This is a genomic window from Micromonospora sp. NPDC049240, from assembly GCF_040647835.1.
Lineage (GTDB): Bacteria > Actinomycetota > Actinomycetes > Mycobacteriales > Micromonosporaceae > Micromonospora.
Genome location: NZ_JBEZCX010000018.1, coordinates 56455 through 110911, shown reverse-complemented (window position 1 = coordinate 110911; position 54457 = coordinate 56455). Strand labels below are relative to the sequence as shown.

At 73.7% G+C, this 54457-nt stretch carries 58 protein-coding genes, 3 tRNA genes and 1 pseudogene (1 of these 62 cut by a window edge); 25 read left to right on the top strand and 37 right to left on the bottom strand.

Annotated elements, in window-relative coordinates; translation table 11 throughout:
• Positions 1-291, bottom strand: partial view of a hypothetical protein gene (locus tag AB0B02_RS25410; protein WP_281933575.1) — the 5' portion only. It extends 36 nt beyond the left edge of the window; the window shows 291 of its 327 coding nt (coding positions 1-291); the start codon lies at positions 289-291; its stop codon lies off the left edge, out of view.
• A gap of 162 nt (positions 292-453) precedes the next feature.
• Here AB0B02_RS25410 and purB point away from each other — a divergent pair, with 162 nt between their 5' ends.
• A complete protein-coding gene (gene purB, locus AB0B02_RS25405) occupies positions 454-1878 on the top strand; it encodes an adenylosuccinate lyase (RefSeq protein ID WP_281933574.1) in 1425 nt (474 codons plus the stop codon).
• Positions 1879-1908: 30 nt separating this feature from the next.
• On the opposite strand, the gene AB0B02_RS25400 is transcribed toward purB, so the two are convergent.
• Both AB0B02_RS25400 and AB0B02_RS25395 read right to left on the bottom strand, forming a co-directional pair.
• Positions 1909-2490 (bottom strand): YbjQ family protein, encoded by a 582-nt coding sequence (locus AB0B02_RS25400; protein WP_357304192.1) that lies wholly within the window; start codon positions 2488-2490, stop codon positions 1909-1911.
• Between the two features lie 6 nt (positions 2491-2496).
• Positions 2497-3180 (bottom strand): DUF1986 domain-containing protein, encoded by a 684-nt coding sequence (locus AB0B02_RS25395; protein WP_281933570.1) that lies wholly within the window; start codon positions 3178-3180, stop codon positions 2497-2499.
• Between the two features lie 448 nt (positions 3181-3628).
• Here AB0B02_RS25395 and purS point away from each other — a divergent pair, with 448 nt between their 5' ends.
• The 4 genes and pseudogenes from purS (at position 3629) to AB0B02_RS25375 (ending at position 8291) form a co-directional block, all read left to right on the top strand.
• Positions 3629-3892: a phosphoribosylformylglycinamidine synthase subunit PurS gene (gene purS / locus AB0B02_RS25390; protein ID WP_281933568.1), complete on the top strand. Its 264-nt coding sequence runs from the start codon at positions 3629-3631 to the stop codon at positions 3890-3892.
• Positions 3889-4572, top strand: coding sequence for a phosphoribosylformylglycinamidine synthase subunit PurQ (gene purQ / locus AB0B02_RS25385; protein ID WP_281933566.1), 684 nt, complete (start codon positions 3889-3891; stop codon positions 4570-4572). Before purS ends, purQ begins: the two co-directional genes overlap by 4 nt.
• Before the next feature lie 52 nt (positions 4573-4624).
• Positions 4625-7006, top strand: a pseudogene (gene purL / locus AB0B02_RS25380) (phosphoribosylformylglycinamidine synthase subunit PurL); the annotation flags it as partial.
• A gap of 487 nt (positions 7007-7493) precedes the next feature.
• Positions 7494-8291 carry a 2-phosphosulfolactate phosphatase gene (locus AB0B02_RS25375; RefSeq protein WP_281933563.1) on the top strand — a complete coding sequence of 266 codons (798 nt, stop codon included), beginning with the start codon at positions 7494-7496 and terminating at the stop codon, positions 8289-8291.
• A 137-nt stretch (positions 8292-8428) separates the two neighbouring features.
• Here AB0B02_RS25375 and AB0B02_RS25370 read toward each other — a convergent pair whose 3' ends face one another.
• Positions 8429-10705, bottom strand: a complete 2277-nt coding sequence (locus tag AB0B02_RS25370) for a carboxypeptidase regulatory-like domain-containing protein (protein ID WP_357304186.1) — start codon at positions 10703-10705, stop codon at positions 8429-8431.
• Between the two features lie 190 nt (positions 10706-10895).
• On the opposite strand from AB0B02_RS25370, the gene AB0B02_RS25365 reads away from it, so the two are divergent.
• The 5 genes from AB0B02_RS25365 to amcA all read left to right on the top strand — a co-directional run bounded on the left by AB0B02_RS25365 (position 10896) and on the right by amcA (position 15535).
• A complete protein-coding gene (locus AB0B02_RS25365) occupies positions 10896-11219 on the top strand; it encodes a sterol carrier family protein (protein ID WP_281933558.1) in 324 nt (107 codons plus the stop codon).
• Between the two features lie 168 nt (positions 11220-11387).
• Positions 11388-12908, top strand: coding sequence for an amidophosphoribosyltransferase (gene purF / locus AB0B02_RS25360; protein ID WP_281933556.1), 1521 nt, complete (start codon positions 11388-11390; stop codon positions 12906-12908).
• 55 nt (positions 12909-12963) lie between these two features.
• Positions 12964-14118 carry a phosphoribosylformylglycinamidine cyclo-ligase gene (gene purM / locus AB0B02_RS25355; RefSeq protein ID WP_281933554.1) on the top strand — a complete coding sequence of 385 codons (1155 nt, stop codon included), beginning with the start codon at positions 12964-12966 and terminating at the stop codon, positions 14116-14118.
• A gap of 135 nt (positions 14119-14253) precedes the next feature.
• Complete coding sequence (gene amcB / locus AB0B02_RS25350; RefSeq protein ID WP_308447805.1) at positions 14254-15345, top strand: cyclophane-forming radical SAM peptide maturase AmcB; 1092 nt, start codon at positions 14254-14256, stop codon at positions 15343-15345.
• Positions 15326-15535, top strand: coding sequence for a multiple cyclophane-containing RiPP AmcA (gene amcA, locus AB0B02_RS25345; protein ID WP_281933550.1), 210 nt, complete (start codon positions 15326-15328; stop codon positions 15533-15535). The genes amcB and amcA overlap by 20 nt, the downstream gene beginning before the upstream one ends.
• A gap of 147 nt (positions 15536-15682) precedes the next feature.
• On the opposite strand, the gene AB0B02_RS25340 is transcribed toward amcA, so the two are convergent.
• A complete protein-coding gene (locus tag AB0B02_RS25340) occupies positions 15683-15898 on the bottom strand; it encodes a DUF3073 domain-containing protein (RefSeq protein WP_107157984.1) in 216 nt (71 codons plus the stop codon).
• A gap of 300 nt (positions 15899-16198) precedes the next feature.
• A complete protein-coding gene (locus AB0B02_RS25335; RefSeq protein WP_281933548.1) occupies positions 16199-17281 on the bottom strand; it encodes a Glu/Leu/Phe/Val dehydrogenase dimerization domain-containing protein in 1083 nt (360 codons plus the stop codon).
• Between the two features lie 176 nt (positions 17282-17457).
• On the opposite strand from AB0B02_RS25335, the gene AB0B02_RS25330 reads away from it, so the two are divergent.
• Positions 17458-18297, top strand: coding sequence for a hypothetical protein (locus AB0B02_RS25330; RefSeq protein ID WP_281933546.1), 840 nt, complete (start codon positions 17458-17460; stop codon positions 18295-18297).
• 256 nt (positions 18298-18553) lie between these two features.
• Complete coding sequence (locus tag AB0B02_RS25325; protein WP_007073996.1) at positions 18554-18763, top strand: BldC family transcriptional regulator; 210 nt, start codon at positions 18554-18556, stop codon at positions 18761-18763.
• A gap of 71 nt (positions 18764-18834) precedes the next feature.
• Here the strand turns inward: AB0B02_RS25325 and AB0B02_RS25320 are convergent, their stop codons facing one another.
• Positions 18835-19233 carry a PPOX class F420-dependent oxidoreductase gene (locus tag AB0B02_RS25320; protein WP_281933544.1) on the bottom strand — a complete coding sequence of 133 codons (399 nt, stop codon included), beginning with the start codon at positions 19231-19233 and terminating at the stop codon, positions 18835-18837.
• A 53-nt stretch (positions 19234-19286) separates the two neighbouring features.
• Here AB0B02_RS25320 and AB0B02_RS25315 point away from each other — a divergent pair, with 53 nt between their 5' ends.
• Complete coding sequence (locus tag AB0B02_RS25315) at positions 19287-20066, top strand: class I SAM-dependent methyltransferase (protein ID WP_281933542.1); 780 nt, start codon at positions 19287-19289, stop codon at positions 20064-20066.
• Positions 20067-20118: 52 nt separating this feature from the next.
• Here AB0B02_RS25315 and AB0B02_RS25310 read toward each other — a convergent pair whose 3' ends face one another.
• Positions 20119-20406, bottom strand: a complete 288-nt coding sequence (locus AB0B02_RS25310; protein ID WP_107157979.1) for a hypothetical protein — start codon at positions 20404-20406, stop codon at positions 20119-20121.
• 163 nt (positions 20407-20569) lie between these two features.
• On the opposite strand from AB0B02_RS25310, the gene AB0B02_RS25305 reads away from it, so the two are divergent.
• On the top strand, positions 20570-21427 hold the full coding sequence (locus tag AB0B02_RS25305) for a 3-hydroxyacyl-CoA dehydrogenase family protein (protein ID WP_357304177.1): 858 nt from the start codon (positions 20570-20572) through the stop codon (positions 21425-21427).
• Positions 21424-22167, top strand: a complete 744-nt coding sequence (locus AB0B02_RS25300) for an enoyl-CoA hydratase/isomerase family protein (protein ID WP_357304174.1) — start codon at positions 21424-21426, stop codon at positions 22165-22167. Before AB0B02_RS25305 ends, AB0B02_RS25300 begins: the two co-directional genes overlap by 4 nt.
• Positions 22168-22226: 59 nt before the next feature.
• On the opposite strand, the gene AB0B02_RS25295 is transcribed toward AB0B02_RS25300, so the two are convergent.
• Positions 22227-23564 carry an ABC transporter substrate-binding protein gene (locus AB0B02_RS25295; RefSeq protein ID WP_281933536.1) on the bottom strand — a complete coding sequence of 446 codons (1338 nt, stop codon included), beginning with the start codon at positions 23562-23564 and terminating at the stop codon, positions 22227-22229.
• 166 nt (positions 23565-23730) lie between these two features.
• Between AB0B02_RS25295 and AB0B02_RS25290 the strand changes: the two genes are divergently transcribed.
• Together AB0B02_RS25290 and AB0B02_RS25285 are read left to right on the top strand one after the other, a co-directional pair.
• Positions 23731-24120 carry a hypothetical protein gene (locus AB0B02_RS25290; RefSeq protein ID WP_107157975.1) on the top strand — a complete coding sequence of 130 codons (390 nt, stop codon included), beginning with the start codon at positions 23731-23733 and terminating at the stop codon, positions 24118-24120.
• A gap of 33 nt (positions 24121-24153) precedes the next feature.
• On the top strand, positions 24154-24858 hold the full coding sequence (locus AB0B02_RS25285) for a DUF2786 domain-containing protein (protein ID WP_357304170.1): 705 nt from the start codon (positions 24154-24156) through the stop codon (positions 24856-24858).
• Between the two features lie 24 nt (positions 24859-24882).
• On the opposite strand, the gene AB0B02_RS25280 is transcribed toward AB0B02_RS25285, so the two are convergent.
• Positions 24883-25398 (bottom strand): SRPBCC family protein, encoded by a 516-nt coding sequence (locus AB0B02_RS25280; RefSeq protein ID WP_281933532.1) that lies wholly within the window; start codon positions 25396-25398, stop codon positions 24883-24885.
• A 161-nt stretch (positions 25399-25559) separates the two neighbouring features.
• Between AB0B02_RS25280 and AB0B02_RS25275 the strand changes: the two genes are divergently transcribed.
• Positions 25560-26576, top strand: a complete 1017-nt coding sequence (locus tag AB0B02_RS25275; RefSeq protein WP_357304166.1) for a hypothetical protein — start codon at positions 25560-25562, stop codon at positions 26574-26576.
• A 208-nt stretch (positions 26577-26784) separates the two neighbouring features.
• Here the strand turns inward: AB0B02_RS25275 and AB0B02_RS25270 are convergent.
• The 8 genes from AB0B02_RS25270 to AB0B02_RS25235 all read right to left on the bottom strand — a co-directional run bounded on the left by AB0B02_RS25270 (position 26785) and on the right by AB0B02_RS25235 (position 32493).
• Positions 26785-26858: transfer RNA gene (locus AB0B02_RS25270), tRNA-Phe, on the bottom strand.
• Positions 26859-26932: 74 nt separating this feature from the next.
• Positions 26933-27006 (bottom strand) — tRNA-Asp (locus AB0B02_RS25265).
• A 33-nt stretch (positions 27007-27039) separates the two neighbouring features.
• A tRNA-Glu gene (locus AB0B02_RS25260) sits at positions 27040-27112 on the bottom strand.
• A 155-nt stretch (positions 27113-27267) separates the two neighbouring features.
• Entirely contained in the window at positions 27268-28071 is an 804-nt protein-coding gene (locus AB0B02_RS25255) for a polysaccharide deacetylase family protein (RefSeq protein WP_281933528.1), read from the bottom strand.
• A gap of 78 nt (positions 28072-28149) precedes the next feature.
• Complete coding sequence (locus AB0B02_RS25250) at positions 28150-29097, bottom strand: MerR family transcriptional regulator (RefSeq protein ID WP_281933526.1); 948 nt, start codon at positions 29095-29097, stop codon at positions 28150-28152.
• Positions 29087-29707: an isopentenyl-diphosphate Delta-isomerase gene (idi, locus tag AB0B02_RS25245; RefSeq protein ID WP_281933523.1), complete on the bottom strand. Its 621-nt coding sequence runs from the start codon at positions 29705-29707 to the stop codon at positions 29087-29089. Before idi ends, AB0B02_RS25250 begins: the two co-directional genes overlap by 11 nt.
• Positions 29708-29821: 114 nt before the next feature.
• A complete protein-coding gene (gene crtI, locus AB0B02_RS25240) occupies positions 29822-31303 on the bottom strand; it encodes a phytoene desaturase family protein (RefSeq protein ID WP_281933521.1) in 1482 nt (493 codons plus the stop codon).
• Positions 31304-31338: 35 nt separating this feature from the next.
• On the bottom strand, positions 31339-32493 hold the full coding sequence (locus tag AB0B02_RS25235) for a polyprenyl synthetase family protein (RefSeq protein ID WP_357304160.1): 1155 nt from the start codon (positions 32491-32493) through the stop codon (positions 31339-31341).
• A 64-nt stretch (positions 32494-32557) separates the two neighbouring features.
• Between AB0B02_RS25235 and AB0B02_RS25230 the strand changes: the two genes are divergently transcribed.
• Positions 32558-33484, top strand: coding sequence for a phytoene/squalene synthase family protein (locus tag AB0B02_RS25230; RefSeq protein WP_281933517.1), 927 nt, complete (start codon positions 32558-32560; stop codon positions 33482-33484).
• Positions 33481-34803 (top strand): deoxyribodipyrimidine photo-lyase, encoded by a 1323-nt coding sequence (locus AB0B02_RS25225; protein ID WP_357304156.1) that lies wholly within the window; start codon positions 33481-33483, stop codon positions 34801-34803. Before AB0B02_RS25230 ends, AB0B02_RS25225 begins: the two co-directional genes overlap by 4 nt.
• A 10-nt stretch (positions 34804-34813) precedes the next feature.
• Here AB0B02_RS25225 and AB0B02_RS25220 read toward each other — a convergent pair whose 3' ends face one another.
• Complete coding sequence (locus AB0B02_RS25220) at positions 34814-35914, bottom strand: serine hydrolase domain-containing protein (protein ID WP_357304153.1); 1101 nt, start codon at positions 35912-35914, stop codon at positions 34814-34816.
• Between the two features lie 93 nt (positions 35915-36007).
• Here AB0B02_RS25220 and AB0B02_RS25215 point away from each other — a divergent pair, with 93 nt between their 5' ends.
• The gene (locus AB0B02_RS25215) at positions 36008-37492 is read left to right on the top strand and encodes an FAD-dependent oxidoreductase (protein ID WP_357304150.1); all 1485 of its coding nucleotides are present in this window, start codon (positions 36008-36010) and stop codon (positions 37490-37492) included.
• 4 nt (positions 37493-37496) lie between these two features.
• On the opposite strand, the gene AB0B02_RS25210 is transcribed toward AB0B02_RS25215, so the two are convergent.
• Genes AB0B02_RS25210 through AB0B02_RS25200 form a run of 3 tightly spaced genes read right to left on the bottom strand, consistent with a single transcriptional unit; the run spans position 37497 to position 38929 of the window.
• Entirely contained in the window at positions 37497-38261 is a 765-nt protein-coding gene (locus tag AB0B02_RS25210; protein ID WP_357304147.1) for a crotonase/enoyl-CoA hydratase family protein, read from the bottom strand.
• Between the two features lie 36 nt (positions 38262-38297).
• Positions 38298-38723, bottom strand: coding sequence for a PIN domain nuclease (locus tag AB0B02_RS25205; protein WP_357304143.1), 426 nt, complete (start codon positions 38721-38723; stop codon positions 38298-38300).
• Complete coding sequence (locus AB0B02_RS25200; protein ID WP_357304141.1) at positions 38720-38929, bottom strand: type II toxin-antitoxin system VapB family antitoxin; 210 nt, start codon at positions 38927-38929, stop codon at positions 38720-38722. The genes AB0B02_RS25205 and AB0B02_RS25200 overlap by 4 nt, the downstream gene beginning before the upstream one ends.
• Positions 38930-39051: 122 nt before the next feature.
• On the opposite strand from AB0B02_RS25200, the gene AB0B02_RS25195 reads away from it, so the two are divergent.
• Complete coding sequence (locus AB0B02_RS25195) at positions 39052-39903, top strand: Rieske 2Fe-2S domain-containing protein (protein ID WP_357304138.1); 852 nt, start codon at positions 39052-39054, stop codon at positions 39901-39903.
• A gap of 108 nt (positions 39904-40011) precedes the next feature.
• Here AB0B02_RS25195 and AB0B02_RS25190 read toward each other — a convergent pair whose 3' ends face one another.
• From AB0B02_RS25190 to AB0B02_RS25135, 12 genes are all read right to left on the bottom strand, one after another.
• The gene (locus tag AB0B02_RS25190) at positions 40012-41055 is read right to left on the bottom strand and encodes a LysM domain-containing protein (RefSeq protein ID WP_281933505.1); all 1044 of its coding nucleotides are present in this window, start codon (positions 41053-41055) and stop codon (positions 40012-40014) included.
• Between the two features lie 15 nt (positions 41056-41070).
• The gene (locus tag AB0B02_RS25185) at positions 41071-41499 is read right to left on the bottom strand and encodes a hypothetical protein (protein ID WP_357304134.1); all 429 of its coding nucleotides are present in this window, start codon (positions 41497-41499) and stop codon (positions 41071-41073) included.
• Complete coding sequence (locus AB0B02_RS25180; RefSeq protein ID WP_357304131.1) at positions 41496-41966, bottom strand: TadE/TadG family type IV pilus assembly protein; 471 nt, start codon at positions 41964-41966, stop codon at positions 41496-41498. Before AB0B02_RS25180 ends, AB0B02_RS25185 begins: the two co-directional genes overlap by 4 nt.
• Positions 41963-42451: a TadE/TadG family type IV pilus assembly protein gene (locus AB0B02_RS25175; RefSeq protein ID WP_357304128.1), complete on the bottom strand. Its 489-nt coding sequence runs from the start codon at positions 42449-42451 to the stop codon at positions 41963-41965. Before AB0B02_RS25175 ends, AB0B02_RS25180 begins: the two co-directional genes overlap by 4 nt.
• The gene (locus tag AB0B02_RS25170; protein ID WP_357304125.1) at positions 42451-42660 is read right to left on the bottom strand and encodes a hypothetical protein; all 210 of its coding nucleotides are present in this window, start codon (positions 42658-42660) and stop codon (positions 42451-42453) included. The genes AB0B02_RS25175 and AB0B02_RS25170 overlap by 1 nt, the downstream gene beginning before the upstream one ends.
• Before the next feature lie 26 nt (positions 42661-42686).
• A complete protein-coding gene (locus tag AB0B02_RS25165; RefSeq protein ID WP_357304122.1) occupies positions 42687-43550 on the bottom strand; it encodes a type II secretion system F family protein in 864 nt (287 codons plus the stop codon).
• Positions 43550-44452, bottom strand: coding sequence for a type II secretion system F family protein (locus tag AB0B02_RS25160; RefSeq protein WP_281933495.1), 903 nt, complete (start codon positions 44450-44452; stop codon positions 43550-43552). The genes AB0B02_RS25165 and AB0B02_RS25160 overlap by 1 nt, the downstream gene beginning before the upstream one ends.
• A complete protein-coding gene (locus AB0B02_RS25155; protein WP_357304117.1) occupies positions 44449-45993 on the bottom strand; it encodes a CpaF/VirB11 family protein in 1545 nt (514 codons plus the stop codon). The genes AB0B02_RS25160 and AB0B02_RS25155 overlap by 4 nt, the downstream gene beginning before the upstream one ends.
• Complete coding sequence (locus AB0B02_RS25150) at positions 45983-46816, bottom strand: ParA family protein (RefSeq protein ID WP_357304113.1); 834 nt, start codon at positions 46814-46816, stop codon at positions 45983-45985. The genes AB0B02_RS25155 and AB0B02_RS25150 overlap by 11 nt, the downstream gene beginning before the upstream one ends.
• Positions 46816-47481: an SAF domain-containing protein gene (locus AB0B02_RS25145; protein WP_357304110.1), complete on the bottom strand. Its 666-nt coding sequence runs from the start codon at positions 47479-47481 to the stop codon at positions 46816-46818. The genes AB0B02_RS25150 and AB0B02_RS25145 overlap by 1 nt, the downstream gene beginning before the upstream one ends.
• Entirely contained in the window at positions 47478-48350 is an 873-nt protein-coding gene (locus AB0B02_RS25140) for a hypothetical protein (RefSeq protein WP_357304237.1), read from the bottom strand. The genes AB0B02_RS25145 and AB0B02_RS25140 overlap by 4 nt, the downstream gene beginning before the upstream one ends.
• A gap of 65 nt (positions 48351-48415) precedes the next feature.
• Complete coding sequence (locus AB0B02_RS25135; protein ID WP_281934606.1) at positions 48416-48877, bottom strand: hypothetical protein; 462 nt, start codon at positions 48875-48877, stop codon at positions 48416-48418.
• A 684-nt stretch (positions 48878-49561) separates the two neighbouring features.
• On the opposite strand from AB0B02_RS25135, the gene AB0B02_RS25130 reads away from it, so the two are divergent.
• Positions 49562-50344, top strand: coding sequence for a prepilin peptidase (locus tag AB0B02_RS25130; protein ID WP_357304107.1), 783 nt, complete (start codon positions 49562-49564; stop codon positions 50342-50344).
• 44 nt (positions 50345-50388) lie between these two features.
• Here AB0B02_RS25130 and AB0B02_RS25125 read toward each other — a convergent pair whose 3' ends face one another.
• The gene (locus tag AB0B02_RS25125; protein ID WP_281933487.1) at positions 50389-50877 is read right to left on the bottom strand and encodes a hypothetical protein; all 489 of its coding nucleotides are present in this window, start codon (positions 50875-50877) and stop codon (positions 50389-50391) included.
• A 60-nt stretch (positions 50878-50937) separates the two neighbouring features.
• On the opposite strand from AB0B02_RS25125, the gene AB0B02_RS25120 reads away from it, so the two are divergent.
• Together AB0B02_RS25120 and AB0B02_RS25115 are read left to right on the top strand one after the other, a co-directional pair.
• Positions 50938-51714, top strand: coding sequence for an SAM-dependent methyltransferase (locus tag AB0B02_RS25120; RefSeq protein ID WP_357304103.1), 777 nt, complete (start codon positions 50938-50940; stop codon positions 51712-51714).
• Positions 51715-51891: 177 nt separating this feature from the next.
• Positions 51892-53076, top strand: a complete 1185-nt coding sequence (locus tag AB0B02_RS25115) for an MFS transporter (RefSeq protein WP_357304098.1) — start codon at positions 51892-51894, stop codon at positions 53074-53076.
• 3 nt (positions 53077-53079) lie between these two features.
• On the opposite strand, the gene AB0B02_RS25110 is transcribed toward AB0B02_RS25115, so the two are convergent.
• Positions 53080-53403: a hypothetical protein gene (locus tag AB0B02_RS25110; RefSeq protein WP_281933482.1), complete on the bottom strand. Its 324-nt coding sequence runs from the start codon at positions 53401-53403 to the stop codon at positions 53080-53082.
• Complete coding sequence (locus AB0B02_RS25105; RefSeq protein WP_357304095.1) at positions 53400-54299, bottom strand: RNA polymerase sigma-70 factor; 900 nt, start codon at positions 54297-54299, stop codon at positions 53400-53402. Before AB0B02_RS25105 ends, AB0B02_RS25110 begins: the two co-directional genes overlap by 4 nt.
• Between the last annotated feature and the right edge of the window lie 158 nt (positions 54300-54457).

Here is a 54457-nt window from a genome sequence, read left to right as displayed (position 1 = left end):
GCCGATCTCGGTGGTGCCGACGAGGTTGAGACCGCCCTTGGCCGACACCTCGAAGCTGAACTGCGCCTCGGCGAGCCGGAGCCGCCCGGTCTCCTCGGTCACCTCGTCGAAGACCGTGCGCAGCGCGGCCACCGTGTGCCGGACGCTCTCCCGGAGCACGGCGATCGGGATGTTCCGGACCGCCACCTCCCGTTCGCCCCTGCGGAACAACCCCATGGTGTCCGGGTCGTCCGACACGTCCACGGACACCAGAAAGGGCAGAGTGTCGACATCGGTTACGGGTTGGGACATCGGGGACGCCTTCCCGGATCGAGGATCATTGACGGAGGGCGGACAGCATATCCGTGGAATTCGCGCCGGAGCGTGACTGTCGCATCGTCGACATCCCGCCGGAACGGCCGCCGGGACCGGCCTGGTGGCCGGCCTTCCGGGACGTACGAAAGAATGCGGTACGTGACGACGATCCCGAACGTGCTCGCCAACCGTTACGCCTCGCCCGAGCTGGTCGCCCTCTGGTCGCCGGAGGAGAAGGTGCGGATGGAGCGCCGGCTCTGGCTGGCGGTGCTCCGGGCCCAGCGGGACCTCGGCGTGCCGGTGCCGGACGGGGTGGTCGAGGCGTACGAGCGGGTCGTCGACGACGTCGACCTGGCTTCGATCGCCGCTCGCGAGCGGGTCACCCGGCACGACGTGAAGGCCCGGATCGAGGAGTTCAGCGCGCTCGCCGGGCACGAGCACGTGCACAAGGGGATGACCTCCCGGGACCTCACCGAGAACGTCGAGCAGCTCCAGATCCGGGCGTCGCTGGAGCTGATCCGGGACCGGCTGGTCGCCACGCTGACGCGGCTGGCCTGGCACGCGGGTGAATACTCCGGCCTGGTGATGACCGGCCGGTCGCACAACGTCGCCGCGCAGGCCACCACGCTGGGCAAGCGCTTCGCGTCCGCCGCGGAGGAGCTGCTGATCGCGTACGAGCGGCTGACGGACCTGATCGACCGCTACCCGCTGCGCGGGATCAAGGGGCCGGTGGGCACGGCCGCCGACCAGCTCGACCTCTTCGACGGCGACGCCGACAAGGTGGCCGAGCTGGAGCGCCGGGTGGCCGGGCACCTGGGGTTCGCCCGGGTGCTGGACAGCGTCGGGCAGGTCTACCCGCGTTCGCTGGACTTCGACGTGCTCTCCGCGCTGGCGCAGGTGGCCGCCGCGCCGTCGTCGCTGGCCACCACGATCCGGCTGATGGTCGGGCAGGAGTTGGTCACCGAGGGCTTCAAGCCGGGGCAGGTCGGCTCCAGCGCGATGCCGCACAAGATGAACACCCGCTCCTCGGAGCGGGTGAACGGCTTCGCCGTGATCATCCGGGGTTACCTGTCGATGGTCGGCGAGCTGGCCGGTGACCAGTGGAACGAGGGGGACGTCTCCTGTTCCGTGGTGCGGCGGGTGGCGCTGCCGGACGCGTTCTTCGCCGCCGACGGCCTGTTCCAGACGTTCCTGACCGTGCTTGACGAGTTCGGCCCGTACCCGGCGGTGATCAACCGGGAGCTGGAGCGCTTCCTGCCGTTCCTGGCCACCACGAAGATCCTGGTCGCCGCCGTGCGGCGGGGCGTCGGTCGGGAGGTCGCCCACGAGGTGATCAAGGAACACGCGGTGGCCGTGGCGCTGGCCATGCGGGAGCAGGGCGCGCCGGAGAACGACCTGTTCGACCGCCTGGCCGCCGACGGCCGCCTCGGCCTGACCCGGGCCGAGATCGACGCGCTGGTCGCCGACCGCAACGCCTTCGTCGGCGCCGCCGAGACCCAGGTGTCCCACCTGGTGGCCCGCGTCACCAAGATCGTCCAGTCCCACCCCGAGGCCGCCGCCTACTCGCCGCCCCCCATCCTCTGACACCACCCGTTCGCCGCATCACCGGATGGGTCAGGGGCCGGTGGGGGTTTCGGCGGCCGTCGACAGGTTGGGGGCGCTGGCCGGCTCGGCGATGCCGCCGGGGGCGCTGGCGATCTCCGGGTCGTGGGCCGTCTCGGCGGCGATCATCGGCTGGTCGGGCGGCATGACGTCGGGCATCTTCGGCGCGACGATCACCGCGGTGCCGTAGGCGCAGATCTCCATCCACATCTCGCCGCAGTCGCGGCTGTCGAAACGCATCCCGATCACCGCGTTCGCGCCGAGCCGCTGGGCCTCCTCACCCAGTCGGGCCACCGAGTCGGTCCGCCACCGGGTGAGGTTGTCCGGGGCCATCGGGTCGTAGGCGCCACCGCGCAGGTTCTTGACCCCCTCGCGGTACGGGTTGCGGGTCCTCGCCATCGAGGAGACCACTTCGCCGAGGATCTGGCGGATCTCGTAGCCGGGCAGTTGATCCGTCGTCACGACCAGCACGGTTTCGATGCTGTCAGCCGCCGGCGGAGGCGTTCGGGTGCCGTGGGCACCCGATCGGATGCTGCAAAACGGCGCGGCGCGGACGGCCGGGGCGACTCCCGGCCATCCGCGCCGCTTCGGCACCAACCGTCAGACACCGGCCACCGAGGTGATCCAGGACCGGTTGTACGCGACGCTGCCGTAGTTCTGGATGCTGGAGCCGTCGGCGGTGGAGGCCACGCCCACCTGCCGGCCGTTGTAGAACTGCGGGCCGCCCGAGTCACCCCGCCACGCGTTGCCGTTGATCCGGGTGCTCCGGATCGCCTGGCCGCCGTACGCGTCGGTGACGTTGGTGCTGGTCACCTGGACGTTGGCGGTCTTGAGCTGGGGCGACGCGCCGCAGCCGCTGTAGCAGGTCATGCCCCAGCCGTAGATCGAGTTGGTGGAGCCGACCGGCGGGTTGCTGCTGGCCAGCGACACCGCGGAGGTGCTGACCGTGCTGGAGAGCCGGAGCAGGGCCAGGTCGTTGCGGGTGTAGGAGGCGCTCACGCTGCGGGTGACGCCGCCCGAGGCGTAGTAGACGCTGCCGACCCGTACCGACATGGTGCCGCTGACGCAGTGCCGGGCGGTGAGCACCCACTGGGACGCGATCACGCTGCCGGAGCAGGTGAACGAGCCGTTGCTGAAGACGGCCGCGGCCCACGGCGCGGACGAGACGGTGTTGCCGCCGATGATCGGCTGCGGACCGGCCGGTGCGGCACCGGCGCCGGATGCGGTGGCCAGCACGCCGGCGAGCGCGGTGGTCAGCACCGCGAGCAGGGGACGGAGGCGCATGTCGGGGCTCCTTCTGCGCGACACCCGGGATCCCCGGGTGCGGATCGGTGCCCGCCGGGCGGGGTGGGCCGGCGGGAGACATCGATCACTCACATCGACATCTGACGATGCATGCTACGGCCGGGGCGAGTCCCGTCACAAGACGTGAATCGGATTGACTCGATGTCTCGGGGCGTGCCGGCCCGCTGTCGGAAAACCGGCCCCGTTCGCCCGGCGGTGGGACGTGAAATGCCTGGTGAGAGCCGTTGCCCCGGCCTCTGGGCGGAGGCGCTGCGCAACGAATACGTATCGACGCCGCAACGAACGCGCAACGGTCTCCCGGGTCCCGCCGTCCACCGCTCGAACTGGCCCCGGCCGGTGCGGGTCGGGCGGTATCTGCCAGGTAGGCTGGCTGCGCTCGGCCGTTTGTGGGCCGGCACCCAACTGCGTACACAGTCAGGAGTGCCCAGTGCCTCGCGTCGTCGTCGACGTCATGCTCAAGCCCGAGATCCTCGATCCGCAGGGCCAGGCCGTCGCAAACGCACTGCCCCGGCTCGGCGTCGGTGACGTCGCCTCGGTCCGGATCGGCAGGCGGATCGAGATCGAGTTCACCGGCGAACCGGACCTGGACCGGGCCCGCGAGATCGCCGACAAGCTGCTCGCCAACCCGGTCATCGAGGACTTCACGGTCCGCGTGGTCGAGGCCGACGAGACCGCGGGCGCGCACTCGTGACCGCCCGGGTCGGTGTGGTGACCTTCCCCGGCTCGCTCGACGACGGGGACGCGGCCCGGGCCGTCCGGATCGCCGGCGCCGAGCCGGTCCGGCTCTGGCACGGCGACCCGGACCTGCACGGCGTGGACGCCGTCGTCCTGCCCGGCGGCTTCTCCTACGGCGACTACCTGCGCTGTGGCGCCATCGCCCGGTTCGCGCCGGTGATGGAGACGATCGTGGACGCCGCCCGTGGCGGCCTGCCGGTGCTGGGCATCTGCAACGGCTTCCAGATCCTCTGCGAGGCGCATCTGTTGCCCGGGGCGCTCACCCGCAACCAGCACCTGCACTTCCGCAACCGGGACCAGGTCCTCCGGATCGAGGCCACCGGCACCGCCTGGACCAACACGTTCCAGCCGGGCCAGGAGGTGCTCATCCCGGTCAAGAACGGCGAGGGCTGCTACGTCGCCGACGCCGCCACGCTGGACCGGCTGGAGGCCGAGGGCCGCGTCGTGGCCCGATACGTCGGTGGCAACCCCAACGGTTCGCAGCGCGACATCGCCGCGATCACCAACGAGGCCGGCAACGTCGTCGGCATCATGCCGCATCCCGAGCACGCGGTGGAGGCGCTCACCGGTCCCTCCCTGGACGGCCTCGGCTTCTTCACCTCGGTGCTCAAGCACCTGGTGGGAGCCCCGGCGTGACCATCGGTCGGCTCACCCGCCGTCCCGACGGCGAGCGCAGCAAGGAGACGTCATGACCATCCATCCGGACCCGGCCCTGCGGGAGCCGCAGGGCGTGGCGCCGCAGGCCGGCCCGACCGACGACTGGGCGCCGGGCGTGGACACCGTGCCGCAGGCCGCCGGCACGCCGGAGGAGCTTCAGCCGTACGCCGAACTCGGCCTGCGCGACGACGAGTACGACCGGATCCGGCAGATCCTCGGCCGCCGGCCGACCCAGGCCGAGCTGGCCATGTACTCGATCATGTGGAGCGAGCACTGCTCCTACAAGTCGAGCAAGGTGCACCTGCGTCAGTTCGGGGAGAAGGCGCCGCCGAGCGACCGGCTGCTCGCCGGCATCGGGGAGAACGCCGGCGTGGTCCGGGTCTCCGACGAGCTGGCGGTGACCTTCAAGGTCGAGTCGCACAACCACCCGAGCTTCGTCGAGCCGTACCAGGGCGCGGCGACCGGTGTCGGCGGCATCGTCCGCGACATCCTCGCCATGGGCGCCCGCCCGGTGGCCGTGATGGACCCGCTGCGCTTCGGCGCGGCCGACCACCCGGACACCGCCCGCGTGCTGCCCGGCGTGGTGGCCGGCGTCGGCGGCTACGGCAACTGCCTCGGCCTGCCCAACATCGGCGGCGAGGTGGTCTTCGACCCCTGCTACCAGGGCAACCCGCTGGTCAACGCGCTCTGCCTGGGCGTGCTGCCGGTCGACCGGCTCCAGAAGAAGGACGCCACCGGCCCCGGCAACGTGGTGGTGCTGATGGGCGCCCGGACCGGCCGCGACGGCATCGGCGGCGTGTCGGTGCTGGCCAGCGCCACCTTCGACGAGGGCAGCGAGCAGCGCCGCCCGTCCGTGCAGGTGGGCGACCCGTTCATGGAGAAGCTGCTCATCGAGGCGTGCCTGGAGCTGTACGACGCCGAACTGGTCGTCGGCATCCAGGACCTCGGTGGCGCCGGCCTGACCTGCGCGCTGACCGAGACCGCCGCCTCCGCCGGCACCGGCATGCGGGTGTGGCTGGAGCGGGTGCCGCTGCGCGAGCCCTCGATGGAGCCGCACGAGATCCTGGCCAGCGAGTCCCAGGAGCGGATGCTGCTGGTCGTCACGCCGGAGAAGCTGGAGGCGGTGCTCAAGACCGCCGAGAAGTGGGGCGTCTGGGCCACCGCCATCGGCGAGGTCACCGCGCCGTCGCCGGACGGCCGGCCGGGCCGGCTGGTCATCACCTGGCGCGACCAGCTCGTGGTGGACGTGCCGCCGGGCTCGCTCGTCGACGACGGGCCGGTCTACGCCCGTCCGATGCGGGAGCCGGCCGACCTGATCCTGCTCCAGGCCGACCGGGCCGAGACGCTGCCCCGCCCGAGCACCCCGGACGCGCTCCGGGAGACCGTGCTGCGCATGATCGCGTCGCCCAACCTGGCCGACAAGACCTGGGTGACCGAGCAGTACGACAGGTACGTGCTCGGCAACACCGTGCTCGCCCAGCCGGAGGACTCCGGCGTGATCCGGATCGACGAGCGCAGCGGCCTCGGTGTCGCGCTCTCCGTCGACGGCAACGGCCGGTACGCGCGCCTCGACCCGTACCACGGGACGAAGCTGGCGCTGGCCGAGGCGTACCGGAACGTGGCGGTGACCGGCGCGAAGCCGATCGCGGTGACCAACTGCCTCAACTTCGGCTCGCCGGAGGACCCGGGCGTGATGTGGCAGTTCGCCGAGGCCGTACGCGGCCTGGCGGACGGCTGCCTGGAGCTGGGCATCCCGGTGACCGGCGGCAACGTCAGCTTCTACAACCAGACCGGCGCGGCGGCCATCCACCCGACCCCGGTGGTCGGCGTGCTGGGCATCCTCGACGACGTCGCCGCGCGGGTGCCGATGGGCTTCGTGCCGCGGTCGGCCGGCGACCACGACCAGCTCTTCCTGCTGGGCGAGACGCACGTCGAGCTGTCCGGCTCGGAGTGGGCCTGGGTGACCCACGAGCACCTGGGCGGCATCCCGCCGCAGGTGGACCTGGCCCGCGAGCGGCAGCTCGGCGAGCTGCTGGCCGAGGCGGCCCGGGTGGGGCACGTCAGCTCGGCGCACGACCTCTCCGACGGCGGCCTGGCGCAGAGCCTGGTCGAGTCCAGCCTGCGTCGCGGCGTCGGTGCCCGGGTCACCCTGCCGGAGCACTTCGCCGACGGCTCGATGCCGTTCGTGTTCCTGTTCAGCGAGTCCGCCGGCCGGGTGCTGGTGTCGGTGCCGCGCGGGCACGAGAAGGCGTTCACCGCCCTCTGCGCCGAGCGCGGGGTGCCGTGGGAGTACATCGGCGTGACCGACCCGGCCGGTGGCGCGCTGGAGGTGCGCGGCCAGTTCCGGATCGGCCTGGACGAGCTGCGTGAGGCGCACGGCGCGACGCTGCCGCGCCTGTTCGGCGACGCCGAGGCGCCGCGGGTGGAGGTGGCGGCGACCCGTACCGGCACCACCACCGTGCTGCCGGCCACCGCCGAGCAGCCGGTGGGGGTGGATCCGGCCCGGGTCGACGCGGAGCCCATCGCCCGGACGGCCCCGGACGCGGAAGCGCCGGCGCCGTCGGGCGGCCCGACGCGGGCGGACGCGGGCACCGGGTCCGCCCCGGCCCGGGAGGTCTCGCCCGAGGCCGGAGCCGGCTCGCCCGATTCCGGAGCCGGCTCGCCCGCAGCCGGGGACGCGCCGCCGACCGGTCCGACCGCGACGGCGGCCGGCACCGACTCCGCCGACCCGTCGCGGGGCGACACCGGGTCGTCCGGGTCGCTTCCGGCGCGGGCCGAGCCGCAGTCCGGCGGGTCCGCTCCGGCGCGCGTCGATGACGAGCCGGCCGGGCCGGCCACGGCACGGGCCGAGGCGTCCCCGGCGGAGGTCACCGGGCCGCCGTCCGACTCCACCCCGGGCGATGTCCGCCCGGCTGCCGGTGAGCCGGACCAGCGCTGAGGTCACGAACGTGGGCGTCTTCACGCAGCCCGGTGCCGGCGCCCGATTCGACTGGGGCCTGACCGGAGCGGCGGAACTCGGCCGGGTCTGCGCCGTCCTGGTGGTGGTGGACGTCCTGTCGTTCACCACCGCCGTGGAGGTGGCGGTGAGCCGCGGCTCACGGGTGCACCCGTTCCCGTGGGGCGAGCAGGCGGCCGAGTACGCCCGCCGGGTCGGCGCCGTCGCCGCGGTGGGCCGCCGGCAGACGACCCCGGAGCATCCGTGGTCGCTCTCCCCGGCGGCGCTGCGGACCGCACCTGTGGTCGCCGACCTGGTGCTGCCGTCGCCCAACGGCTCGGCGATCAGCGCCGCGGCGAGCGCCACCGGGATGCCGGTGGTGGCGGCGTGCCTGCGTAACGCACGCGCTGTCGGGCGATGGCTCCGCCACCAGGGGTACGGCACGAACGACGCCGCCGTGGGCGTGGTGGCGGCCGGTGAGCGCTGGCCGGACGGGTCGCTGCGCCCCAGCGTGGAGGACCAGCTCGGGGCCGCCTGCGTGCTGGACGCCCTGGCCGGCGTGCCGGGTGGCCTCTCGGTGGAGGCGGCCATGGCGCTGGCGGCACTCGCCAGCACGCCCGACGTGCCGGCGGCGGTGCGGGGTTGCGTCTCCGGCCGGGAGCTGGCCGAGGGCGGGTTCGCCGAGGATGTCGAGGTCGCCGCCGAGATCGGTGTCTCCGACGTGGTGCCGGTGCTCCGCCAGGGTTACTTCGCCCCCGCCTGAGAGCTTCCGCCGCAGATCTTTGGGCCGATGGACCGCCGCTGGCGGGAGCATCAGGGCCGTGCCGGCGCTTTGGTGACCTGACGAGCGTGGCCGCCCGGCGGGTGCCGGACGGCCACGGGTGGCGCGGAGAACGCGGGTCAGTCGTCCAGCCAGTCGAGGCGTCGCCCGCCCCGATCCGGCGTACCGTCCGCACGGCCCCGACCGGACTGCGCCGAATCGTCGGGGTAGCCGGCCTGGTTGTCGTAGCCGGGACCGCGCTGCTGCGGCGGCTCCTGACCGTAGCCGCCCTGCTGGCCGTACCCGCCGCGCTGGTCGTAGCCGCCCTGCTGGTCGTAGCCGCCCTGCTGATGACCGCCGTCGTAACCGCCGGGGGCGTTGCCGTAGGCCGCGCCGGCCTGGCCGCCGTCGTAGCCGCCCGGCTGCCGGCCGTCGTAGCCGCCACCCTGGTGGCTGCCGTAGCCGCCGGTCGGGGCGTCGCCGTAGCCGCCCGGCTGCCGGCCGCCGTCGTAGCCACCGGTGGGCGCGTCGGCGTAGCCGCTGGCCGGCCGGCTGTCGCCGTAGCCCGGGGCGTCGCCGTAGCCGCCGGTGGGGGCGTCGCCGTAGCCACCCCCCGCCGGCGCACCGCCGTAGCCGCCGGTGGGCGCGTCGCCGTAGCCGCCACCCGGCCGGCTGTCGCCGTAGCCGGGGGCGTCGCCGTAGCCGCCCTGCTGCCGGCCGCCGTCGTAGCCGCCGGCGGGGTTGCCGTCGTAGCCGCTGCCCGACGCGGCCCCGTAGCCAGCCCCGGCGCCGTAGCCGTCGGCCTGCTCCGCACCCCGGCCGTACTGACCCGGGCCGGGCTGGTCGTAGCCCCGACCCTGCTCCGGCTGGTAGGTGCTGGTCGGATACGGGTCGGCCGCCGGCGCGTACTGGGTGCTGTCGCCGGTGTAGCGGCCGGTGGGCTCGTCGAAACGCTCGTTGGTGTACCCGCCGCCGCCCTGGGCCGCGCCGTAGCCGGCCGCGCCGGCAGCACCGGCCGCGTAGTCGGGGCTGCCGTAGCCGGCGCCGGAGGACGGGCCGTTGCCGTAGCCGCCGCCCGAGGAGGGCGCGTTGCCGTAGCCGTTGCCGGCACCCGAGGAGGGCGCGTTGCCGTAGCCGTAGCCGCCCTGACCGGGGGCGTCGTCGCCGTAGCCGTAGCCGGCCTGCCCCGCCCCGACGCCGTACGCGGGCCCGGGGGGCGCGCCGTACGGGTCCGGCGGGACGTCGTCCACCACCGGGCGCTGGAGCATGGTCGGCGCCTCGCTCATCGCGGCACCCCCGACCATGGTCGGAGCCGGCCCGGCGCCCATGCCGTTGACCACCCGGGTCTGGTCGTCCACGCCCCGGTAGGCACCGTGGGCCGCGGGGATCGCGCCCGCCGCGCCGCCGCCGGGACCACCCGGACCGGCCGGTCCGTCGGGACCGTCGCCGTCGCCCTCGTCGTTCTTGCGGCGCATGTAGAGCAGCACGATGGTGCCCACGCCGACGGCGACGAAGAGCCCGCCGAGCAGGATGAGCAGCCAGTTGCCGAAGCCGCCGGAGTCCTCGCTGGCGGACGGCTGCTGGGCGGCCGGGGCCTCGGTGGCCGGGCCCTCGGTGGCCTCCTCCTCGGTGACCTCCTCGGACGGCGGGGCGGACTCGCTGGCGGACGGCGTCGCGCTCGGGCTCGCCGACGCCTTGAGCGCCACGCCGATCCGGACGCCGGTCACGGACTGGCCGGCGGCGGCGTTGATCGACTTGGCGCTCGGGGTCGCGCCGTCCGCGGAGGCGCCCAGGTCGATCCGGCCCGGCGCGATCGGGTTGTCGGCGGAGCCGCCGAAACTGAAGTTGCCACTGCCGTTCGTGTTCGTCCGGCGTTCCTTGCCGGCGCTGTCGCGCAGCATGACGAGTGCGCCGGAGATCGGCTCACCGTTGGAGTCGACCACCTTGCCGGAGACCGTCTTGACGGTCTGGGGCTGCTGCGGGGGCGGCGGCGCGGCCTTGCCCTTGACGGTGAGGTTGAAGTTGCCGGTCGCCGCGTCGGACTTGTCCGGCCGCACCTGCACGGTCACCGAGCCGTTGGCGTCCCCGGCGTTGTCGTTCGCACGGATGGTGAGCAGCTGCGTCTGCGTCTTGGGCATCGGGTTGCCCGGCGCGAAGTTGACCTGGCCGCAGCCGGAGACGCAACTGACGCCGGAGGGCAGGCCGGTGAGGTCGATCTGCGCGTTCTGGTCGCCCTCGCCGGGAGTGACCCGGACGGTCACTGTGGTGTCGCTGCCGGCGTTGACCGTGACCGAGCCCGGCGAGACGCTGACGTCAGCCGCGAGGGCGGGTGTGGCGGGGACGGTGAGCAGGGCGCCGAAGATCAGCGCTACGACCACACCGGCCCGATGCTGCCAGGCACGTCGGTGTGTGGACACGTCCACCGCCTTCCGGGTCTGATCTTCCCGCCGGCCGGTCCGGCCGGGTTGATCACTCACGGTACGAATTACGCCGTCGGCAACTATGCCTTGTCTGACCGGATCATCTCTACCCAGGGCCGGCGTCGGGCCGCCTTCTGCCGGGTCGTATCGTCCCGTCGTGTCCTCTCCGCACGCTTATTCCGACTCGGTGCTCACCGCTCTGGCGGCACTGGACGAGGGGCGTACGCCCGAACGGCCGGTGCTCCGGGAAGCGGTCCGGATGCTCTTGACCGCCCTCACGGAGCGCGCTCCCGGCCGATCGGTGGAGGTGCGCGTCCCACCCTACGGCGCGGTGCAGTGCGTGGCCGGGCCGCGACACACCCGCGGCACCCCGCCGAACGTGGTGGAGATGGACCCGGGCACCTGGCTGTCGATCGCCACCGGCCGGCTCGGCTGGGCGGAGGCGGTCACCGAGGGTCGCGTCCGGGTCTCCGGCAACCGCGCCGACCTCTCCGCGTACCTCCCGATTTAACCGCCCGGCGTCGGCGTTCCGAGCCACGCTCAGCGGACACTTCGTGACTGTCGGTGGCGACGCGGGTTCGCGTACACTGGTGGCCGACGACGGTCCCGGCCCACGGTGCGGAGCTGCCCACAGAATCCGCCAGGCCAGTCCAGACCCCCCAGCACGAGGGAGCGGCAGGTGCCCCGAGGCGATGGCCGGCTGAGCCACGACCTTGACCCCCAGCGACCCGGTCCCCAGGACGCGTGCGGCGTCTTCGGTGTCTGGGCGCCCGGCGAGGAAGTCGCGAACCTTACCTATTTCGGGCTCTACGCCCTCCAGCACCGCGGCCAGGAGGCCGCGGGCATCGCGGTCAGCGACGGCTCCGGCGTGGTGGTCTACAAGGATCTCGGCCTGGTCGCCCAGGTGTTCGACGAGCCGACGCTGGCCAGCCTGCGCGGGCACGTCGCGATCGGGCACGCGCGCTACTCGACCACGGGCGGCTCGACCTGGGAGAACGCCCAGCCGACGATCCGGGCCACCAGCGCCGGCACCACGATCGCGCTGGCCCACAACGGCAACCTGGTCAACACCGCCGAGTTGCAGCGCGAGGTGTCCGCCCGCGGTCTGGACTCCGACGGGTCGAGCAACGACACGTCGCTCGTCACCATGCTGCTGGCCAGCCGGCCCGACCTCTCGGTCGAGGCGGCCGCGCTGGAGGTGCTGCCGCAGTTGCGCGGCGCGTTCAGCTTCGTCTTCATGGACGAGTCGACGCTCTACGCGGCGCGTGACCCGCACGGCGTGCGCCCGCTGGTGCTCGGCCGGCTGGAGCGCGGCTGGGTGGTGGCGAGCGAGACCGCCGCGCTGGACATCGTCGGCGCGAGCGTGGTCCGCGAGGTGGAGCCGGGCGAGCTGATCGCCGTCGACGAGGACGGGCTGCGCTCCAGCCGGTTCGCCGCGCCGGAGCCCAAGGGCTGCCTCTTCGAGTACGTCTACATCGCCCGGCCGGACGCCACCATCGCCGGCCGGAACGTGCACGCGGCGCGGGTGCAGATCGGCCGCCAGCTCGCCAAGGAGCACCCGGTCGAGGCGGATCTGGTGATCCCGGTGCCGGAGTCCGGCACCCCGGCGGCCATCGGCTACGCCGAGGAGTCCGGCATCACCTACGGCCAGGGCCTGATGAAGAACCCGTACGTCGGGCGCACGTTCATCCAGCCCTCGCAGACGCTGCGCGCGCTCGGCGTGCGGCTCAAGCTGAACCCGCTGCGGCAGAACGTCCGCGGCAAGCGGCTGGTGGTGGTGGACGACTCGATCGTCCGGGGCACCACCCAGCGGGCCATCGTCCGGCTGCTGCGCGAGGCGGGCGCGCTGGAGGTGCACGTGCGGATCTCCTCGCCGCCGGTCAGCTGGCCCTGCTTCTACGGCATCGACTTCGCCACCCGGGCCGAACTGCTGGCCAACGGGTTGGACAACGATGGCATCCGGCGGTCGATCGGCGCCGACACGCTGGGTTACGTCTCGCTGCCCGGTCTCATCGCGGCGACCGAGCAGCCGAAGACCCGACTCTGCCGGGCGTGCTTCGATGGGGAGTACCCGATCGAACTGCCGGCCGGGAACCTGATCGGCAAGCACGTGCTCGAGGGAGTGGGCCGCCGGGTCGTCGCCGAGGCGGCGGCCGAGCCCACCGGCCCGCTCGTCGCCACACCGACCCATCACCCGTAGCACCACCGACGCGGGTCCGGCGTTCCGGCCCCGCGGAACCACAAAGGGGAGAACCGTGACGCACGTGTCCGAGCGCAGCGGCGCAGGATCCAGCCCGACGGGCGCCGGCGGCGACCGCCAGCCCTGGTCGGCGGGGTCCGGGCGCACGCAGCGCAAACGCTCGGTCTCGTACGCCGACGCCGGGGTGTCGATCGAGGCGGGCGACCGCGCGGTCGAGCTGCTCAAGTCCAAGGTCCGGGAGACCCGGCGCCCGGAGGTCATGGGTGACCTGGGCGGCTTCGCCGGCCTGTTCCGGCTGGACACGAAGAAGTACAAGAGCCCGATCCTGGCCTCCTCCACCGACGGGGTGGGCACCAAGCTGGTGATCGCCCAGCAGCTCGACATCCACGACACGGTCGGCATCGACCTGGTCGCCATGGTCGTCGACGACCTGGTCGCCTGCGGCGCCGAGCCGCTGTTCCTGCTCGACTACATCGCCACCGGCGAGGTCGTCCCGGACCGGGTCGCCGAGATCGGCGCCGGCATCGCCGACGGCTGCCGGTACGCCGGCTGTGCGCTGCTGGGCGGCGAGACCGCCGAGCACCCCGGCGTGCTGCGCCCCGACGAGTACGACATCTCGGCCACCGGTGTCGGCGTGGTGGAGGAGAGCGAGATCCTCCGCCCGGAGCGGGTCGAGGTGGGCGACGTGGTGATCGCCATGCGTTCCTCGGGCCTGCACTCCAACGGCTACTCGCTGGTCCGGCACGTGCTGCTGGGCGCCGGCCGGATGCGGCTGGACGTGGTGATCGAGGACTTCGGCCGCCAGCGCACGCTGGGCGAGGAGCTGCTCACCCCGACCAAGATCTACGCGCAGGACTGCCTCAAGCTGATCGCCGAGGCCGAGGTGCGGGCGCTGGCACACGTGACCGGCGGCGGCATCCCGGGCAACCTGGTCCGGGTGCTGCCGGAGCACGTCGACGCGGTGGTCAACCGGTCGACCTGGAAGCCGCAGCCGATCTTCGACCTGATCCAGTCCAAGGGCCGGATCGAGGACCCGGAGATGGAGTCGACGTTCAACATGGGCGTCGGCATGTTCGCCATCGTCGCCGCCGAGGACGCCGACCGGGCGCTGGCCACCCTGACCGGTCGCGGTGTCGACGCGTGGCAGGCCGGCGAGATCATCGAGGGCTCCGGCAACGTGCAGATGGTCGGGCAGCACACCCGGGGCTGATCGCGCTGGTCACCTTGCGCTGATCAGCCGGGCACCTGATCGGGGGTTCACCCGAGCGGCCGCCTCCGCCTAGCCTGAAGGTTCGCTTTTTCGGCGCGCGGGGGAGGTTCGATGGCTGCACGCACGCCCGGAGGGATGCGCGGCATCGCCGCCGTCCCCTCGTACGTGGTGATGCAGCCGACCACGTTGTGCAACCTCGACTGCGCCTACTGCTACCTGCCGCTGCGCGCGGCGGACCGGCGGATGTCGGTGGCGGTGGCCGAGGCGGTGGCGGCGTCGGTGAACCGGTGGGCGGCCCAGGGGCGGTGCTCGGTGGTCTGGCACGGCGGGGAGCCGCTCGCGGCCGGCCGGGAGCACCTGGCCGCGCTGCTGGCCCCGTTCGGGGCGGAGGTCGAGCACCACGTGCAGACCAACGCCACGCTGATCGACGACGCCTGGTGCGCGTTCTTCGCCGAGCACCGGGTGCGGGTGAGCGTGAGCGTGGACGGCCCGCGGGCGCGCAACGCCGAGCGGGTGACCCGGGGCGGCCGGCCGGCGTACGACCGGATCGTGGCCGGGGTGGCGGCGTTGCGCCGGCACGGGCTGCCGTTCTCGGCCCTGGCGGTGGTCTCCCGGCCGGAGCCGGGCCTAGCGGCCGAGCTGTACGCCTACTTCCTCGACCTGGGCTGCGAGGTGTTGGGCGTGAACATCGAGGAGACCGAGGGGGTCAACACCCGGTCGAACGCCCGGGACGGCGCCTCGGTCACCGGGTTCTGGGCCGAGCTGGTCGCCGCCTGGCGTCGGGATCCCCGGATCCACCTGCGCGAGGTGGAGTGGTCGCTGCGGTACGCCGGCGCGGTGCTGGCCGGTGCCGCGGACGATCTGCTGCCCCGTCGGCTCGACCCGATCCCGACGGTCGGCCACGACGGCTCGGTGGTGGTGCTCTCGCCGGAGCTGGCCGGCTTCACCGATCCGAGGTACGGCGACTTCGGCAGCGGGAACGTGCTGGCCACCCCGCTGGGCGAGATCCTCGCCGGCGCGGGGCGGACGCCCTGGGTCGGCGAGTTCCTCACCGGCGTGGAGGCGTGCCGGGCGTCCTGTCCGTACTTCGGCTTCTGCGGCGGGGGCCACGCCGCCAACCGCTACTTCGAGCAGGGGCGGTTCGACGGTACGGAGACCGAGCACTGCCGTAACAGCAAGATCCGCCTACTGGAGGGAGTGTTGGAGCATGCCCGAGATCACCAGTGACACCGACCGGGAAACGGTCGCCGGCCGGGTGCGGGACGCCGCAGCGGGGCTGACCGCGCTGCTCCACGAGGCGGAGGCGGCGCGCCTGCTGCGGGCGGAGGCGCCGGGCGACGGCGGCACCGCGGTGTGCGCGTGGAACCACTTCGAGAACATTCCGACGTTCTACAACTGGAACAACCGCCCGCGCTGAGTGCCGGGTCCGCGATCAAGGACCTGCCGGCGCAGCCGGGGAGGCGTCCCGGTGCGGCAGGTCCCTGATCGTCGGTGCTCCGTCGGCTCCGGCTGAGCACATGCGTGAGCACGCGGGGGCTACCGCGTGCTCAGATGTGACCGGAGGTCAGCGGGTCGGACGGGCCCAGGGGTCCGGATCGTCGTCCGCATGGTCCTCGTCATCGTCGTCGACATACTCTTTGTAGTCGTCGTCGAAGTTGTGCTCAGACTTACCACTACCCGCCAGTTCACGCTGCAAGGCGGTTAGGTCGGTGTTCGGGGAGTGGTACTTCAACTCCCGGGCCACCTTCGTCTGCTTGGCCTTAGCACGGCCGCGCCCCATGGCTCGACCCCCTCGCACAGAATGCGGGGCAGCCCGAAGGCGGGCCCCGATGACGTCAGGCATCTCTCGTGGCTCTTACGGTACATGGGGATGCCACCGTTCGGCACCTCGGGTCACCGTCGACCGGCCCAGCGCGTCGCAGTGTTCCGGCCGTCACACAGTGTACCCGGTAAGGAGTGGACGCCGGGGCTGGCCGTGACAGCGGATGAACTGCTACGTAAACACCAAAAACAGCTTAACGCCCAACTCGGGCCCGGGTGCGGCCCGGGGGTGGACCGACGCCCGCCCCCGGGCACCGGTTCAGCGCAGGTGGATGGTGCGCAGGCGGCCGACCTCGGCCATCCGCCGCTCGGCGAGCCGGTCCGCGGCCACCGCCGGCGGAACGCCCTCGTCGTCGGCGAGCCGCAGGATCTCCCGGGTGGTGTCGAAGATCCGGGTGGCACGCAGCTTGGCCCGCTCGAAGTTGAAGCCCTCGATCTCGTCGGCGACCTGGATCACGCCGCCGGCGTTGACCACGTAGTCCGGCGTGTAGAGGATGCCCCGGTCGGCGAGCACCTTCTCGATGCCCGGGTGGGCGAGCTGGTTGTTCGCCGCGCCGCTGACCACCTTGGCCCGCAGCACCGACACGGTCTCGTCGTTCAGCGCGCCACCCAGCGCGCACGGGGCGTACACGTCGATGTCGGACGCGACCAGCTCGGCGGTGTCGTCGACCAGGGTGACCTGCGGGTGGGTGGTGCGCACCCACTCCCGGGCGCGCGGGTTGACGTCGGTCGCCACGACCTCCGCACCGTCGGACAGCAGGTGCGCGGTCAGGTACTTGCCGACCTTGCCCAGACCGGCCACGCCGACCCGGCGGCCGGCCAGCGTCGGGCTGCCCCAGACGTGCTCGGCGGCGGCCCGCATGCCCTGGTAGACGCCCCAGGCGGTGAGGACGGAGGAGTCCCCCGCGCCGCCGTGCGCCACGCTGCGGCCGGTGACGTAGCGGGTCTCCCGGGCGATCATGTCCATGTCGCTGACGTCGGTGCCGACGTCGCACGCGGTGTAGTACCGGCCGTTGAGCGACTCCACGAAGCGGCCGTACGCGCGCAGCAGCGCCTCGCTCTTGAGCTGCTCCGGGTCGCCCCAGATGACCGCCTTGCCGCCGCCCAGGTCCAGGTTCGCCAGGGCGCTCTTGTACGCCATGCCCCGCGACAGGTCGAGCACGTCGGCGAGGGCGTCGGCCTCACTGGCGTACGGGTAGAACCGGGTCCCACCGAGGGCGGGGCCCAGCGCGGTGGAGTAGATCCCGATGATCGCCTTCAGGCCGGACTGCTTGTCCTGGCAGAACACGACCTGCTCGTGACCTGAGGATGACGGGTCGTCGGTGCTGGCGAATACGCCCATGGCTGACTCCTGTGTCGGTGTGCGCCCTTGTGGGGCGCGGAACCTGAGGTGGCACGCCGGCGGGATGGTGCCGGTGCCGTTGAGCCTAATATCGGCCGGAACCGTGCTGTCGCGCACGTCACGCCGCCGGTGTGACGGCGGCGACGGACGGCCCTGTCTCGTGGGAGGATCGCGCCGTGCCGTCGCTCTTCGCTTCATACCTGCGCGTGTACGAGCCGCTTACCGCATTCGACCGGGACCGGCAGTCGTACTGGCGCCGGTACGTCAGCGAGGGCCGGGCGATCGCCCCGCTGGACGGGCCGGGCCGGCAGCGCACCTCGGTGATCGAGGCGCTCGGCGCGGGCTGGACCCGGCTGCCTGACCTGCCCGACGAGGCGTACGTGCTGGAATCCGACGACGCGCTGCTGGTCTGCCCCTGGAATTTGCGTATCCGGGTCGCCGAGGCGGCGTTGAGCGCCCGCGACGGGGTGCCGTCGGTGCTCGCCGACGCGTTCGTGCCGCCGGTCCTGGCCGGTCAGGCCAAGGCGGTGGTGGAGGACTGGCGCAGCGGGGCGCGCGTGCTGGAGCACGGGGTGCCCCGGGTCCACGAGCAGGTCGCCACGTGGGGCGTGCCGCTGCGCTGGTTCGTGCTGTTCGAGGCCGGTGAGCGGCACCTGGTCACCGAGCCGGAACGACGCGCGTTGCGCTACCGCACGGAGATCTCCAAGGCGCGCCGCCGCTCGTCCCGGGCGCTGTCCGTGCTGCGCAAGTCGGTCGGCGAGGCGCCGATCACCGAGGCGGTCGAGGAGGCCGCCCGCTGGCTGGAGGAGTTCCATCCGCGTTCGGTGGTGGAGCTGGACTACGGCGGCCTGGTGCAGTTGCTGCCGGACGAGACGCTGGCGGCCGACGACTCGACCGAGCTGGTCGCGGCGGGCCTCGCCGGGTTGTCCCGGGGCGAGGCCGAGGAGGCCTCAGCGGCGTACGACAGGTTGGTCGCCCGCTGGCGTGCGGTGCAGCTCCTGGAGCGCTGCAACTGACACCCGGTTTGTCCCCTTCGCTGGTGGGCACTGTGAGAGTGTCTCGTAATTGACGCATCACGAACCGTGATCATGAGTCCTATTAAGGTACTTTCTGCAGTGTAAAAGTCGTAAAAATCGGGCATGGTTCATCCGTCCGTCTAGGGACCTTCAGCCGTTCGGCCCATGTCGGACATCGGGGACTAGCCGGACCATGGGAGACGCGTCGGCCGGCGGGACCCCGGCCGATGTCTATACATGTGGAGGAGTGACCCCGATGGCATCGCGAACGCACGAACCCGAGCCGCTACTCACACCGGCCGAGGTGGCGTCGATGTTCCGTGTCGACCCGAAGACGGTGACCCGGTGGGCCAAGGCTGGCAAGCTCAGCGCCATCCGGACCCTGGGCGGCCACCGCCGTTACCGCGAGTCGGAGGTTCGGGCCCTGCTGCAGGGGCAGATCCCCCAGCAGCGTCAGGGGGACTGACGACCCGGACGATCTCTCAGGCGTTCCGATCAGGGGCGGTGGGACGTCGCGACAGCGACGATCCACCGCCCTCAGTCGTGTCCGGAGGTCGGCGCGTCCAGCATGATCCGCAGCCCCACCGTGCCGCCCTCGCCCCGACGCAACCGGCTGCCCAGCAGGCTCAACCGGCCGATCAGCCGGTACTTGCGCTTGAGCAGCCCACGGACCCGACGCGTACTCTCCGGGTCGTCGATCGTCGCGTGCCCCGGCACCGCCTCGCCGTGCGGCCGGCCTCGCACGTCGCACGGCGCCACCGTGACCCGGCCGTCCCGCCGGATCCGTTTCACCTTGCCGGAGTCGGACACCGTCCACACCGCCAACGCGTCGCCGTCGCGCACGGCCCACACCGGCGTCGGCACCGCCCGGCCGTCCTTGCGGAACGTGGTGAGCAGGACGTACTTCTCCGCCGCCAGGCGGTCCAGGTCGGTCACGCCGCCCAGGATACGGCTGCGACGGCGGAACCGAGCCCGGATAGCGTGCACCCATGACCGGGGACCCCACGATCGGCGACGTGTTCGGCGAGATGATCCGCGACGCGTACGCGGTGGCTACCGGCGTCGGCCCCCGGCCGATGGCCGGTGGGCGGTTGCCCCGGCCGGTCATCGAGATCATCGAACGGGACGACGGGCTGGTCAACGGCGCGCCCGCCGGGCACTACCTGGACCCGCCGCAGCAGTGGCAGCCGCACGACCACCGGGCGGTCGACCGGGTGCACGGGCACGTGCTCGACGTCGGCGTCGGCGCCGGCCGGATCGCGCTGCACCTCCAGGAGCGCGGCGTGCCGGTCACCGGACTGGACACCTCGCTCGGCGCGTTGCGCGTCAGCCGCCACCGGGGCGTCCGCGAGCTGGTGCACGGCACCGTCGACGAGCACGTCGCGGACGGCCGGCGCTACGACACGTTCCTGCTGCTCGGCAACAACCTCGGCCTGTTCGAGGGGCGCGAGCGCGCACCCGCGCTGCTGGCCGCGCTCGCCGCGCTGGCCCGTCCGGGCGCGCGGGTGATCGCGCACGGCACCGACCCGTACGGCACCACCGATCCGGTGCACACCGGCTACCACGAGGCGAACCGGCGGCGCGGCCGGCTCGGCGGGCAGCTCCGGCTGCGGCTGCGCTACCGGCTGCTCGGCACCGAATGGTTCGACTACCTGGTGTGTTCGCCCGACGAGTTCGCCGAGCTGGTCCACGGCTCCCCGTGGCGACTGACCGACGTGGACGACACCGACCGTCCGTACTACCTCGCCACGCTGGCGCTGCGCCGTTGAGGAGGGGCCCCTTCTATCGCCCACGCGATAAGAAGGGGCCCCTCCTTGTATCTCAGACCTGGACGGTGGGGGTGGTCTCCTCCGGGGGGAGGCCGCCGTCGCCGTCGACCACCTCGTCCGGCGTGCCGTCCTCGTCGATGTCGACCATGGTGATGTCCACCTTGCCGTCGCCGTCGGTGTCGAACTGGAACAGGTCGGCCTTGCCGTCGCCGTCGGTGTCCACCACCCACACGTCGGTCTTGCCGTCGTTGTTGGTGTCCGCACGAAGCAGGTCCACCCGCTCGTCACCGCGCGTCTCGACCGTCTCGGTGCGCTCCGCGCTCTCCGGTGCCTGGCTCATCTCGTTCCTTCCTTCGGCGTTGACGCCGGTCTTTACCCCATCCGGCCGGCCCCCACGCATGCCCGACGGGCCCGTCCTGCATAGGGTCGCATCCAGGGACGAGCGAGCGGCCGGCCCGGCGCGGCGGAGACCCCGCGCGCCACCGCCGCGGCGAGGGGACACGATGAGTGGTCGTTTTGTGGTCGTCGGGGCCGGCACCATGGGCCTCGGCATCGCGTACGTGGCGGCCGGCGCCGGGTACGCGGTCGAACTGGTCGAGGTGGGCCCCGACCGGGGGGCCGACGCGGTCCGGCGGCTCGGCGAGCTGTGGGACCGCGCCGTGCAGCGGGGCAAGCTGACCGCCGAGGCGGCCACCGCCAACCGGGTCCGGGTGACACTGCGGGCCGGGCTGGCCGAGGTGGCCGAGGGACCGGACGTGATCGTGGAGGCGGTCCCGGAGCGGCTCGACCTCAAGCGGGCCGTGCTCCGCCAGGCCGAGGGTCGCCGGCCGGCGCTGCTGGGCAGCAACACCTCCAGCATCCCGATCGCCGAGCTGGCCGACGGGCTGGACCGCCCGGCGGACTTCCTCGGGCTGCACTTCTTCAACCCGGTCTGGGCGATGGCGTTGCTGGAGGTCGTGGTCGGCGCGGCCACCGCGCCGGAGACCACCCGGGCGGCGGTCGCGCTCGCCGGCCGGCTGGGCAAGGACCCCGTCGTGGTACGCGACATGCCCGGCTTCGCCACCTCCCGGCTCGGCGTCACGCTCGGTCTGGAGGCGATCCGGATGGTGGCCGACGGGGTGGCCGCCCCGGCCGACATCGACAAGGCGATGGTGCTCGGCTACCGGCACCCGGTCGGCCCGCTGGAGCTGACCGACCTGGTCGGGCTGGACGTCCGACTCGACATCGCGCGGACGCTCCAGGCCGCGTACGGGGACCGGTTCGCGCCGCCGCCGCTGCTGGTGGAGATGGTCGCCGCCGGGAAGCTGGGCAAGAAGTCCGGTCAGGGCTTCTACACCTGGGAAGGCGGCGTCAAACAGTGAGCGGGCTGCGGATCGAGGAACTGCCGGACCGGCTCGTGGTCACGCTGGACCGGCCGGAGAAACGCAACGCGATCGACGCCGACCTGGTCGGCGAGCTGCACACGGTCTGCGCCGAGTTGGAGGCGCGTCCCCGGCTGATGCTGCTCACCGGCGGGGCGGCGGGCATCTTCGCCGGCGGCGCGGACATCGGGCAGCTCCGTGAACGCGGCCGGCTGGACGCGCTGGCCGCCATCAACCAGGGTGTCTTCGCGCGCGTCCGGGCGCTGCCGATGCCCACCGTGGCGGCCGTCGACGGCCCGGCGCTGGGCGGCGGCGCCGAGCTGGCGTACGCCTGCGATCTTCGGGTGTGCACGGGCCGGGCGGTCTTCGGCCAGCCCGAGGTGCGGCTGGGCATCCTGGCCGGCGCCGGCGCGACCTACCGGCTGCCGGCGTTGATCGGCGAGGCCCGGGCCAAGGAGCTGCTCTTCACCGGCCGTCGGGTGGACGCCGACGAGGCGCTGCGGATCGGCCTGGTGAACCGGGTGGTGGACGACCCGGCGGACCTGCTGCCCACCGCGCACGGCCTGCTCGACGAGATGGCCAAGGGCTCGGCGTTGGCGCTGCGGCTGACCAAGCTGGCGGTGGACGCGCCGTCGGCCGCGCACCCGCAGCTCGACCTGCTGAGCCAGGCGGTGCTCTTCGAGGACGAGGAGAAGCACCGGCGGATGACCGAGTTCCTGGAGCGGCGCCGGGCGCGCTGAACCGCGAACGCCGAGGGCCGCGCCGGGAGTCCCGGCGCGGCCCTCGATGCTCGTCGGGCTCAGTTCCGGATCTGCACCCCGGCGTCGGCCAGCGCGGTGATCGCGGCCGCCGACTCGCCGAATCCGATCACCAGCACGGCCTCCGGGCCGAAGCTCTTGATGTCCCCGGCGATGCCGGTGAAGTCGACGGGCGTCTTCGGGTCGTCCGGCGGCGTGTAGGTCAGCAGCTTGACCCGGTCCGCCCCGACCCCGGCCTTCTCCAGCTCGGCCCGGACGTTCTCCTGGAGGCCCTCGCCGTAGGAGTCCTTACGGGCCAGCAGCACGATCTTGCGAGGGCCGTCCCGCAGCATCACGTCGGCGAGCGCGCGGCCCTGGAGGCTGTCCGGCGGGGCGGTGCGGAAGTAGAGCCCCTTGTCGTCCACGGTGCTCAGCCCCGCGTCCGTGTTCGACGGCGAGAAGAGGATCCGCCCGGCGGCCACCACGTCCGGCAGCACCGCCCGGGAGATGCCGGACGCGCCGGCGCCGATGATCACCGGGATGCCCTGGGCGACGTGCGTGGCAACGGTCGCCTTCGCCACCGCCGGGTTGGTGCCGTCGTCGCCCTCGACGAACTTCACCGGCTCGCCGAGCACCCCGCCGCCGGCGTTGATCTCGTTGACCGCGAGCGTGACCGCGGCGGCCATCGGCGGGTACGCCAACGCCAGGTCACCGGTCTTCGGCAGCAGGCCGCCGAGCACCAGCGGCGCGTCCTTCGCCTTGCCGCCCCGGGGCTTACGGCCGCGCGGCGGCGTCTTGCTGCTCGCCCCGGACTCCTCGCCGGCGCCGACGAACTCGGTCTTCGCGTCGTCGAGCTGCTGGTTGTCGAAGTGCAGCGTGCCGTAGCTCGCGGTGGCCGGCTCGCCGTTGTCGGTGAAGCCGGCCCGGGTCAGCGACACCCCCCGGTACTCCAGATCCTGGCCGGCGCGGGCGAGCTGGAGGCAGGTCGCCACCTCGTCGCAGCGCTGGCCGCCGGTGGTCACGCCGACGATCTGCTTGGCGATCTCGGCCGGCGCGGTGGTGCCGGCGAGCTGGGCCGCCAGCGCGCTGATCACCACGGCGTCGTACGACTCGGCGGAGTAGAGATAGTCCGTCAGCTTCGGATTGACGTTGCGTAGTCGCTCCTTGAAGCTCTCCGGCAGCGGCGTGAGCGGGGTGGTGCCCTTCATGCCGTTGAGGAGATTCGCCCGGTCCTTGAGTTCCGCGGCGAAGGAGTTCTGCATGTTGCCGTCGGTGCCGTAGAGGCGGACCTGGGTGGTGCCCGCGTCTTTCGGCTCGTCACTCCCGCAGGCGCTGGTAGCGAGCAGGAGCGCCGCGCAGGCCATGGACAGGGCCGCGCGCGACGTGCGATTTCCAAGCATGGTCGTCCTTCCTCCGGCGAAGGTCCGCTGCGCACATTAGCGTGCCGGCGCGGCACGCGGGACTGTGGACCGGGCTCCGTCGGCACCCCGACTGCGGGTATCACTCTCGGTGATCGACATGCTGGTTCCGGGTCACCGCTTGACCCCCGAGGTTACTGTTCCGCAGGTGACCGATGACGCACAGCAGACGCTGGACGACGCCACCGCCGTGCTCCGTTCGGCGTTGGCCGGCGACGGCGCCGGTGTGGTCGGTGCCTTCGACGCGGTGGTGGACCGTTCCGGGCTGGCCGGTGCGTACGGGGTGGCCTGGTGCCTGGCCGCCACCATGCTCGGCGACGACGCCCCGGCGGGCGCCGCCGCGCTCGACTTCCCCGACATCGACCAGGCCGACTACGACACCCGCTGGGTGGCCCGGTTCGTCAGCGCGTACGCCAACGACGACGCCGACACCGGCGAGGCGCTGTTCGGTGCGGCAGCCGCCGACGGGTTGCTGCCCGACTGCCTGCTCACGCTCGCCGGCTCGACCATCGCCACGCTGCGCAGCCGGGAGGACTGACCAGCCGTCGCCTCGTTGTGGTAACCCTGACTGATGTCCGAGGCGATGCTCAGCAAGGTGCGCAAGCTGCTCGCCCAGGCCGAGGACCCGGCCTGCACGCCCGCCGAGGCGGCCACGTTCACGGCCAAGGCCACCGAGCTGATCGCCCGGTACGGCGTCGACCGGGCGCTGCTCGCCGCCCGGGACCCGGCCGTCGACCCGGTCGGTGACCGGACGGTCGAGGTGGTCGCCCCGTACGCCCGGGACAAGGCCGGCCTGCTCGCCGCCGTCGCCGACCCGCTGCGCTGCCGCTGCGTCCGCCGCCGCCACGGCAACGGCTTCGTCATGCACCTGTTCGGCTTCGCCAGCGACCTGGAACGGGTCGAGCTGCTCTTCACCTCGCTGCTGGTCCAGGCGGCGCACGGGCTGGCCGGGGCCGCCGTGCCGGTCGGGGAGCACCCGGCCGCGTTCCGGCGCACCTGGCTGGCCGGCTTCGCCCAGGTGATCGCCGAGCGGCTCCGCGCGGCCGAGGCCGGCGCCGCCGCCGAGGCCGGCGTGCCGTCGGTGGCGCTGGTGCTCGCCGACCGCTCCGACCGCGTCCAGCGCCGGGTCGCCGAGACGTACCCGCGACTGCGTACCGCCCCGCGCCGCCGGCTCGCCGGGGGTGGCTTCGGCTCGGGCGCCGCCGCGGGCCGCCGGGCCGACCTGGGCGACACCGGACTGACCGGCAGCGGCGCGAGCCGGGGCATCGCCGGCTGAGTCGCGCGGTCGCGTGGCGGTCGGTCAGTCGGTGGTCCGGGTGACCGTCGCCAGGTAGCGGCAGAGCAGCTCGTGCCAGCCGGCGGTGAGCGCCTCGCGGTAGCCCTCGGCGGCCGAGCCGTGCCGGTCGAAGTAACGGTGCTCGACGTCCACCCGGGTCGAGTCGGGGCCCTCCGGGTGGAAGAGCACCTCCACCTCGCTGGCCCGGGCCGGGTCCGGCACCGGCACCCGGTCCGGCCCGATCTGCCAGGTGAAGACCAGCCGGCGGGGCGGATCCCAGGTCAGCACGCGGCCCCAGTCGTTGCGGAAGCCGTACGGGCCGATCTCGTAGAGCATGCCGCCGGCCCTCGGCTCGACCCCGAGCCCGGCCAGCGCCTCCGGCCCGGACCAGGTGTATTCGCGCACCCACCAGTCGGCCAGCGCGCCGGTGAAGACGGCGTACGCCCGCTCGCCGGATGCCGGGACGAGGATGCTGCTGCGGAGGTAGAAGCGGTCGGATTCCTGCCGGACCTCATCCGGATCGGCCATCTCCTGTCCCATAAGCCCGGACCATACCGGCTGATGTCTCGCTGTGCAGCTTTGCTTTCGGCTGCTTCCGGACAGCGGGAACGCGGGTTCCCGACCGTGAACCGCCCGGCGGATGTCGTATCCGAAAGCGGGTAACCGCCGCTGGCCCGGACCGACCCATGGGGGAGCGGAGCATGAGCGACAGCGGAGCCACCGAACGGGCCCGGGAGCCGACCGTCTCCCGGGCTGCGGCCGAGCCGGAGCCGGACGTCCTGCTCGACGTGCCGGAGTTGTCGGTCGACGAGATCCGGCTCGCGGTCGACGGGCTCGACGCGGACCTCTCGCTGCGGGCCCGGCTGGCCAACCTGCTCCAACTCGACGCGGGCGTGCGGGTGCACCTGGAGGGCGTCGAGTTGGACGTCACCGGGGTCCGGGCCGAGGCCCTGCTCAAGGTACGGCTGGAGAAGCTGGTGCAGATCCTGGACCGGGCGCTGACGACGATCGACCGCAACCCGCAACTGATCGACGCGCTGGCCCGTTCCGTCGGAGTGACGGTCGACGACGTGCACCGTGCGGCCGGCCGGGTCGCCGTGCCGGTCGTGGAGGAGGTGGCCGAGCCCGGTGAGGTGCTCGACCGGGCCGGACGGCAGGTGGCCCAGGCCGGCGAGGTGGTCGACCGGGCCGGCCAGATCGAGCGGAGGACTCCCTCCGGGGCGGGTGCGCGGGCACCGTCCGGGGGCGGGCCGGAGGCGGGATTCTCAGCCCCGGCAGCGGAATGGCCGGCCGGCAGTGCTCGGCCGGCCAAGACCGGGTCGGTGCGCGAGCCCGCGTCGGAGGCGGAAGGTGAGGCCGCCCCCTCGGGGGCCGAAGCCGGCGTCGCCTCCCCCCATGACGCGGGGTCCAGCGGTGACGCCGGGCCGGGGACCGGACCGCCGTCCGCCGCCCGTGCCTCGCGGGCCGACGGCGAGGCCGGGTCGGGCGGGCCGAGCGGGGCGGGCGGGTCGGGCGGCGAGGCTGGGCCCGGCGGGTCGGGCGGGGCGGCCGGGCCCGGCGGGTCGGGCGGCGAGACCGGGTCGGGCGGGTCGGGCCAACCGCCCGGTGCCGGGGCAGCCCAGTTGGCCGGGCAGGCCGGGCAGACGTTGCGGCAGGCCGGCCGGAGTGTCTGGGAGGCGATCCAGGGCGGCATGGGCCAGCACCGCCCGAGACGGTGAACGCGCGCTCAGCCCGGCCGTCCCCGAAGCGCCGCCTGCGGCGCGGGCTGCGCTAGATCTTGGAAGGAAATGGCCCTCGGAGGGGCCCGGAGCTTCCAAGATCTCCTACGGAACCCGCGAGTCGTGCGACGGGATCGGTGTGTTTACAGCGAAACGCCGACCGGCGTTTCCGCTGGTCGGCGCTCCTGTAGCCCGGCGAAAGGCTATGTGGCCAGGGGCGGGGTCGAACCGCCGACCTTCCGATTTTCAGTCGGACGCTCGTACCAACTGAGCTACCTGGCCGTGGTGCTCGGCACATGCTACCGCACAGCCGATACGCAGAACGCCGCGCATGAGGTGCGCGGCGTCAGCGCTTGCGGTCCTGACGGGACTTGAACCCGCGACCTCCGCCTTGACAGGGCGGCGAGCACTCCAACTGCTCCACAGGACCTTGCTGATGTTGCATCCGGCGCGAGCCGGACCGTGCCCCCAACGGGATTCGAACCCGTGCTACCGCCTTGAAAGGGCGACGTCCTGGGCCGCTAGACGATGAGGGCGGCCCCGCCATCATTGCACACTCGCAACTTCAAGCGGACTTGCTCCCATCCGGCCCCGCCGGAGGCAGGAGAAGCATATGCCATCCCTCCTCGGACGACCAAACCGGTATGGCCGCCCGCACACTGCCGAGCGAAGCCGCAGCTCAGTGGCGGTGTCACCGGAGCCGGACGATGCCGTACCGCCGCTTGAGATCGGGAATCAGGCGCCGGCACGCGGCCATGGTCTGGGTTCGGTCGCCGCCCGCGTCGTGCATCAGCACGACCGACCCGTGATGGGCGGCCGACTCCACCCGCGCGATGATCTTCTTCGCCGGCGGGTGGTCCCAGTCCTGCGGGTCGACGCTCCAGTGCAGCGGACGCAGGCCCAGTTGCCGGGCGACGGTGAGTTCCTCGGCGGTCCACCGGCCGCCCGGCTGGCGGAACCAGGTGATCGGCGCATCGGGCGCGGCGGCGCGGATGGCCCGGTTCGTCCGTTCCAGGTCGGCCCGGATCTCGGCCGCCGGCCGCCGGCCGAGGTCCACGTCGTGCCGCCAACTGTGGTTGCAGAGCTGGTGCCCCTCGCGGACGATCTGGGCCACCAGGTGCGGGTAGCGCTTGGCCTGCTTACCGACCAGACAGAACGTGGCGGTGACGTGGGCCGCCCGGAGCTGGGCCAGGATCTGCGGCGTGTAGCGGGGATCCGGCCCGTCGTCGAACGTGAGCGCCACCCCAGGGCTGCCGCTGCGCCGGTGCAGCCCGGCCGGGAGCTTCTTGGGCAGCGGACGCAGCGTCGGCTTCGGCTTCGGGGTGGTGCGGCTCGGCTGGGGCTTCGGACTGGGTGTCGGCGTCGGCGTCGGCGGCGGCGCGGCCGGGACGGACGGCTGGGCGGTGACCCGTTGGGGGGTCTTGCCCGGGCCGCCGCAGCCGGTGACGAGGAGTACCAGGCCGAGGGCGAACGCCAACAGGGTGCGTCGAGGCATCTGTCGCTCCCGGAGGGGGTCGGGTCAGACGGACTTTCCGACCGTAGTGGACGCCACCCCCGGAGCGGGAGTGGGGCCTCAGCCCGCCGTCGACTGATCCAGCGAATCCCGTACGGCCACGGCCAGCGAGAGCGCCTCGGCCAGGTCGACCGGGCGGACCACTCCGGCCGGTAGCGAGTCGGCCCGCCAGCCCGGCCCGGCGGCCAGCACCAGCAGCGGCCGGCGCGGGGCGGCCAGCAGCGCGATGAGCTGGTGCGGATCGGCGGTGGCGCGGATGTGCGACCAGACCACCACGGCCGCCGGCCCGGTCCGGTTGACGGCCTCGACCAGGGCGGGCGTCGGCACCCGGGCCCCGAGCATGCGATAGCTCACACCGATCTCGGCCAGCGCGGCGGCCAGCGCCTCCAGGGGTAGCGAGTGCTGCTCCTCGTCCGCGCAGGAGAGCAGGATCCGAGGCGTTCCGACGGCCGGGTGCGCGCGCGCCACCGACGCGAACGCCTCGGAGACGCACCGGGACACCAGGTGCTCCACCTCGATCAGACCGGCGGTGGCGGCGTGCCGCTCCCCGATGCCGGCGAGCACCGGCCGGAGCAGCCCCTCCCAGGTCGCCACCACGCCGTCCGCGGCGAGCGAGTCCGCGATGGTGCGGCCGATCGCCACCGAGTCCAGCCGCATGGCGGCCCGGGCCAGGCCACGGGCGACCGGGCCGGCCCGCCCGACCGGGATGGTGGCCCCGCCGCCGTCCCGGGCGGTGCTGACGCCGGCCTTCAGGCCGGCCCGTTCCGGCGGCGGCACGGCCGGCGCCTGCCGGGCCCAGCGGGCCGCCTCGGCGGGCGAGACCCCCTCCACGGTGAGCCGCCGCATGATCTCCAGCCGGGCGAGGTCGGCGGGCGTGTAGCGCCGGTGGTGGCCGGGCACGTGCTCACTGGGCCCGAGACCGTACCGCTGGTGCCAGGTGCGCAGCGTGGTGACCGCCACGCCCAACCGGCGCGCGACGGCCCCCGCGCTCAGCGCCTCATCGGCCACCCGACCGCTCCGGTGCCTCGGCGGCGGGCACGCCCGACCGGGATGATTCGGCGGGCCCGCCCGACCGGGCCGGATCGGCGGGATGCAGGAGCCGGTTCACCACGCCGCCCAGCCAGGGCGCGTACGCCCGGGGGTCGGCGTCGAGGTCGGCGATCACCGCGCCCGGATCCACCCAACGCAACTCGGCCACCTCGTCCGGGTCGGGCCGGGTGGGCAGGTCGGCGGGCACGTCGGCGCGCAGCACGTGGTCGTACTCGAACTCGACCCGGCCGGTGGCCGGATCCTCGGCGTAGTAGAGGTACGTCCCCACCTCGGTCAGGCTGACCGGATCGACGCCCAGTTCCTCACCGAGCCGGCGGTTGGCGGCGTCGGCCAGCGACTGGCCGGGCAGCGGGTGCCCGCAGCAGGAGTTCGCCCAGCGCAGCGGGAACCGGGTCTTGACCGCGGCCCGCCGCTGGAGCAGGACCCGGCCGGCGGGGTCGACGAGCAGCACCGAGAAGGCCCGGTGCAGCCGGCCGGGCGGCTGGTGGGCGGTGGCCACGGTGGTCTCGCCGATCACCCGGCCACCGTCGTCGACCAGCTCGACCAGGTGCTTCTCCCGCCCGGTCATCGGGCCCGCCTTTCGTTCGCGACTGCGGGGTTCCGCTTCGCTACGCTCCTCGCGCTCACCGGGCCCGCCTTTCGTTCGCGACTGCGGGGCTCCGCTTCGCTACGCTCCTCGCGCTCACCGGGACTGCCCGGTGATTCGCGCGGCGGCCAGCTTGCCGCTGATCAGCACCATCGGCACCCCCACGCCGGGCTGGGTCCCGGAGCCGACGAAGACCACGTTGCCCAGCGTGCGGTGCAGGTTCGACGGCCGGAACGGGCCGGTCTGGAAGAGGCTGTGCGCGGCGGCGAACGGGGTGCCGGCGGCCATGCCCTGCGCGGCCCAGTCGGCCGGTGTGACGGTGCGCAGCACCTCGATGCCGTCGCCGAAACCGACGTAGCCGCGCTCCTCCAGCGTGGCCACGAGCTGGTCGGCGTAGCGCCCGGTGAGGTCACCGGCCCAGTCGAACGGCGCCCGGTCGAGGTTCGGCACCGGGGCCAGCACGTAGTAGGTGTGCCTGCCGGCCGGGGCCACCGACGGGTCGGTGCGGCTCGGGTTCGTCACCAGCAGCGACGGGTCGGTCATCAGCTCGCCTCGCCGGATCACCTCGTCGAACGTGCCCTTCCAGGCGCGTCCGAAGTGGATGTTGTGGTGGGCGATCTTGCCATAGCCCTGCGTCGAACCGACGTGCAGGACCACACAGGACGGCGAGTAGGTGAGCTTGCGCTGCCGGCTCTCCGGCAGCAGCTCCTGGTAGGCGACGGGCAGGTCCGGGTTGAGCACCACCACGTCGGCCGGAACGAACTCGCCGTCCGAGGTGATCACGCCGGTGGCCCGGCCGTGGGCGGTCTCGACCCGGGTCACCGTGGTGCCGTACCGGATCTGCACGCCGTGCTTCTCGGCCGCGCCGGCCATGCCGCGGGAGACCGCGTGGATGCCGCCGCGCGGGAAGCTGACCCCGGCCACCGAGTCGAGGTACGCGATGACCGTGTAGATGGCCAGCGCGTCGTGCGGCGACAGGCCGGCGTACATCGCCTGGAAGGAGAAGATTCGCTGGGTACGCGGGTCGCGGAAGAACTGGTTGATCTTCGTCTGGAGTCGCCGGAACGCGCCGTTGGCGAACAGCTTCAGCAGGTTGCCGGTGAGCAGGTCGGTCGGCGCGTCGAGGTTGCGCTCGATGAAGTCGGCCCGCTCCCACTTCCACAGGTTGCGCGCGTAGTCGACGAAGCGCAGGTAGCCGTCCGCCTCCCGAGGGCCGCAGACCTTGGCGATCTCGGCGGCCATCCGGGTGGTGTCGGTGATGACGTCGAGCGTCGACCCGTCCGGGTAGTAGGCACGGTAGGCCGGGTCGAGCGGGGTCAGGTCGAGCCAGTCGCCCAGCTCCTCGCCCACCGCGCCCAGCGCCTCGGCGATCAGGTCGGGCATGGTGAGCACGGTCGGCCCGGTGTCGAACTCGTACCCGTCGACGCTGAGCCGGCCGGCGCGCCCGCCGGGCACCGGCTCGCGTTCCAGCACGGTCACCTGACGGCCGCTGCCGGCCAGGTGCAGCGCGCAGGCCAGCCCACCCAGCCCGGCGCCGACCACGACCACCCGGTCGGTCCGTCCGTTCACGGTCCGCATTCCGGCTCCCTTGCTCGTGCTCACGAAGGTGTTCATCAGGACCGCCGCGCGGTGGCGGCGGTGGCGAGGCCGGTCAACGCGGTGCGCGCGGTCTCGTCGATAGGTGCGGTGTCGAGCGCGGCCAGCGCCTCGGTCACCCGTTCGGCGATCATCAGCTCCACCCGGGCCGTGGCCCCGGTGTCCCGGACCAGGTCGGCCAGGTGGGCCACCTCGGACGCGTCGGCGACCGTGCCGGCCCGGTCCAGCGTGCGGCGTTGCGCCGGGTCGGCGAGCTGCCGGGCCAGCATCAGCAGCGCGGTCGGCTTGCCGGTGCGCAGGTCGTCCCCGGCCGGCTTGCCGGTGGTCGCCGGGTCGCCGTAGACGCCGAGCAGGTCGTCGCGGAGCTGGAACGCCTCACCGACGGCCAGCCCGTAGCGGGTGTACGCGGCGATCAGCGGGCCGTCCGCGTCCGCGCCGCCCAGGCAGGCGCCGAAGAGCAGCGGTCGCTGCACGGTGTAGCTGGCGGTCTTGTAACGGGCCACCCGCAGCGCCCGGTCGACCGACCAGCTCGCCGCGTCGTTCTCGCCGAGCACGTCGAGGAACTGCCCGGCGACCGTCTCCACCCGCATCTGGTCGTAGCAGCGGCGCACGTCGAGCAGCCGGTCCGCGGGCACGGTGGCGTGTGCCATCAGCCGGTCGGCCCAGACCATGCAGAGGTCGCCGATGAGCACGGCCACCGCCTCGCCGTACCGGTCGGGATCGCCGGTGTGCCCGGCGGCCCGGTGCCGCGCGGCGGCGGCGCGGTGTGCGGTGGGCCGGCCGCGCCGGGTGTCGGAGCCGTCCATCACGTCGTCGTGTGCCAGTGCGAACGCGTGCAGCAGCTCCAGCGCGGACAGGGCGGGCAGCACCGTGCCGAGCGGCGCGTCGCCGCCGACCACCCCGCGCCAGCCCCAGTACGCGAACGTGGGGCGCACCCGCTTGCCGCCGGCCAGCACGCAGTCGCGTGCGGTCGCGGCGAAACCACCCATGGCTGCGTCGATCTCGGTCAGTGCGTCGACTTCGGCGGCCAGGAATGCCGTCAACGTGTCGTCAACGCCCCTGACCAGGTCTTTCGTGAACGCGGCCAGTACGCCGCGGACCGGATCGTCCGTCGCTTCCGGCTGTGCCGGCGCGACGCGGAGCGCATTACCCGCAACTGCGTCGTTGGCCATGTGAGGGAGCGTACCCTAGGGTTACGAGTTGCGTCGATTGCTGCGTCGAAACCGAGGAGGGTCGGTGGACACGGATCTCACCGCTGCCTATGACCGTTGCCGCGAGCTGCACCGGCGTCACGGCCGTACCTACTATCTCGCCACCCGGCTGCTCCCCGCTTGGAAACGGCGGCATGTGCACGCCCTGTACGGCTTCACCCGCTACGCGGACGAGATCGTCGACCGCACCGAGGACCTGCCGCCCGCCGAGCGGGCCGCCAGGTTGCGCGAATGGTCGGACCGGTTCGTCGCCGGCCTGCACGGTGCGTCGGTCGACGACCCGCTGCTCCCCGCCGTGCTGCACACCATCGCCGTGTTCGACCTGGACCGCGCCGACTTCGCGTCGTTCCTGCGCAGCATGGCGATGGACCTGACGGTGATGTCGTACCCGACCTACGACGACCTGCTCGACTACATGGAGGGCTCGGCCGCCGTCATCGGCACCATGATGCTGCCGATCCTGGGCAGCTCCGATCCGGCCGCCGCCCGGGAACCCGCCCGCCAGCTCGGCTTCGCGTTCCAGCTCACCAATTTCATCCGGGACGTCGCCGAGGACCTCGACCGCGGCCGGACCTACCTGCCCGACGAGGACCTGGCCAAGTTCGACGTCACCCGCGACGACCTGCTCGCCGCGAAGGCCGCCGGGCGGACCACGCCGGCGATCCGCGAGCTGATCGAGTACGAGGTGACCCGCGCCCAGGCCCACTACCTCGCCGCCGCGCCCGGCATCCCGCTGCTCAACCCCGCCTCGCAGGCGTGCATGCGCACCGCGTACGCGCTCTACGGCGGCATCCTCGACGAGGTCGCCGCCCAGGACTTCGACGTCTTCGTCCGCCGGGCCCTGGTGCCGCAACGGCGGCGGATGTCGGTGGCTGCCCGGTCGCTGCTCACCCCGACCGGCACGCCGGTGCGGGTGCCCGGCCCGGCGCTCACCCCGGCCCTGGCCGGATGACCGAGCGTACGGCCGTCGTGCTGTTCACCCGCGACCTGCGGGTGCACGACCACCCGGCGCTCGCGGCGGCCGTCTCGGCGTTCGACCGGGTGGTGCCGCTCTACGTGCTCGACCCGACGCTTGCGACGCTCTCCCCGAACCGCACCCGCTTCCTCCACCAGAGTTTGGCCGAGCTGCGCGAGTCGCTGCGCAGACGCGGCGGCGACCTGGTCGTCCGACGCGGCGACCCGGTGGCCGAGACGGTCAAGCTGGCGCGCCGGGTCGACGCCGAGGGCATCGGGCTCTCCGCCGACGTGACCCGGTACGCCCACCGGCGGGAACGCCGCCTGCGCGCCGAGTGCGAGCGGCACCGGATGTTCCTCCGGCTCTTCCCCGGGCTGACCATCGTCGAGCCGGGCGCGCTGCGGCCGACCGGCGGCGACCACTACCGGGTGTTCAGCCCCTACTTCCGCGCCTGGCAGGGCGTGCAGCTCCGGGAGGAGTTGGCCGCGCCGAAGCGGGTCCGGCTGCCCGACGGCGTCGACCCGGGCCGGCTGCCGGAACCGCCGAAGGGCGACAGCCCGGACGCCGCCGAGGGCGGGGAGAGCGTCGCCCGGCGCCGCCTCACCGCCTGGCTGCCCACCCTCGACCGGTACGACGACATCCACGACGACATGGCCGGCGACGACACCTCCCGGCTCAGCCCGTACCTCCGATGGGGTTGCGTCTCCCCGCTGGCGGTGGCGAACCGGGCCGGCGACCGCGACGGGCCGTTCGTCCGGCAGCTCTGCTGGCGCGACTTCTACCACCAGGTCGTCGCCGGTTTCCCGGACCTGTCCACCACCGCCTACCGACGGGGTGCCCGGGAGGACTGGCGGGACGACAGCCACGCGCTGGCGGCCTGGACGGAGGGGCGCACCGGGATGCCGATCGTGGACGCCGGCATGCGGCAGATGCGCGCCCAGGGCTGGATGCACAACCGGGCCCGGCTGATCACGGCCGGCTACCTGACCAAGCATCTCGGGCTGGACTGGCGGCCGGGCCTGGACGTCTTCTTCCGCTGGCTGCTCGACGGCGACCGGGTCAACAACTCCGGCAACTGGCAGTGGGTGGCCGGCACCGGCAACGACTCCCGGTCGTACCGGGGCTTCAACCCGGTGCGGCAGGCCGAGCGCTACGACCCGGACGGCGCGTACGTGCGGCGCTGGGTGCCGGAGCTGGAGTCGGTGCCGGGCAAGGCGGTGCACCAGCCGTGGCGGCTGCCCGACGAGACCCGCCGGGGCCTCGACTACCCGCCGCCGCTGGACGTCCCCGGCAGCGACCCGGTCTGGATGCGCTGACCGCACCCGGTCACAGGCAGGCGTGCAACGCCTCGGCCAGCTCGTCCACCCGGTCGTGGTCGGCCAGCCGCGCGGTGGCGTAGGCGAACGTGTAGCCGCGCGCCGGGTCGGCCCAGGCGCTGCTGCCACCGATCCCGCCCATGCCCCAACTGCCGTCCGGCTCCCACTGCATGCCGAGCGTCCAGTGCGCCGTCCGGTCCAGCACCAGATCCGGGCCGGCGTACTGCACCCGGGTCGCCTCGGCCACCAGGTCCGGACCGAACAGCCGGATCCCGTCGAGGATGCCGCCGGCGAGCAGACCCGCGTAGAACCGGGCCAGCCCGGACGCGGTGGCGTGCAGGTTCACCGCCGGGATCTCCGCGGCCCGCCACGCGTCGCCGTTCACCACGGCGACGTCCCGCCCGCCCGGCGGGTTGTCCAGCGCCCGGGCCCGCAGCGAGCCGGGCTCACCGCGCGTCCGGTCCGGCCAGCCCGGATCGCCGTACGACAGGTCGGCGCACCGCCGCCGGTCGGCCGGGCCCAGTCCGAAGGCCAGATCCAGCCGCCACGGGCCGGCGATCTCCTCGGCCAGGAAACGCCCCACCGACCGCCCGTCCACCCGACGGACCAGCTCACCCACCAGGTGCCCGTACGTCCAGGCGTGCTCGCCCGCGACGGTGCCCGGCACCCATTCGGGCTCGGCCGCGGCCAGGTCGGCGCAGAGCAGCTCCCAGTCGGTGACCGCCTCGGCGGGCCGGGGCACCGGGAAGGCCGGCAACCCGGCGGTGTGGTCGAGCACCTGCCGCACGGTGGCCGGGGCGCGGAACCCCGGCCAGTACGCGGACACCGGCGCGTCCAGGTCGACCCGACCCCGGTCGACCAGCAACAACAGGCAGCACGCCACCACCGGCTTGCCCACCGAGTAGACGTCGACGAGCGTGTCCGGCAGCCATGGCCGACCCGCCCCGACGGCCGGCGTCACCGCACCTGGCGGTACGGCCACGCGGCTGCCGCCCACCAGCTCCAGCACCGGCGTGCCGTCGTGCCAGACGGACAGCGCCGCGCCGGTCTCCCGGCCGGCGGTGAACAGGTCGTGGAAGCAGTCCCGGACCGGGGCGAAACGCGCGTGCATCCGGTCACGGTAGGCGGTCGCACTCATTACCGGCGGAGGAATTCCGGCCGGGTCCGGTGGTCGGCGACCCCGGCTGTGCGGAATGCTGGCGGGATGGCAGAGCCGGAACTGGTGGACGTGGTCGTGGTCGGGCTCGGCGTCGGCGGCGAGGAGGTGGCCGGGCGGCTCGCCGAGGCCGGCCTCGACGTGGTCGGCATCGAACGGGACCTGGTCGGCGGCGAGTGCCCCTACTGGGGGTGCGTGCCGAGCAAGATGATGATCCGGGCGGCCAACGCGCTGGCCGAGGCGCACCGGGTGAACGAGCTGGCCGGGTCCGCGCAGGTGCGCCCCGACTGGGCGCCGGTCGCGAAGCGGATCCGCCAGGAGGCCACCGACACCTGGGACGACAAGGCGGCGGTGGACCGCTTCACCGGCAAGGGCGGCCGGTTCGTACGCGGCAGCGGCCGGCTCGACGGCCCGAACTGGGTACGCGTCGGCGACCAGGTCTTCGAGGCCCGCTACGGGGTGGTGCTCGGCACCGGCACCCGGCCCTCGATCCCGCCGGTCGACGGGCTGGCCGACACGCCGTACTGGACCAACCACCAGGCCATCGAGGTCGAGGAGTTGCCGGGCACGATGCTGGTGCTCGGCGGCGGCGCGATCGGGCTGGAACTGGCCCAGGTGTTCGCCCGGTTCGGCGTGCGGGTCACCGTCGTGGAGGCCGGCGACCGGGTGCTCGCCGTCGAGGAACCGGAGGCGTCCGCGCTCGCCGCCGACGCGCTGCGCGCCGACGGGGTGGAGATCCACACCGGGGTCAAGGCCGGCCGGGTCAGCCACGACGGCGACGAGTTCACCGTCCACGGCGACGACGCCACGTTCCGCGGCGAGAAGCTGCTGGTGGTGACCGGCCGCCGGGCACACCTGGAGGAGTTGGGGCTGGACACGGTCGGCGTGGACGCCACGCAGCGCTACCTGCCGGTCAACGACCGGATGCACGTCACCGAGGGCATCTGGGCGGTCGGCGACCTCACCGGCGAGGGCGCGTTCACCCACATCGCCATGTACCAGGCCGGCATCGTGGTGGCCGACGTGCTCGACCACATGCGGCGGACCCGGGGCGGGCCGGACGCCAGCGGCACCGCGAGCGTGGTCGGGGGCGCGGCCGGCGTGGTCAGCGCCGTCGGCGGTGCGATGAGCGCGGGCGGGTCGACGGTCGCGCCGGGCAGCGTCCCGGTCGCCGACTACCGGGCGCTGCCCCGGGTCACGTTCACCGACCCCGAGGTGGGCGCCGTCGGCCTCACCGAGCAGCAGGCCCGTGACCGGGGCATCAACGTCCAGATCGGGTACACCGACCTGACCTCGTCCACCCGGGGCTGGATCCACAAGACCGGCAACGCCGGTTTCGTCAAGCTGGTCGCCGACGCCGACCAGGGCGTACTGGTCGGCGCCACCTCGGCCGGCCCGGCCGGCGGCGAGGTGCTCTCCGCGCTGCTGGTGGCCGTGCACGCGGCGGTGCCGATCAGCCAGCTCCGGCACATGATCTACACGTACCCGACGTTCCACCGGGCCATCGAGGACGCGTTGCGCAACCTGAAGTGACGCCTCAGCCGGCCGGCGCACCATGCCGGCCGGCACCGGCGGCGAACCGGCCGGCGCCACGCACCCCGTCGACCGCGAGCGACTCCGTGCCGTAGGCCAGCTCCACGGCGAGCGCCTCCGGCTCGGGCCGGCCGGCGCCGTCGAGCACCGCCGCCCGGTCGTTGCGCAGGCAGGTCTGCGGGTGCCGGGCGATCCCGGCGGCCAGCCGCTCGGCCTCCGCCCGGGCCGCACCGGGCGGGACCAGCCGGTTCACCAACCCCATCGCGTACGCCTCGTCGGCCGGCACCGGCCGTCCGGTGAGGATCAGGTCCATCGCCCGGCTCTCCCCGATCAGCCGGGGCAGCCGGACCGTCCCGCCGTCGATCAACGGCACCCCCCACCGCCGGCAGAACACCCCGAGCGTCGCGTCCGACTCGGCGACCCGCAGGTCGCACCAGAGCGCCAGCTCCAGGCCGCCGGCCACCGCGTACCCGGAGATCGCGGCGACGACCGGCTTGGACAGGCGCATCCGGGTCGGACCCATCGGACCGTCGCCCTCGGTCTCGACCCGGTTGCCGCGCGCCGTGCCGATCGCCTTGAGATCGGCGCCCGAGCAGAACGTGCCGCCCGCGCCCCAGAGCACGGCGACCGCCGCGTCCGGGTCGGCGTCGAACGCGCGGAACGCGTCGGCAAGCGCCCGGGCGGTCGGCCCGTCCACCGCGTTACGGGCCTCCGGCCGGTCCAGGATCACCGTGGTCACGCCGTCGGCGTGCTCGACGCGTACCCCCATCGCCCCAGCATGCCCGCGACGGCGCCGGGCACGCTACTACTTGATCGCGCCGGGTGGGGCCAGCCAGCGCATCGGCTGGCCGGTGACCGCGCCTACCTGGTCGAAGTCCCGGTCGTAGTGCAGCAGCGAGAGCCCGTGATGTTCGGCGGTGGCGGCGATGAGCAGGTCGACCGCACCGGCCGACCGGTGCGTCCCCCGTGCCGTCAGGTCGAGCTGCGTCTCCGCCGCACGCTCGTAGACCCGGTCGGGCATCGTCACCCATCCGAAGACGGTCCGGAGCTGATCCGCCAGTTGCGCGCGGTCGGCGACGGACCGGGCGGTGTGGAGGAATTCCAGTTCGACGAGTGGACAGACGGCGACCAGCCCAGCGGTCACCGTCTGCTCCCACCGGTCCAGTACCTCCGGGTCACGAAGTAGCCGGACGAGGGCGCTGCTGTCGATCAGGTAGTCGGCGAGCTTCACGAGCGGTAGTGCCCCTTGTCGAGCAGCTCGTCAAAGTCACCCGCCTGTCCACGGCCGGCCAGTTCGGCCAGGGCGCGGGCGCGGCGGAGGCGGGCCGCGCCCTCGCGCAGAGCCACGTTGACCGTGTCCTTCTTGGTCTTGGTGCCGAACGCCCGGGCCGCGTCCGCAAGCGCCTCGTCGTCGACGTCCACCAGGATCTTGGTCATATCGCCCCTATATGCGACCGACCGTTGCAGTATATCCAGGATGTCGTCCGCCCCGGCCCGAGCCGGTCAGGGTTTTGCCCGGCGTCCGGTTTGGGGGCTCTGCTGCCGGGAAGTCGGAACAGGTGCGCCAACTACTGACGAAGCTCGAACAGGCCTCCGGGCTCGACCGGGTCGGCGACCGGGTCCAGCGCGTCGTGCAGGGCACGCTGCGCTCGCAACGCGTCCGGGACGCGCTGCACGGCGTCTGGCTGGGCCATCCGCTGCACCCCGCCATGGTGCAGGTCCCGGTCGGCGCGTGGATCTCCGCCGCCGTGGTGGACCTGCTGCCCGGCCAGCGCCGAGCCGCCACCGCGCTGGTCGGGCTCGGCACGGTCAGCGCGTTGCCGGCGGCGGTCGCCGGGTGGAACGACTGGGCGGCGCTCTCCCGGGACCAGCGGCGGATCGGGCTCGTGCACGCCGGGGCCAACATCGTCGGCCTCACGCTCTACGCCGGCTCGCTGGCGGCCCGACTGAACGGGCGGCACGGCCTCGGCCGGGCGCTGGCCTACCTGGGGTTGTCCGCCGCCAGCGGCGGCGCGTACCTGGGTGGGCACCTCGCCTACAAGCAGGGGGCCCAGGTCAGCCAGAGCGTCTCCGACCTGCACCTGATCGGCGACGGCTGGCACCCGGTGGGCGACCTGAACAGCCTGCCGCAGCGCGAACTGGTCACCCGGGAGATCGACGACGTCTCGGTGATCCTCTACCGGCACGGTGACGACGTCACCGTGATGTTGGAGCGCTGCCCGCACCAGAGCGGCCCGCTCGGCGAGGGTGAGGTGCGGCAGATCGACGGCCACGCCTGCGTGGTGTGCCCGTGGCACGGCAGCGCGTTCCGCCTCAACGGCGGCGAGGTGGTGCACGGCCCGGCCGCCAACGACCAGGTCGTGCTGCCCACCCGCGTGGTCTCCGGCCGGGTCGAGGCCCGGCTGCCCTGATCCGGCCGCCCGCGCCGGCGGCGCATCCGGCACCCGGCGACCGGCGGCGCACCGGCCTCAGTCGCGCCAGCGGCGCACCGGCCTCAGTCGCGGCGGCGGCGCACCGCCTCAGTCGCGGCGGTGCCGTCCGTTGCCCAGCGCGCGGCTGCCCAACGCGCGGGCCGGCACCGGCCGGCGGCGCAGCCCGAGGACAGCACCGATCTGGGCACCCACGATGCTCGCCACCGCCAGCACCGCCGAGATGGCCAACGGGCGGTTGATGCCCTCCTCGGCCGTGGCCCGGGACGCGCCCGCCGCCATGGCCGGCGGCTGCCCCTCCGGTGCCTCCACCGTGGGCGTGGTGTCCCGCGCCGGCGTGTGCGGCGCGGGCTTCGGCTTCGGTTTCGGCGCCATCGCGGACGTACCGCCCCCGTCGGGCTTTGCCGGGGCGGGCTTCGCCGGCGTCACCACCAGCCGGCCGGCGGCGTGTCGGCGGGCCCCCTCGTCCACCGCGCCGCCGGGCAGTTCGAGCAGTTGGCCGGGGCGGATCCGGTCCGGGTCGGCGAGCCGGTTCAGCCGGGCCAGCTCCCGGTAGCGGTCGAAGTCGTCCAGGTAACGGTCGGCCACCTCGCCCAGGTAGTCGCCCTTCGCCACCCGGTACACCGCCGGGCCGGTGGCGTCCGGTGCGGCAGAAGTCGGCGTCGCGAGCTGAGGTGCGGTGTACGCCGTGGTGACGGCCGGCGCGGCGACCACCGGTTGCGGCGCGGCCAGCGTCGCGGCGCTGGCCGCGGCCGGGCTCGCCGCCAGGATCAGCGCCACGGAGCCGACCAGCGCGGCGGCGGCCCGCTGCTGGCGGTGCATGCCGGGCAGCTTCGGCGCGGGTCGGCGCAACGCCGACGCGAGCAGTTCCACCACGACCGAGAACGCGAACGTGGCCCAGCCGAACCAGCCCACCACGGCCAACGCCCGCAGGAAGAGCTGCCCGTCGTCGCGGCTGGTCAACGCCGTACCCACCTCGGCCAGGGTGGGCAGGTGGTCGGGCAGCGGGTTGCCGGCGAAGGCCAGCAGGGCGACCGGTCCGCCGGCCAGCAGCCCCACGAGCACGACGAGAGCGCCGAGCCCGGTGAGAACCTGGCCGGCGCGGTGGACGGCGGAGCGTCGGGGTGCACCCATGGCGGCCTTCCCTTCCTACGGTCCGGTGAGCGCCCGAGCGGTGGCCTCACCGGTGACGGTGGCGGTCTTCTGCGCGCCGAAGAGCCCGATCAGGTCCCGGCGGTAGGTGATCCGGACGCGTACCCGGATCTGGGTCTCGAGGCCGACCACGGGGAAGTCGACGTCGTGGCCACCGACCCCACCCGCGGCGCGGAGGTAGTCGGCGACGGCCGCACGGGCGGCGACCTGGTCGATCCGCTTCGGACCGCCCTCGATGGCGCTCGCGCGGTCGATCATCTGACCGCCGCTGCGGGCCGCCTCGGCGGCCAGGTTGTCGGCGCGTTGCAGCGTCCGGAGCTGCCCGGCGCCGTCGTAGGCGAGGCTGACGACGGCCAGCACGCCGGTCATCGCCACGGCCAGGAACAGACTCACCCGGCCGCTCTCCGCCCCGCGCCGGCCGGTCATCCGCGGCTCCGGTAGGTGTCAAGCGGCGAGGTGAAGCGCGCCGCGACCGTCTTGCCGCCCGGCACCCCGGGCAGACCGGGCGCGCGCAGGTCGTCGAAGGAGACGGTGCAGGTGACCGTCACCGTGACGGTCGCCGGCACGCCGGCCGCGCTCCGGTACGCGGTGGCGAAGGTGGTCTCCTGCCCGGCCACCGACCCGCTCAGGTCCAGCCTCGGCGGGGCGGTGCAGCGTAGGCCGGACCAGTTGAGCTGGTCGCGGGCCGCCTGCTCGGCGGCCTTCTCGCCGGCGCGGGCGTCGCGCGCCAGGGAGGCGGCCCGGGCGGCGTCGTGCGCGGCGGACTCCACCGCCTCGTCGGCGACGGCGGTCCGGCCGGCGACCCCGGCGAGGACCATCAGCCCGATGAAGGCGGGGGCGAGCACCGCCACCTCGATCGAGACGGAACCGCGCTCCCGTGGCACCGGCCTCATCCCGTGGTCCAGCGTTCGACGGGGCCGTGCGCGGTCTGCGTGACCTCGAAGTCGACGCCCGGGACGACCGACAGGGAGCGTCCGCGCACCGTGCAGGTGACGTCGGTGGCGGTCTCCACGCAGGTCGGGCCGTTCTTGTCCCAGCCGACCAGCCAGTCGCCGGAGCGGCGCAGGAACGTGATCGCCTGGGCCCGGCCGGCGTCCGGCCCGGCGTCGAACGTGCGTTGCGCGTTCACCCCGGTCTGCGCCGCGTTGAGCGCGGTGGACCGGGCCACGAACCAGACGCCGACCTGGATCGAGCCGAAGAGCAGCACCAGGATGGCCGGCATCATCACGGCCAGCTCGACCGGGTTGGCGCCCCGCTCGCGCCCGCCCGCGTCGAGGCGGGCGCGAGCAGCGGCGGCGATGCGCCCCGGACCGCGCGGACCGGCGACGCGGCCGGCACCTGCCGGTCGACGCCGGGACGGACGGGCGGGGCGGGCCATCACGGGGCCTTCGGCGCCGTGTTGTTCGGGATGGCGTTCATCCAGTTGTTCGCCTTGGCCAGGGCGAGCCCGGTGACCGCGATGGCCACCGCGACCAGCCCGAAGATGATCACGGCGGTCGGCACCGGGCTGTCGCCGCGCTCGCTGTCCCGGCGCAGCTCGGCGAGGCGGGTACTCACCGTCGCGTAGAGGTAGGCATAGAGGTGCATGGTCTTCTCCTTCTCGGGGGTGGGGTTCACAGGCGGGCGAGGAACGGATAGACGGCGAAGCCGAGCAGGACGAAGACCAGCAGCGATCCGGGAATGTCCAACTTGCTGGTCACCCCCTCGGCGCGGGTCAGGTTGTCGGTACGGATCTGGTCGCGCAGCGAGTCGGCACGGGACCGCAACGTCTCGTGCACCTGGGCACCCTCACTGCCGGAGGAGCGCATGATGGCGCCCACGTCACCCAGCTCCGGAATACCGATCCGGTCCGCCAGCTCCTGCAACTCGTCCCACGGCGAGTGCATCTGGAGCTGGGCGAGCCGCAACGCCTCCCGGATCCGGTCGAACACCCAGCCGTCGCAGACCGCCGCCGCGCGTTCCAGCGACTGCACCGGGCCGTGCGCGGCGGAGAGTTGCAACGCCACCAGGTCGAGGTAGGTGCAGACCGCCTGGCGGAACTCGTCCCGGGCGGCGGCCGCCCTGGTCAGCACCGAGCGGTGCGCGACCAGGCCGGCGAGCAGCGCCATCCCGAGGCTGGCCAGCACCGGCACGACCACCGGCAGTGACACCCCGCCCAGGAAGAGCACGGCCGAGAGGACCGCCGGCGTGACGAACCCGATCAGCGCGGAGAGCAGCACCGACAGGGCGTACTGCTCGGGGGTCTGGTCGAGCAGGGCGAGTTGCCGGGTCGGCGGGCGCAGCCAGCGGGCGAAGCCGTTGAGCCAGTCCGGTCCCGCGCCGGCCGTCGGGGCCTGACCGGGCGGCTGGTGCAGCCGGCGCAGCGCCGGGCCGAGCGCCGGGGTGGCCGGTAGCGCCTCGCGGACCACGAGGAAGAGGCCGAGCCCGATCGCCGATCCGCCCAGCACCGCCACCGCGAGCTGCCAGTTGAGGACCACTATGCGATCGCCTCCTCCGGGTCGGGCGCCGGCAGGAAACGCGCCGGGCGGGGCGGCTGGCTCATCGACCGCACCCAGACCAGCAGGCCGATGAAGGCCGCGCCGAGCACCGCCATCACGAGCTGGCCGGTGAGCGTGCCGTAGGGGCGGATGTAGTCGCTGTTCACCAGCCCGTACGCCAGCGTGGCGAGCGTCATGCCGGTCAGGAAGCGGACCGCGAACCGGGGCTGGGTCCGCTTCGCCTCCACCTCGCGCCGGGTGGCCACCTCGGCGGACGCGGCGCCGGCGATCGAGCGGAGCACGTCGCCGAGACGCTCGCCGCGGTCGGTGAGGTGCAGGATCAGCGCGGCCACCACCTGGTCGGCCACCGGGTCGGCGATCTCGTCGGCGAACGCCAGCAGCGCGGACTTGGCCAGCCAGCCGGCCTGGAGGCGGGCGGCCAGCGTGCGTACCTCCTCCTGGATCTCCTCCGGCGCGGTGGTGATGGTGCCGACGATGGCCTGCTGGAGCCCCTGCCCGGTGGCCGAGATGTCCTTGAGTCGCCGGGTCCACTCGCCGACCGCCTCGACCCGGGCGATGGCCCGTTGCTCGGCCCGGCCGACCGCGAACAGCCACGGCACCCCGGGCACCGCGAGCGCCACCAGCAGGCCCACCACCGGCAGCCCGGTGAGCAGGAACGCCAACGCGCCGGCGGCCACCGCGCCGCCCAGCAGGAGCTGGTGACGTCGCTGGTCGGCGCGACCGGCCCCGGCGCCGGTCCAGAGTCGGCTCAGACCCGGCCCGGCGCTGCCCGGCGTCGACCCCGGTGGCCGGCGGGTGCCGACCAGCGCGACCACGGCCAGCACCAGCCCGGCCACGCAGGCCGCGCCGGAGACCAGCGCGATCAGCTCGATCTGCGTCACGCCGGCCCCCCGTTCGGCCGCCGCCCGAGGCGGGTGTGCCGGGGCCGACGCCAGGCGCCGACGCCGGCCTCCACGAACCGGGTGAGCAGGCGCGAGTCGTAGCCGACGCGCATCAACTGGTCGCGGATCCGCTCCGGCAGGTGGCGGGGGACCGCCCGGCCGTCCGGCCCGGGACCGAAGACCGTGGTGGTGGTGATCCGGTTGCCCTCGCCGACGCCGATGACCTCCTCGACGTGCGAGACGAAGCGGTGCTTGCGGCCACCGATCGCGGTCTCGTCCTCGACCGTGACGTAGACGATCAGGTCGAGCGCGTTGCCGGCCATCCGGCGGGCCTGGTCGACGGTCATCTCCCGGCCGTGGGAGAGCGCCAGCTCGATGATCCGTTCGCTCACCCCGGCCGGGGTACGGGCGTGGATGGTGCACATCGACCCGCGACTGGTGGTCATCGCCTGGAGCATCGGCACGATCTCCCGGGACCGCACCTCGCCGACGATGATCCGCAGCACGCCCATCCGCAGCGACACCGGGATCAGGTCGGCGATGCTCACCTCACCGGCCGGTCGCCCGTCCGCGCCGCGTTCGCCGTGCCCCTCCCGGGACTCGAAGCTCATCACCGCCCGGTGCTTGTGCCCGCGCCGGGCCGGCAGCAGTTCCCGGCTCTCCTCCAGCAGCACGTACGGCTCGTCGGCCGGGATGTCGTCCATCAGCGCCCGGATGACAGTGGTCTTGCCCGCCCCGGCCAGCCCGGCGACCATGATGTTCAACCCGGCCCGCATGGACGCGCGGAGGAAGTCGCGCAGCAGCGGATCGATCATCTCGTCCAGGTCGGGCCGGCCACCGGCGATGTCCTCCAGGCTCACGTCCAGCGTGTTGTGCTTGCGGATCACCGCGTACGGGCGGTGGCTGACCAGGAAGACCGCGGCGAGCCGGCTGCCGTCGGGCAGTTGCAAATCGAGCGTGGGCTTGGAGGTGGAGAGCGACCGCTCGGTGGCCCCGGCCCGGCGGGCCGCCGCCTGGAGGATCTCCACCAGTTCGTCGTCCGTCTCGGCGATCGGCTCGGCCCAGTCGACGCCGCCGCCGTGCCGGGTGATACGCACCTGGTCGCAGCCGAGGATGTGCACCTCCTCGATGGTGTCGTCGACAAGGAGCGTCTGGAGCCGGCCCAGCCCGACCAGTTCGGCGGTCACCTGGTCGAGCAGCAGCCGTTCCGCGTCGGCGGGCATCGGCGTGCCGGCCCGGCGCACCGAGTCGGCGTACGCGGAGACCACCGCGACGGCCAGTCGGGCCCGCTCGACCTCCTCGGCGTCGGCGTCGAACTCCCGGCCGCGCTGCCAGTGGGTGAGTCGTTCGCTCAGTTCCCGGCGCAGCTCGCGGACGACCGCGAAGTCGACCCGGGGGCGGGGCGGTGCCACCGGCGGCGGGGCGGGGAGCGCCGGGCCGGCCACGTGGTGCCGTCCGTTCGGCGGCGCCAGCGGCGGGACCGTGGAGACGACGCCGGGTTGCTGCCCGCGCGGGTCGTGCGAGACCGGCTCAAACCGCACCGGGCACCCCCGGCGCGGTCGGCGCGCTGACCGCTGCCGAGGCGGTCATACCAGGCCAGGACAGCCGGGCCCGACGCCGGTCGAGCAGCGCCCGGACCGGCACCTCCAACGCGCCGGCCGCGCGCATGAGCGGCCGGTTGGCGCGTACGGTGCCGCCGCGGCCGAGCACCTCGGCGGTACGCGGGTCGTGCGGCAGGCGGGCGATCACCGGCAGCCGCAGCGCCTTGCTGATCTCGCTGGTGCCGTGCCCGTCGCCGACCACCAGCAGGCGCAGGTTGCCCGGGGGGACGCGGTGCTCGGTGAGGTCCCGTTCGATCGCCCGGACCGTGGCCCGGGTGGCGGAGAGGTCGGGCAGGTGCGCGCGGGTGACCAGCAGCACCACCGCGGCGGCCCGCAGCAGCGGCCAGGGTGGACCGGCGACCGCCAGCCGACCGCAGTCGACCAGCACGTCGTAGGGGGGCACGCCGCGTTCCAGCCCGGTGAAGTAGTCGGCGAAGCGCTGCCAGAGCGGGACCACGCTGCCGGCCTGGGCCGGGTCGACCACGCCGGGCAGCAGCAGCCGCTCGCGGCGGGGCGCGTCCAGGTCGACGAGCTGGGACCAGAACGTGCTCTCCAGGCTGCCGTCGCGCAGTTCGCCGACGGCCAGCTCGCCGATGCCGCGCGGGCCGTCGAGCGCGCCGCCCAGGTAGCCGGCGAGGATGGAGCCACCCGACGGGTCGCACTCGGCCAGCACGAGCCGGCGGTGCCAGCTCAGCGCGGCGGCCAGCGTGGTGGTGGTGACGCCGGGCGAACCCTTCGCCGAGACCAGGGCGATGATCGCCATCAGGCCGCCTCGGTGAGCACGAGCGCGATCCGGTCGTCCGCGGCCAGCACCACCACCGCCGGCACGTCCCGGACGGGTAGCGCCAGGTAGACCACCACGTCGCCGTTCTCCGGGGTGGCGGTGTCGATCACGGTGGCCGCGAACCGGGTGCCGCCGCCCCGGGCCGCGTCGGAGCCGCTGGTGCCGGCGGTCGGCGTACTGACCAGCAGCACCTTGTCGCCGGGGTGCAGTTCGCGGGCGGGCACCTGGTCGGCCGCCAGCCCCAGCGCGATCTGCTGCTGGCCGGGGCCGAGCAGCGGCGCGTCGGTGAGTTGGGCCGGGGTGAGCAGCGTGCCGGGGGTGAGCCGCACGGCGGCCCGCAGGCCGATCAGTTCCTTCATCCGGTCGGCCGGCACCGGCCGCAGCTCGCGCCCGCCGGAGACGCGGACCGGCACCAGGTCGTCGGCGGTGAGCTGCTGTCCCACCTCGACCGGCCGGGCCACCGCCAGGTAGCTGCCGGTGGACCGGACCGAGGTGACCGCGAACGCCGCGCCCAGCCCGCCGAGCGCGATCAGCAGGATCGCCAGGCCGAGCAGGCCAGGCCGGATGCGCCGCTGCCGGACCACCTTGGGCGGCGCCACCGGCGCCTCCACCGGGGTCCCGTTCCGGGCCGCCACCACACTCATCGGGTCACCACCTGAAGTTCGTTGATCTGCACCGGGACGACACCGCTGACCCGGCTCTGGTCGATCACGCCGCTCTCCCCGCCGCCGGACCACGTGACGGTCCAGAACGTGGTGGCGTAGACCTGGTACGTGTCGGCCTTGGAGTAGCCGTTGGGCAGGCCGCAGTCGGGCGAGGGGGCGCCGGCGTGCGGCCCGCTGGAGCTGTAGGGCGTGCCCGGCCCGTGGCAGGTGACGTCGAGGTCGTCGGCCATGTGCCAGACGATCCGGCTCACCTTCGCGGTGATCGAGACGGTGAGGCCCCGCTCCGACGCGGAGGCGCTCAGCGGTCCGAAGTAGGAGTTGCCGGGACTGGCCCACATCCAGACCGGCAGCCCGACCAGCCCCGGCCCCTTGCTGCGCCGGGGTGCGACCGCCGCCCGGGGCGGCAGCAGCGAGATCGAGGCAAGCGCGCGTCGGGCCAGTTCCTCCGGGTTGGGCGGGGCGCCGAAGCCGCCCGGCGGCGCGTCGAGCAGCACGTTCCCCTGCTGGCCGGTGGCGCCGCCGACGCAACTGGCGGTGTACCACTGCTTGCCGTCGGGCGCGGGGAGTTGGGGCTCGGCCAGCTTGTAGTAGCAGCCGTCGCTGTTGTTGAACCAGCCCATCACGTCGTCGTAGCACTTGACGACCTGGCCGTTCCACTGGCACTTCGCGGTGCCTCCGCCGGTGCCGTTCCCGCCGCCGTCGTTCCCGCCGCCGCCCGGCCCGCCGCCACCGCCCGGAACGCCCGGGTCGTCGTCCCAGACGTCGCAGTTGGTCTGGTCGGGTGGGCACGAGCCGCCCGGGTCGGCGGCGCGGGCGGGGGAGCCGGCCAGCGTCAGCACCGCCACCAGGCCGGCGACGAACCACCGGCGGGGCGTTCCGACCCGGTCGGCCGGGACGCTCCCTCCTCCCCAGGTCAGCACGGCTGGTCCCGGTGCGCGGCGCCGGCGTTGACCAGCCACCGACCGTCGGGATAGCGGGCCGCGGTCGCGGTGGCCAGGTACCGGCCGCCGTCGGTGCCGGGCACGGGCTTGCGGTTCTTGACGTAGACCAGCCGGTAGCCGGTCGCGTCCAGGCAGTCCTGGATCTCGACGGTGGGCGTTTCGGCGGCCAGGTCGACCGAGACCACCGTGGGGGTGGAAACCAGTTTTCCGGTACGCATCGCGCCGTGCTCCTTCGCGTCACGAATTGCCAACCGAACCTGGGTCAGCAGCGGGTCGGCCAGGAATCGGCCGAGGGCGGGATGGCCGGGATCGCTGCGGGCGCTCGCCGCCCGGGACGCGGCGAGATAGCCGGAATAGGCGGTGAGCGCCGCTTTTTCGGCCGCTTTCTCCTCGGCGGTGGAATGCGCGGCGGGCGCCGCGGCGCGGCCGGTCAGTGGGCCGGTGGTCGCCTCGGGCCCGGTGCCGCAGCCGGCGGCGCCGACCGCCAGCACGAGGCTGAGCAGGCCGCCTTCCCATCGGCGGGATTGCCATGTGCGCAACGCCGAGCCCTCCTCGGTGCCGGCCCGGTGCGGTCGCGCGGAGCGCTCCGGGCATGCGGAAGCACGCCCGGATCTGTCGGACCGGACCTCGACCGCCACCGTGTGCATTTACCTGTGCTGATCTTCGTCAAATGTGGAAGTGATGTCTCCGGTCCGCCTCCGACGCCATTGAGCGGGGGTTGCGTCGTACCCAAGGGGCGAGCATAGGCTGACGTCCGCCGATGCAACAGAGGCAATTCACGTGAACACGTTGAGTGAAGACGGGTGGTGGCGGCCGGTGGCGTTCCGGACGGTGACGAGCGGGTCCTCCCCGGCCGCCCCGACAGTCGGTGTGCGCTCACCCGCACCCGTCCACCCGCCCGCGCCGGCCGGCCGCCGCGCCATCGGTATGGGTGGGGTGCACCCCGCTCGTCCGATCCGTCCCGTCGGCCGGCCGGGCCCGGCACCCATCGCCGGCACCGGACGCCCCGGGGCCCCGCCGGACGCCACTTTCCGCGCCATCCGCCACACGCCGATCACCGTGACGTCACTCTGCGTGCTCCGCAGTGGAACCACCGGCGACCGGACGGGGGAGCCGGCATGACCACCGAACGGGTCCGCCACCCCGACCCGCCGGCCGTCACCCGCCGCCCGCTCGTCCGGCTGCTGGCCACCCTCGCGGTCGGGCCGCCGGTCCGGCTGGCGGTGGCCCGCTACGCCGTACCGCCGGACCGCCCGGACCGGGCGGCGTGCGACGCCTGCGGCACGCCGATCGGGCTGGACCGGCCGTGGCCGGCGCTCGGGCCGGCGGCCCGCTGCCCCGGCTGCCGGGCGCGGATCGGCACGCCCCCGGCCGTGGCGGAGGTGGTGCTCGCGGTCGCCGTCGCGGTGCTGGCGTTGGCCGGCGGGCTGCCCGGCGCGCGTCTAGCGCTGGCCTGGTGGCTCGTCTGGGCGGTGCCGATGGCGCTTGTGGACGCCGCGGCGCACCGGTTGCCCGACCGGCTGACCTGGCCGGCCGCCGCCGGCACCGCGGTACTGCTCGGGGCGACCGCGCTGGCCGGGCCCGGCCCGGCACCCTGGGTACGGGCTGTCGCGGCCGGGCTGGCGCTCGGTGCCGGCTTCGCGGCCACCACCGTGCTGTTCGGCCGGCGCGGTTTCGGCCTCGGCGACGCCAAGCTGGCCCTCGGCGCGGGCGCGCTGCTCGGCTGGTACGGCTGGCCGGTCCTGGTGGCCGGGCTGGTGCTCGCGGTCACCCTGGCCGCGCTGGCCGGGCTGGTGCTGCTCGCCGCCCGGCGGGTCCGCTGGCGCAGTCACCTGCCGTTCGGGCCGTTCCTCATCCTCGGCACCGCCGCCACGCTGGTGCTCACCACCGGCAGCGGGTAAGGACGGGCCCCCGCTTAACGCCTCCGGTAGAGAAGGGGCCCCGCCTAACGATCCGTGCCCCGGTCACCCGGCGGCTGGGCCGGTACGCCGGACATCCGCTCGACGATCTTCTCCAGCGCCTCGAACGCGTACGCCCAGTTGTGGCACTTGAAGCTGCGCAGCCCGGTGATCGGGGTGCGACAGTCGGCACAGTGGACACCGGGCACCGCGTCCGGCACCTCGGTGTTGACGTACTTCCGCTCACCGAGCACCACCCGCGCGATCATCGCCGTGTCGTGCACCCCGTGCAGCGCGGACGAGACGATGTCGTACCAGGTCACCCGGCGTCCGCACTTCGGGCAGTCCGGCTCGTCGCCGCTGACCCACAGCGGCGCGCCGATGCTGTGCGCCGGGATGTTCAGCAGTCGCTCCATCCGGCGTACGTCCGACTCGGGAGTGGTCCACCGGTGCCGCCCCGGTAGCGAGGCGGGCGAGTCGTAGACGGCGCGGAACAGCACCGGGTCGACCTCCACGGTCTGCCGCCGATCGGTCATCGGTACCTCCTGGGAACAACGGGTCAGCGGTTCGTCGCCCAGGGTGCTACACATCAGGGCGTGACGGCTGCTGAAACGCGACCCAACGTCGCCCGAATGTACGACTACTACCTGGGCGGATGCCACAACTTCGCGGCCGACCGGGCTGCCGCGGAGGAGATCCTGAAGATCTTTCCGGACACCGGCGTGGCGGCCCAGACCAACCGCGCCTTCCTGCGCCGGGCCGTGCGGTGGGCGGCCGAGCGGGGCGTACGCCAGTTCCTCGACGTCGGCGCCGGGCTGCCCACCCAGGGCAACGTGCACGAGGTGGTCCGCGCGGTGAACCCGGACGCCCGGGTGGTCTACGTGGACACCGACGAGGTGGCCGTCGCGTACGCCAGGCGGTTGCTGCCCACCGACGGCGGTCGCACCGTGGTGGTCCGCGGTGACCTGCGGCGGCCCGACGAGCTGCTGGCCGATCCGACGCTGCGCGCGACGCTCGACCTCAGCGAGCCGGTGGCGCTGCTGCTGGTCGCGGTGCTGCACTTCGTGCCCGACGCGGACGACCCGTGGACGGCCGTGGCCCGGCTGCGCGACGCCACCGCACCCGGCAGCCTGCTCGCGTTGTCGCACCTGACGCTGGACGGCGCGCCGCCGCTGCCCGCGCGGGCCGGCACCGAGGTCTACCGGCGCAGCAGCGCGCCGCTGGTGCCCCGCACCCACGCCGACGTGGCCCGCTTCCTCGACGGGTACGACCTGGTCGAGCCCGGTCTGGTCCGGCTGGCCGACTGGCGGCCGGACGGCGAGCCGCAGGCCGCGGTGTCGCACGGTTACGGCGGGGTGGGCGTGCGGCGCTGACCTCCCCACGACATCCAAGTTAGCAAGCATCGGGCATCTGCGGTATCGGCCGACGAACCGATCAGATCGGGCGGAAATCCTCGTTAGATTCGCCGAGCTGATCTGACGGGGAGGTCACCGATGTCCACTGTGCCCACAATCGAGAAGCATGTTCCGCCACTGGTCCGGCGAGGACTCGTGCCGGAGACGCGACCGCAGCGCATTCTCGCGCTGGCGACGTTCGTCAACATGATTGGCAGCGGCGTCTTCATGGTCACCGCCGCGCTGTTCTTCACCCGCGTGGTCGGTCTGCCGCTGGCCCAGGTCGGCCTCGGCATGGGCGTCGCCGCCGGCGCCGGCCTGCTCGCGGGCGTACCGGTGGGGCATCTCGCCGACCGGCGCGGGCCCCGGGAGGTCTACCTGGGCATGCTCGTGATCCAGGGCGCGGCGATGGGCGCGCTGCTTGTCGTCCGCAGTTTCTGGCTGGTCCTGGTGGCGCTCTGCGTCGGTGAACTGGCCCGTTCCGCCGGGGGCGCGGCGCGGGGACCACTCGTTCGCGGAATCGGCGGCGACGACCTACCGAGATATCGCGCGTACCTGCGTTCGGTCGCCAATCTGGCCGGCAGTTGCGCCGCGATCGCGACCGGGTTCGCCGTGCAGTTCGACAGCCGCCCGGCCTACCTGGCGCTGGTGCTGGCGAACGCGCTCAGCTTCGTCGCCGCCGCGGCCGTGGTCGCCGCCCTGCCGGCGCTGCCGCCGGTGCCCGCGCCGCCACGCGCCGGCCGCTGGACAGCCCTGCGCGACCGAGGGTACGTGGCCGTCACCGTGCTGGACGGCGTCATGTCGATCCACCACCAGGTGCTGCTCTTCGCGCTGCCGCTGTGGATCGTCGGGCACACCGACGCGCCCCGCTGGCTGGTCGGCGCGACCGCCCTGGCCAACACCGCGCTCGTGGTGCTGCTCCAGGTCCGGGCGAGCCGGGGCGTGGACAGCAGCGACGCGGCCGGTCGGGCCGTACGCCGGGCCGGGGTCGCCTTCCTCGCCGGGATGGCGGTCGTCGCCGCGACCGCCACGCTGCCCACCTGGCTCGCCGTCGCCGGCATCGGGCTCGGTGTCTGCGTGCACACCGTCGGCGAGCTGTGGCACACCGCCGGCTCGATGGAGCTGCGTTTCAGCCTGGCCCCGGCGCACGCGCAGGGGCAGTACATGGGCGTGTTCGGGTTCGGCGCCGGGCTGGCGAACGTGGTGGCGCCGACCGTGCTGGCGTTGTGCTGCATCACCTGGGGCGCGCCCGGCTGGCTGTTGCTCGGCGGCGTGTTCCTGGTGATGGGACTGGTGACGCCGGAGGTGGTGCGCCGGGCGGAGCGGAACCGGCCGGCGTGACGCTCAGCCGAGGCCGCGGTGGGCGGCCCAGAGCGCCGCGGCCCGGTCGGCCGCCGCCGCCACCAGCGCGGCCAGCTCCGGCCGGTCCGGCACCCGGAACGACACGTACGCGCCGCGCCCACCCGCCGTGGGCCGGCCGTACGCCTTCGCGGCGAGCCGGCCGTCCGGCAGCAGCCGGATGTTGAGCGTGGTCAGCGTGAACTCCTCGCCGCGCCGGGTGTCGGTCCAGCGCAGCGCCTCCGGAACGGCCACGTTGATGGCGAGGGCGGTGACGTCGGGCGGGGCGTCGCTGCTCATCCCGGCTCGGGCGGGGGCGTCGCTGCTCATCCGGGCATCGTCGCACGGCGGCTCAGCGTGGTCTCCCTAGTCATCCGGGACAGCTTCTCCGGGTTGCGCACCGCGTAGAGCCCGGTGATCAGGCCGTCGTCGAGGCGTACCGCCACGACCGTGTCCAGCTCGCCGTCGAGCCGCACGAGCAGCGCCGGATAGCCGTTGACCTGCGCCGGCACCATCGACGCCGCCTCGGCGACCCGACGCCAGCCGCCGGCCAGCAGGCGGGCCACCTTGTCGGCGCCCGCGACCGGGCGCGGGATCGCCTGCCTGATCCCGCCGCCGTCGCCGACCAGCACGACGTCCTCGGCGAGCACCGCGAGCAACGACCGGAGGTCGCCGGTCTCGACGGCCCGCCGGAACGCGTCGAGCGCGTCGCGGGTCTCGGCCGCGGAGACGGTACGGCGGGGCCGGCGCGCCGCCACGTGGGCACGCGCCCGGTGCGCGATCTGCCGCACGGTGGCCGGCGTCCGGTCGACCGTCTCGGCGATCTCGTCGTACCCGACGTCGAACACCTCACGCAGCACGAACACGGCCCGCTCGGTCGGCGCGAGCGTCTCCAGCACCAGCAGCATCGCCATCGAGACGCTGTCGGCCAGCGCCACGTCGTCGGCCACGTCGGGCGCGGTCAGCAGCGGCTCGGGCAGCCACGACCCGACGTACGACTCCTTGCGACGGCCGAGCGCGCGCAGCCGGGACAGCGCCTGGCGGGTGGTGATCCGGACCAGGTAGGCGCGCCGGTCCCGGATCTCGTCGAGGTCGACGCCGGCCCACCGCAGCCAGGTCTCCTGGATCACGTCCTCGGCGTCGGCGGCCGAGCCGAGCATCTCGTACGCGACCGTGAAGAGCAGGTTCCGGTGGGCGAGGAACTCCTCGGTGGCCGGGTCCGTCATGGCTGGCTCCTCCACTGCTCGGTTGCGTTCCCCACCAGACGCCGGCCGCCGGCACGATGTGACACCTCATCCCTGTGGCCGGCGTCACCCGGTCACGGTGTCACGCCGCCCCCGCCGCCGGCATCTCGTGTTCGACCGAACGCCACGCCACCGGAGAG

Excerpts from the sequence above, each read along its gene's own strand:
- AB0B02_RS25395 (WP_281933570.1), bottom strand. The coding sequence starts at position 3,180 with ATGCGCCTCCGTCCCCTGCTCGCGGTGCTGACCACCGCGCTCGCCGGC.
- AB0B02_RS25375 (WP_281933563.1), top strand. The coding sequence starts at position 7,494 with ATGTCCGCCCGGCTGCCGGTGAGCCGGACCAGCGCTGAGGTCACGAAC.
- amcB (WP_308447805.1), top strand. The coding sequence starts at position 14,254 with ATGCGCGGCATCGCCGCCGTCCCCTCGTACGTGGTGATGCAGCCGACC.
- amcA (WP_281933550.1), top strand. The coding sequence starts at position 15,326 with ATGCCCGAGATCACCAGTGACACCGACCGGGAAACGGTCGCCGGCCGG.
- AB0B02_RS25340 (WP_107157984.1), bottom strand. The coding sequence starts at position 15,898 with ATGGGGCGCGGCCGTGCTAAGGCCAAGCAGACGAAGGTGGCCCGGGAG.
- AB0B02_RS25335 (WP_281933548.1), bottom strand. The coding sequence starts at position 17,281 with ATGGGCGTATTCGCCAGCACCGACGACCCGTCATCCTCAGGTCACGAG.
- AB0B02_RS25325 (WP_007073996.1), top strand. The coding sequence starts at position 18,554 with ATGGCATCGCGAACGCACGAACCCGAGCCGCTACTCACACCGGCCGAG.
- AB0B02_RS25315 (WP_281933542.1), top strand. The coding sequence starts at position 19,287 with ATGACCGGGGACCCCACGATCGGCGACGTGTTCGGCGAGATGATCCGC.
- AB0B02_RS25310 (WP_107157979.1), bottom strand. The coding sequence starts at position 20,406 with ATGAGCCAGGCACCGGAGAGCGCGGAGCGCACCGAGACGGTCGAGACG.
- AB0B02_RS25305 (WP_357304177.1), top strand. The coding sequence starts at position 20,570 with ATGAGTGGTCGTTTTGTGGTCGTCGGGGCCGGCACCATGGGCCTCGGC.
- AB0B02_RS25295 (WP_281933536.1), bottom strand. The coding sequence starts at position 23,564 with ATGCTTGGAAATCGCACGTCGCGCGCGGCCCTGTCCATGGCCTGCGCG.
- AB0B02_RS25285 (WP_357304170.1), top strand. The coding sequence starts at position 24,154 with ATGTCCGAGGCGATGCTCAGCAAGGTGCGCAAGCTGCTCGCCCAGGCC.
- AB0B02_RS25280 (WP_281933532.1), bottom strand. The coding sequence starts at position 25,398 with ATGGGACAGGAGATGGCCGATCCGGATGAGGTCCGGCAGGAATCCGAC.
- AB0B02_RS25275 (WP_357304166.1), top strand. The coding sequence starts at position 25,560 with ATGAGCGACAGCGGAGCCACCGAACGGGCCCGGGAGCCGACCGTCTCC.
- AB0B02_RS25255 (WP_281933528.1), bottom strand. The coding sequence starts at position 28,071 with ATGCCTCGACGCACCCTGTTGGCGTTCGCCCTCGGCCTGGTACTCCTC.
- idi (WP_281933523.1), bottom strand. The coding sequence starts at position 29,707 with ATGACCGGGCGGGAGAAGCACCTGGTCGAGCTGGTCGACGACGGTGGC.
- crtI (WP_281933521.1), bottom strand. The coding sequence starts at position 31,303 with ATGCGGACCGTGAACGGACGGACCGACCGGGTGGTCGTGGTCGGCGCC.
- AB0B02_RS25235 (WP_357304160.1), bottom strand. The coding sequence starts at position 32,493 with ATGGCCAACGACGCAGTTGCGGGTAATGCGCTCCGCGTCGCGCCGGCA.
- AB0B02_RS25225 (WP_357304156.1), top strand. The coding sequence starts at position 33,481 with ATGACCGAGCGTACGGCCGTCGTGCTGTTCACCCGCGACCTGCGGGTG.
- AB0B02_RS25220 (WP_357304153.1), bottom strand. The coding sequence starts at position 35,914 with ATGCACGCGCGTTTCGCCCCGGTCCGGGACTGCTTCCACGACCTGTTC.
- AB0B02_RS25215 (WP_357304150.1), top strand. The coding sequence starts at position 36,008 with ATGGCAGAGCCGGAACTGGTGGACGTGGTCGTGGTCGGGCTCGGCGTC.
- AB0B02_RS25210 (WP_357304147.1), bottom strand. The coding sequence starts at position 38,261 with ATGGGGGTACGCGTCGAGCACGCCGACGGCGTGACCACGGTGATCCTG.
- AB0B02_RS25200 (WP_357304141.1), bottom strand. The coding sequence starts at position 38,929 with ATGACCAAGATCCTGGTGGACGTCGACGACGAGGCGCTTGCGGACGCG.
- AB0B02_RS25190 (WP_281933505.1), bottom strand. The coding sequence starts at position 41,055 with ATGGGTGCACCCCGACGCTCCGCCGTCCACCGCGCCGGCCAGGTTCTC.
- AB0B02_RS25185 (WP_357304134.1), bottom strand. The coding sequence starts at position 41,499 with ATGACCGGCCGGCGCGGGGCGGAGAGCGGCCGGGTGAGTCTGTTCCTG.
- AB0B02_RS25180 (WP_357304131.1), bottom strand. The coding sequence starts at position 41,966 with ATGAGGCCGGTGCCACGGGAGCGCGGTTCCGTCTCGATCGAGGTGGCG.
- AB0B02_RS25175 (WP_357304128.1), bottom strand. The coding sequence starts at position 42,451 with ATGGCCCGCCCCGCCCGTCCGTCCCGGCGTCGACCGGCAGGTGCCGGC.
- AB0B02_RS25170 (WP_357304125.1), bottom strand. The coding sequence starts at position 42,660 with ATGCACCTCTATGCCTACCTCTACGCGACGGTGAGTACCCGCCTCGCC.
- AB0B02_RS25150 (WP_357304113.1), bottom strand. The coding sequence starts at position 46,816 with ATGGCGATCATCGCCCTGGTCTCGGCGAAGGGTTCGCCCGGCGTCACC.
- AB0B02_RS25145 (WP_357304110.1), bottom strand. The coding sequence starts at position 47,481 with ATGAGTGTGGTGGCGGCCCGGAACGGGACCCCGGTGGAGGCGCCGGTG.
- AB0B02_RS25130 (WP_357304107.1), top strand. The coding sequence starts at position 49,562 with ATGACCACCGAACGGGTCCGCCACCCCGACCCGCCGGCCGTCACCCGC.
- AB0B02_RS25125 (WP_281933487.1), bottom strand. The coding sequence starts at position 50,877 with ATGACCGATCGGCGGCAGACCGTGGAGGTCGACCCGGTGCTGTTCCGC.
- AB0B02_RS25110 (WP_281933482.1), bottom strand. The coding sequence starts at position 53,403 with ATGAGCAGCGACGCCCCCGCCCGAGCCGGGATGAGCAGCGACGCCCCG.
- AB0B02_RS25105 (WP_357304095.1), bottom strand. The coding sequence starts at position 54,299 with ATGACGGACCCGGCCACCGAGGAGTTCCTCGCCCACCGGAACCTGCTC.